Below are 56,238 nucleotides of genomic sequence, written 5' to 3'. Positions count from 1 at the left end.
GCAGGACCTCCAGGTCGCCGAGGAGGCTCCCGGTGTCCAGCAGCGGCAGGTTGCGCCCGGCCGCCGCCGAGACCATGTCGAGCACCAGGTCGAGCTTCGACCGCCAGCGGCGGTAGATCGCGGTCTTGCTGACCCCCGCCCGGCGGGCCACCGCCTCGATGGAGAGGCGGCCGTAGCCGACCTCGGCCAACTCCTGCATCACGGCGGCGCGGATGGCACTGGTTATCTCCCCGCGCAGCACCGCCGCGCCGGCCGGGGCACGCCTCTTCTCGGTCGTCACGTGGGACAATGTAGCGCAACGACGCTACGGTTGCGTCCCGACGTGTTTTGGACTACCTTCCACGCAGCAGCGAGGCACCCTCCCCGGCCGGCCACGCTAGATTTCAACGCCGCGACACATCCCAGCTCCCCATCGGCACGAAAGATCGGAGCGCCTTGACCATGGCCAACACCGCGGTGGCCGACCCCGAATCCGGGCTGACCCGGGCCCAGCTCGCCCAGCGGTACGGGCTGCGGGTCGCCGGGGAACGCCCGCCTCTGGCCGAGTACGCCCGCCGGCTGTGGGCGTACCGACACTTCATGACCGCGTACTCGCGGGCGAAGGTCGCGTCCTCGCTCAGCAACACCCAGCTCGGGCAGCTCTGGCAGGTGCTGACCCCGCTCACCAACGCGGCGGTCTACTACCTGATCTTCGGCGTGATCCTCTCCCAGCACCGGAACGTGTCGAACTTCATCGCGTACCTCTGCACCGGCGTGTTCATCTTCATGTTCACCCAGACCGCCGTGCAGAACGGCACCAGCGCGATCACCGGCAACCTCGGCCTGATCCGGGCCCTCCAGTTCCCCCGGGCCGCGCTGCCGATCACGGTCACCCTGGTGCAGCTCCAGCAGCTGCTCATGTCGATGGTGGTGCTGGCGGGCATCGTGCTGGTGACCGGTGAGCCGCTGACCTTCCGCTGGTTCCTGATCGTGCCCGTGCTGCTGCTACAGACGATCTTCAACGTCGGGCTGACCATGGTGATGGCCCGGCTCGGCGCCAAGGTCACCGACCTCAAGCAGGTCATGCCCTTCGTGATGCGGACCTGGCTGTACGCCTCCGGCGTGCTCTACCCGGTCTCGCTGTTCCGGGAGCACCTGCCGAACTGGGCCGCCAACCTGCTCGAGTGCAACCCCCCGCTGATCTTCATCGAGCTGGCCCGGCATGCGCTGCTCGAGTCCAACCAGGAGAACCTGGTCACCTCGCCCGGCCGGCTCTGGCTGCTCGCCCTGGGCTGGGCGGTCGTCATGGGCATCGGCGGATTCGTCTACTTCTGGCGCGGAGAAGAGGAGTACGGCCGTGGCTGAGCAGACCCAGCCGGCGGGCAACGCCGTGGTGGACGCGGGACGGGTCCCCACCGTCGTGGTGGACGACGTGCACGTGATCTACAAGATCCACAAGGGCGCCACCGGGGGCACGAGCCCGGTCTCCGCCCTCAAGCGCATCGTGTCCCGGACCAGCGCGCCGAACATCCGTGAGGTGCACGCGGTCAAGGGAGTGAGCTTCACCGCCTACCAGGGTGAGGCCATCGGCCTGATCGGCAGCAACGGCTCCGGCAAGTCGACCCTGCTGCGGGCCATCGCCGGGCTGCTCCCGCCGGCCCGGGGCGCGGTCTACACGCTGGGTCAGCCGTCCCTGCTAGGCGTGAACGCCGCCCTGCTCAACGACCTATCCGGCGAGCGCAACGTGGTGCTGGGCTGCCTGGCCATGGGCATGCCGCCGGAGGAGGTCAAGCGGCTGGCACCGGAGATCATCGAGTTCTCGGGGATCAACGAGCGGGGCGACTTCGCCTCGCTGCCGATGCGCACCTACTCCTCCGGCATGGGCGCCCGGCTGCGCTTCGCCATCTCCTCGGCGAAGAAGCACGACGTGCTGCTCATCGACGAGGCGCTGGCCACCGGCGACCGCAAGTTCCGGGTCCGCAGCGAGCAGCGGGTACGGGAGCTGCGGGACAGCGCCGGCACGGTCTTCCTGGTCAGCCACTCCATCGGCTCGATCCGAGACACCTGCGAGCGGACCATCTGGCTGGAGAGCGGCGTCCTGAAGATGGACGGCCCCACCCAGGAGGTCTGCGACGCCTACGAGAACCAGAAGTAGCCGCCCGGAGCGCACCGGTCCCGGGTTCGCCCGGGTCGGTGCGCTCCGTCGTACGCGTTAAGGTTCTCCTCGGCGCCGACCAAAGTTCACCACCCGGTCACCGACGCGCAAACCCCTCATCCACCGCAGAAGTGAGGAACGGCAATGACGCAGGACCGCACCCCCGCACCGGACGCCGCGCCGGCGAGCCCGGCACCCTGGCGCCCCTCGCGGACGGTGGCCGTGATCCTCGCCGGGGGGACCGGGACGCGTCTCGGGCTGGGCATCCCGAAGCAGCTGCTGAAGATCGCCGGTAAGCCGATCATCGAGCACACCCTGGCGGTCTTCGAGGCCGCGCCGGAGATCGACGAGATCATCGTGCTGATGGCGGCCGGTCACGTGCCCGACGCCGAGCGGATCGTCGCCAACGCGGGCTTCCGCAAGGTCAGCAAGGTGATCGAGGGTGGCGACACCCGCAACGACACCACCCGGATCGCGCTGGACGCCGTCGGCGAGGGTGACGTCAACATCCTCTTCCACGACGCGGTGCGCCCGCTGATCAGCACCCGGATCGTGCGCGAGTGCGTGAACGCGCTCTGGACCTACGCGGCGGTCGACGTGGCCATCCCGTCCGCCGACACGATCATCCAGGTCGACCAGGACGACTGCATCACCGACATCCCGGTCCGCGCCACCCTCCGCCGCGGCCAGACCCCGCAGGCCTTCCGCTCCGGCACCATCCGCGAGGCGTACCGGAGGGCCGAGGGCGACCCGGACTTCGCCGCCACCGACGACTGCGGCGTGGTGCTGCGCTACCTGCCCGGCACGCCGATCAAGGTGATCGACGGCTCGGACGAGAACATCAAGGTCACCCACCCGGTCGACGTCCACCTGGCGGACAAGCTCTTCCAGCTCGCCGCCGCCCAGGCGCCCAAGGTCAGCGACCACCGCAGCTACACCGAGGAGCTGACCGGCCGGACCATCGTGGTCTTCGGCGGCAGCTACGGCATCGGCCACGACCTCACCGAGCTGGCCCGCCGCTACGGCGCCCAGGTCTTCCCGTTCAGCCGCTCCACCACCGGCACCCACGTCGAGCGGGCCGAGGACGTGTCCGCCGCGCTGAAGACCGCCTTCGAGGCGACCGGCCGGATCGACCATGTGGTGGTCACCGCCGGGATCCTGGAGAAGGGCGCGCTGGCGGAGATGGACGAGGAGACGATGGACCGCCTCCTGCACGTCAACTTCGTCGGGCCGGTCACCATCGCCCGGCAGTCGCTGCCGTACCTCCAGCAGACCAAGGGCCAGCTGCTGCTCTACACCTCCAGCTCCTACACCCGGGGCCGGGCGCGCTACGCGCTCTACTCGGCCACCAAGGCGGCACTGGTCAACCTGACCCAGGCACTCGCCGACGAGTGGGCCGAGTTCGGCGTACGGGTCAACTGCGTCAATCCGGAGCGCACCGCCACCCCGATGCGCACCAAGGCGTTCGGCGAGGAGCCCGAGCACACCCTGCTCTCCGCCGAGGCGGTCGCCCAGGCCTCCCTGGACGTGCTGATCTCCGAGCTGACCGGCCAGGTGATCGACGTCCGCCGGGCGCCCGGCGAGCCGGTCGCGGCGGTGCCCGCCCAGCCGGGCACGCACCCCGGAGAGCAACTGCCCACCGGCGTCAACGCCTGATCAGCGGGACGGGACACGAGCCAGATGCGTGGTGACCTGGTCCGGAAGCTGCTCGCCCGGGTGCTGACCACCGGGCTGGCGGTGCTGGCCTTCCTCGTCGTGGCGCTCACCGGGGCCACCGGGTGGGGGCTGACGCTCGCGGTTGCCGGGCTGGCCGCCGCCGCCTGGGAGCGCCGGGTCCGGCCGACCGCCGACGGCCTCGCCGAGTCGGTGCTGATCGCCGCCGGCATCCTGGTCGGCTACGCCCGCCGGCTGGACGCCGGCTTCGACCCGGCGCTGGCCGCCACCGCACTGGTCCTGCTCGGCCTGGTGCTGCTGGTCGGGCCGCTGCGCGACGCCGGCGCGCTGGAGATCCGGGCGGCCAACCTGCCGGTCCGGTCCTGGACCCCGCTGGTCACCGCCCGGCTCGGCGACGCGCTGCTGGTGCTGCTCGCCCTGGTGGCGCTCGCCGCCGGCCTGGCCCTGCCCGCCTGGCTGGCCCTGGCCGCCGCGCTGCTGGTCGGGGCGGGCTGCGGCGCGGTCGGCCTCGACCTGGCCCGGCGCCGGTTCCGGCCGCCGGCCGGCGGCGGCCCGGTGGGCCGGGCGCTGCGCCGGCACCAGCCCGAGTTCCTGCTCTACTTCTCCGCCCCGCCCGGCTCCGAGTACCAGGTCACCATGTGGCTGCCCTACCTGGAGCGGATCGGCCGGCCGTTCCTGGTGCTGCTGCGCGAGCCCGAGTTCCTGCCCACCGTGGCCGCCGCGACCCGCGCGCCGGTCGTCTTCTGCCCCACGCTGAAGACCATGGACGAGGCGCTGGTGCCGAGCCTGCGGGCGGCCTTCTACGTCAACCACGGCGCGAAGAACAGCCACTGCATCCGCTTCTCGCAGCTCACCCACGTCCAGTTGCACCACGGCGACAGCGACAAGGCGCCCAGCGCCAACCCGGTCTCGGCGATCTTCGACAAGATCTTCGTGGCCGGGCCGGCCGCCATCGAGCGGTACGCCCGGGCCGGCGTCGAGATCCCCGCCGAGAAGTTCGTCGTGGTCGGCCGCCCCCAGGTGGAGGCCATCGAGGTACGCCGGGAGCCGACCCCCGGCCTGGCCCACCCGACGGTGCTCTACACCCCCACCTGGACCGGGCACCACGCCGACGCCAACTACTGCTCCCTGCCGGTGGCCGAGACGGTGATCCGCCGGCTGCTCGACCGTGGCGCGACGGTGATCCTGCGGGCGCACCCGTACACGGCGCAGAACCCGGCCTCGGCGCGGCAGCTGGCCCGCCTCACCGAGCTGCTCGCCGCGGACCGGGCGAAGACCGGCCGGGCGCACCTGTGGGGCGCGGCAGCCGGCCGCGAGCTGACCCTCACCGAGTGCGTCAACCGCGCCGACGCGCTGGTCTCGGACGTCTCCGGGGTGATCTCCGACTGGCTCTACTCCGGCAAGCCGTACGCGGTCACCGACATGGGCATCGACGGGGAGCACTTCGTCGAGCGGTTCCCGCTGGCCGGTTCCGGCTACGTGCTGCGCCGCGACATGTCCAACGTGGACGAGGTGCTCACCGAGCTGCTGGACACCGACCCGAAGGCGGCGGCCCGCTGGGCCACCCGGACCCGCTACCTGGGCGACTTCCCGGCCGAGTCGTACGCCGAGGTGTTCCTCGACGCCGCCCGCCGGCAGCTCGCACCGGACTGGACCGCGCCGGCCCCGCGGGAAGGCTCGCCGCTCTCCCCCACCGCCTGACCGGCGCTCAGAGGTACGGGTCGAGGAGGGCGAGCACCGCCGCCGGGTCCTCGACGTGCGCGTTGTGGCCCAGCCCGGGCAGCGTGGCAACCGGGACGCCCAGCTCCTTGAGCTGCGCGTCGCTCACCATCGGGTCCTGCTCGCCCCGGGCCAGCAGCACCGGGACGTCGGTGGCGGCGAGCAGCGCGGGCAGCCGGGGCTCCCCCACCGCGAAGGCGGCCGGATCCATGGCCAGCCGCCAGCGGCCGTCCTCGCGGCGCAGCCCCGCCTCCACCACGGGATGGTCGGGGGCGAACAGCCCGGCCAGCCCGGAGACCCGCAGGTAGCGCCGGGCCGCCTCGTCCCGGGTGGCGAACCAGGTCACCGGGCGGGCGGCCAGCTCGCGGGCCTTCTCCAGGTCGGCCGGGGACCAGACGGCCTTGATGCCGAGCCCGACCACCGCGTCGAACGGCAGGCGCCGTGACCGGGCGGCCAGCGCCAGCGCCACCACCCCGCCGAGCGAGTGCCCGAGCAGCACGAGCCGGTCGCGGGGGCCGAGCCGCTCGGCCACCGGGCCGAGCCCCTCGAGCACCCGACGGGCCAGCTCCTCGAAGGAGTACCCGGACAGCGGCGGCGACCAGCCGTGGCCGGCCAGGTCGGGGGCGAGCCAGCGCCCCGCCCAGTGGCGCTCCAGCAGCGGCGCCCACGGCAGCCACACCTCACCGGTGGCGCCCATGCCGTGCAGAAGCAGCAGATGGCGGGTACCCGTCGCGTCGCCCATAGGGCGCAGTGTGCCACCGGACGGACAGCATGCGCGAGAGCGGACAGCCGGCGCGACGACGTCGGGCACCGGCTCGGAGGAGCCGGTGCCCGACGGGAGGGGTTCGATCAGGCGGAGTAGCCGCGGGTGGCCGCCCAGTTCGCCAGGTCGATCGTGCTGATCCAGTACGCCGGCAGCGCCGGGTTCGCCGAGTCGGCGATCCGCACGGTCCGGCCGTCGTTCTTGTAGCCGACCACCGCGATGTAGTGGCCGCCCGGGAACGAGTGCCAGCCGCCGTCGGTGTCGGTGGCGTCCCCGGCCACGTTGACCACCACGCCCCGGCCGTCGGTGATCGCCTCGACCACGTCGGCCTGGAGCTGGTCCATCTCGGCCGGGCTCGCCGAGCCGCCGAACATGTGGGTCCGGTACGGGTTGCCCTTGACCATCTGGTTCAGGCCCCGGGTGGTGTCCTCGGCGGAGTTGGTGCCGCTCTCGGTGGTGCCGAGGGGGCCGGCCATCGCCTCCTGGGTGGTCTCGACGCCGCTCGCGCTGAGCGCGTTCCGCACCGCGGCCGGGCCGCAGTTCCAGTAGGTGGTCTGCGCCTCGTAGTCGTAGTCGAGCACCTTCGTCGACGGCGGCTTCGGCTTGGCCGGGCGGGTGGTGTCCGGGTCGGTGCTGGCCGCCTTGACGGCGGACTTCGCAACCGACGGCGACGCGCTCGGCGAGGCGGACGGCGACGGGACGGCGACCCGGGCCTCACCCCGGGTGGCGACCTCACCGAGCCGGGAGCCCAGCTCGGCGACGGCGGCGGTGTTCTCCCGGTGGACCGGGGCGTCGTCGGTGGCGGCGACGGCGGCGCCGGTGCCGCCGGCCAGCACGAGCGCCACGGCCGAGCCGGCGAGGATCTGGTACGGGCGTTCGGTCACGAGGCGCCGCATCTGGCGCTTCAGGTGGTGCTTCACGGGTTCTTCCTCCACGGTGCGTGAGCGGGGCACACCGGCCCGACGCGCGGAGGAACTCACGCGCGTTGGCGGGGCGGGTCTGCCGCGGAAAGGGAGCGCCCGGGGGCCGGGCGATCGGGTCGGTTGCCGGGGTCGGTCGCCGTCAGGCGAGCGCCGGCACCGGGATGCCGTGGAGGCGGGGGGACGAGCGGGGGGTGGTGAGCACGGGGAATGGCACTCCTTCCGTGACCGCCGACCGGGTTAGCTGACGGATTCGGGCGGGAAGTACGCCCTACCGCAGGCCGTGGCCCGCGGATTCACCCCGGTGTTGCTGTGGGTCCCCGGTTCGTGAAACCACGATTAGGCGGGTCGGCGCGGCGTCGCCACTTGCGATCGAAAACCGCTCCGGACGCGCCGACACTACCGGTGGGTACCTCGCCTGCCAAGCGCTCCCACCTGCTTAAACCTCGTGCACCACTACGGATATCGGAACAGTCGGTCACTGACTTCACTCAATGGGACGAGCAGTTACGGCGGCGCCGTCCGGCGGAAAGCGGACATCCGGTGGCGACCTGCCCTGGAATTGCGGGGCCAATAGGCCGGCCTGACCTCGATGACCGTTTCCGGCGGACGGGTGACCGGGCTCACGGAATTCGGGTAACGATTCGGCCGAGATCCCGTGGGTGCGAGCCGGATCGGGCCAGGCGTCAGCCGACCCGGGCGGGGCGCCAGCGCGCGCCGGACACGGCGGCCGATCCCTGGACCGGGATCCGCACCGTCGCCGCCTCGTCCCGCCCCTTCACCGGTGCCGCGGCCTCGTCGGCGCGGGCGGGGCGGAGCGCGGTGGTCGCCGCGTACGCCTCGGCGGCCAGGGTGCGGGCCGCCTCGGCGGCCGACTCGGCGTCCCGCCAGGCCCGCCGCTCCCGCTCGGCGGCCGCCGCCCAGCCGGCCCGACGGCCCTCGCGTACCGCCCGGGCCAGGACGATCTCCTGCTCGGCCGGGTGCCGGCGCGGGTCCCACCCGTTGCGATGGGCCAGCACGTCGGCGAGTTGCCGGGCGGTCAGGTCGCCCCGCCAGTGCGCCGTCATCGCGGCGTGGTGCAGCCAGCGCTCCCGGGCCGCGTACTCGGCCGGCGTGCGCGGGGTGTGCGGCGCGGGCAGGGCGGCGGCGCCGGCGAATCGGCGGGCGGCCGCCTCGGCCTCATCGTACGCCCGCCAGGCCCGCTCGGCCTCGTCCTGGGCGGTCAGCCACTGCTCCCGCCGCCGGCGGGCGGTCTGGGCGGCGCCCGCGGCGGCCACCGCCACCTCGTCGGCGTACCGGAGCAGATCGGCCCGGCGGGCGGCCTCCTCGGCAGCGGGGTCGGGAGCCGGGTCGGACCCGTCGTCCCGTTCCGGGCGGGCGACCAGCACGGCGAGCACCCCGAGGGCGAGCACGAGCAGGGCCGACCAGATCGCGGCGGCCTCGGGGACCTCGGTCAGGAAGTGATAGAGAACGGTCTGCGGCATGGTCGGCACCTCACAGGGAGAACGTGGCGGAGAGGTGTCCGCACGACCCGTGGGAGCGGCGGGGGCGCACCGGGGAAAGGGTGCCGCCGGGCCGCCGACGGGCGGGTGCGGGGGTGAGGTTCGGTGGGTGCGTCGGGCGCGGGCCGATGGCCCACGGGGGCGTCAGCGCGCGGGCGGGGCCCGGGAGCCGACGGTCGCCGGGACCAGCCCGGCCAGAACGAGCGGCCGGTCGGCCGGGCGGGTCACGGCCCGGAGCGCCCCCACCGACCCCAGCCCACCGGCCGACACGGCCGGCCGGTCGACGGCCTCGTCATCCCGGAGGATCCTGGGGGCAGCCTCGACGGCAACGGCCCGGAGGGCCAGGCCATCGACGGAGGCCGCCACGGTAGGTGCCACCGGTGCGGTGGCGGCCCCGCCGATCGGCAGCGTCGCCGCGCCGAACGAGCAGGCGACGAGCACGGCCAGGCTGGCCAGCATCCGGGCGGTCCAGCGCGCCACCCACCACAAGGGACAGGTGAGCGCGATCGGCAGCACGGGTACAAACTACCGCCGATGCCACCACATCGCACCGTCGCCGGGCGTGTCGCACCGCCCCGGAAGCGCGGCACCGGCCAGGGTGGACGAGCCGCCGGGCGCGGGGTGCCGCGAGGTCGAGGCCGGCTCGGCCCGGGTCGCCCCGCTGCGCGAGCGGATCAAGCAGGCCGTCCGCGGCCCGGTCCGTCGACTGCTGAAGCGCTGATCCTCGTACGCCTGTTCGATCGCGGGGTAGGATCGGCGGCGTGTCCGACGTCGCGTACCAGCCCTCGATGCTCGACTTCGCCGAGCAGGGCCCGACGCTGGGTCCGCTCTCCGGCCGGCTCCGCCGGCACGAGCTGAGCCGGGGCGCCTGGGTCGACCACCTGCCCGGCTGGGTGGCGGGCTCCGACGCGGTGCTCGACACGCTGCTGCACGAGGTGCCGTGGCGGGCCGAGCGCCGCACCATGTACGACGCCGAGGTCGACGTCCCCCGCCTGCTCTGCTGGTACGGCGCCGGGCGGCCGCTGCCCCACCCGGTGCTCACCGCGGCGCGCGACACGCTCACCCGGCACTACGCCGCCGAGCTGGGCGAGCCCTTCGTGACCGCCGGCATGTGCCTCTACCGGGACGGCCGGGACAGCGTGGCCTGGCACGGCGACACCCAGGGCCGCTCCGCGCACACCGACACCATGGTGGCCATCGTCTCGTTCGGATCGCCCCGGCCGCTGCTGCTCCGCCCGAGGGGCGGCGGCGGGACCAGCCTGCGCTTCCCGCTCGGCCACGGCGACCTGGTGGTGATGGGCGGCTCCTGCCAGCGCACCTGGGAGCACGCGATCCCGAAGACGGCGCGGCCGGTCGGCCCCCGGGTCAGCGTCCAGTTCCGCCCCGCCGGCGTGGCCTGACGCCGAGCCGGCCCCGAGGCCGGGGCCGGCGGCATGCTAGAAACAACTCTCAGGGTCGATCACGCCCCCGTCACCTGACGACGCGAAGGGCGACCCATGACCCAGTCCCCCACCTCCCGCCGGTCCCCCTGGGCCCTGCACGGCGACGGCCGTGCCGTCACGCCCGGCGACGTGGTCCACCCCGACGAGCGGCTCTCCTGGCCGCGCACGGTCGGTGTCGGCGTGCAGCACGTGGTCGCCATGTTCGGCGCCACCTTCACGGTGCCGCTGATCACCGGCTTCCCGCCGGCCACCACGCTCTTCTTCTCCGGGCTGGGCACGCTGCTGTTCCTGCTGATCACCCGCAACCGGCTGCCCTCGTACCTGGGGTCGTCGTTCGCCTTCATCGCCCCGGTGCTGGCCGCCAAGACCGACGGCGGCATCGGCGCGGCGCTCGGCGGCATCCTGGTGGCCGGCGCGGTGCTCGCGCTGGTCGGCGTGGTGGTGCAACTGGCCGGGGCACGCTGGATCGACGCACTCATGCCGCCGGTGGTGACCGGCGCGATCGTGGCCCTGATCGGGCTCAACCTGGCCCCGGTTGCCTGGGACGGCGGCGGCAGCGGCACCGGGGTGAAGGCCCAGCCGCTGGTCGCGGTGATCACCCTGGTCGCGATCCTGGTCACCACGGTGCTCTTCCGCGGCTTCCTGGCCCGGCTGTCGATCCTGGTCGGCGTGGTGGTCGGCTGGGTGCTGGCGGCGCTGCTCGGCCAACTCGACGCGAAGGCGGTGACCACGCTGAAGGAGGCCGCCTGGGTGGGGCTGCCGCAGTTCCACGCGCCGAGCTTCGGCCTGCGGGCCGTGGTGCTGGTCATCCCGGTGATCCTGGTGCTGATCGCGGAGAACGCCGGGCACGTCAAGGCGGTCGCCGCGATGACGGGGCGGAACCTGGACCGGGACATGGGCCGCGCGTTCCTCGGCGACGGCGTCGCCACCGTGCTGGCCGGCGCCGGCGGCGGCTCCGGCACCACCACGTACGCGGAGAACATCGGCGTGATGGCGGCGACCCGGGTCTACTCGACGGCCGCGTACTGGGTGGCCGGGTTCGCGGCGGTGCTGCTCGGGCTCTGCCCGAAGTTCGGCGCGCTGATCCTCACCGTGCCGGCCGGGGTGCTGGGCGGCGCCACCACGGCCCTGTACGGCCTGATCGCCGTGCTCGGCGCCCGGATCTGGATCGAGAACCGGGTGGACTTCCACGACCCGGTCAACCTGATGACGGCCGCGGTCGCGGTGATCGTCGGCGCCGCCAACTACACCCTCACCGCGGGCGATCTCTCCTTCAACGGGATCGCCCTGGGCACCGCCGCCGCCCTGGTCATCCACCACGGCATGCGCCTGATCGCCCACCTCCGCGGCACCACCCCCGCCTCCCGCCAGGGCCCCGAACCCGAACTCTGACCCCGCCAGCGCCGTTGATCATGAGGTTGGCGGTGCGAATTGCCCGGTTCCCTGCCGTCAACTTCATGATCGACGGCGGTGGGGCGGGTGGAACGTGCGGGACCCCGCGGCGTAGCCGCGGGGTCCCTTTCCAGTCAGGGTCAGTCGCGGTCGATCTGGTGGCCGATGACCGTGGGGCCGAGCATGACGGCGAAGCCGGAGCCGTCGCGGCGGGGGTCGGCCGGGGGCAGCTCGACCGGGTCGCCGGTGGCGGTGGCGCCGACCGGGCGCGCGCCGATCCAGGCCACGGCCAGGTCCAGCTCACCCTTGAGGAGCCGCTGAGCGCGCACGCCCCCGGTCGCCCGCCCCTTCGCCGGGTACGCCTTGAACGGCGTCACCTTGACCGTGGCGCCGGTCGAGGTGACCACCATCGGCTCACCGTGACCCGGGTCGTCGGTGCGGATCGCGCCGAAGAAGACCACCCGCGCCCCGGCCGGCAGGTTGATGCCGACCATGCCGCCGCCCTTGATGCCCTGCGGCCGGACCACGGACGCGGCGAAGCGCAGCAGCGACGCCTCCGAGGAGACGAACGCCAGCGTCTCCGCCCCGTCGGTGAGCCAGGTCGCCCCGACCACCTCGTCGCCGTCGCGCAGCGAGATCACCTCGAACTCGTCCGAGCGGACCGGCCACTCGGGCGCGCAGACCTTCACCACGCCCTGCCGGGTGCCGAGCGCCAGCCCGGGTGAGCCCTCGGCGGACGGGCCGAGCGGGGCCAGCCCGACGACCGTCTCGCCGGGCTCCAGCGGCACCAGTTCGGCGGCGGACATGCCGCCGCGCAGCGACACCGTGCCGGACTGCTCGGGCAGCACCGGCAGCGGCAACACGTCGATCTTGAAGGCCCGCCCGGCGCTGGTCACCAGGAGCACCCGGCCGCGGGCGGTGGAGTGCACCACCGCGCGTACGGCGTCGTGCTTGACCCGGCCGCTGCGCCGGCGGGCCTCGGCGGCCTCCTCCGACTCGGCCGCGGTCCGGGCGACCAGCCCGGTGGCGGAGAGGATGACCTGGCAGGGGTCGTCGGCGACCTCGAGCGGGCCGGCCGGCACGGAGGCGGCCAGGACCTCCTTGAGGTCGCCGTCGACCAGGGTGGTGCGGCGGTCGGCGGCGAACTGCTTGACCACGGCGGCGAGCTCGTCGGAGACCAGCTTCCGCAGCACCTTCGGGTCGTCGAGGATCTTCGACAGCTCGGCGATCTCGCCGCGCAGCTTCTCCTGCTCGGCCTCCAGCTCCAGCCGGTCGTACTTCGTCAGCCGGCGCAGCGGGGTGTCCAGGATGTAGGTGGCCTGGATCTCGGAGAGCTTGAACTTCTGCATCAGGCCGTCCTTGGCGGCCTGGGCGTCCTCACTGGCCCGGATCAGCCGGACCACCTTGTCGATGTCGAGCAGGGCGATCAGCAGACCGTCGACCAGGTGCAGCCGCTCCTCGCGCTTGCGCTTGCGGTACGCGCTGCGCCGGGTGACCACCTCGTAGCGGTGGGCGAGGAAGACCTCCAGCAGCTCCTTGAGCCCCAGCGTCTGCGGCTGGCCGTCCACCAGCACCAGGTTGTTGACGCCGAAGGACTGCTCCAGCGGGGTGAGCCGGTAGAGGTCGGCCAGCAGCGCCTGCGGGTTGACCCCGACCTTGCACTCGATGACCAGCCGGGTGCCGTTCTCCCGGTCGGTGAGGTCCTTGACGTCGGCGATGCCGGTCAGCCGCTTGGTCTTGTTGACCTCGTTGGTGATGGCGGCGATGACCTTCTCCGCGCCCACCCCGTAGGGCAGCTCCGTGACCGTGATGGCCTGCCGGCCCCGGCTGCCCTCCAGCGGACCGGTCTGCACCCGGGCCCGCATCCGCACCACGCCGCGCCCGGTCTCGTAGGCCCGGCGCACCTCGTCCAGGCCGAGCAGCAGCCCGCCGGTGGGCAGGTCGGGGCCGGGAACGAACTCCATGAGCTTGTCCAGCGTGGCGTCCGGATGGTTGATCAACCAGCGGGCCGCCTGGACGACCTCGGCCAGGTTGTGCGGGATCATGTTGGTGGCCATCCCGACCGCGATCCCGGACGCGCCGTTGACCAGCAGGTTGGGGAAGGCCGCAGGCAGCACGGTGGGTTGGGTCAGCGAGCCGTCGTAGTTGGGCTCGACGTCGACGGTGTCCTCGCCCAGCTCGCCGACGAGCAGCATGGCCTCGCGGGACATCCGGGCCTCGGTGTAGCGGGCGGCGGCCGGGCCGTCGTCGGGCGAGCCGAAGTTGCCGTGGCCGTCGATCAGCGGCGCGTTCAGCGAGAAGTCCTGGGCGAGCCGGACCATCGCGTCGTAGATCGCCGCGTCGCCGTGCGGGTGGTACTTACCCATCACGTCGCCGACGATCCGGGCCGACTTCACGTGGCCCCGGTCGGGGCGGTGGCCCTGCTCGTGCATCGACCAGAGGATGCGCCGGTGCACCGGCTTGAGCCCGTCCCGCGCGTCGGGCAGGGCCCGGGAGTGGATGACCGAGAACGCGTACTCCAGGTAGGAGTCCGACACCTCGTTTACCAGCGGGTTGTCAAAGACCCGGGCGCCGGCCTGGTCGAAGGCGGAGAGGTCCGCCTTCGCGCGGTCGTCCTTGCGGCGTGCCATGGTTCAGCTTTCCCTTCGAAGAACCCGGTGGTCAGGCGTCGATGGCGTCGCGGTCGACCAGGTCGGCCGAGTCGATGAGCCAGTTGCGGCGGGGCTCGACCTTCTCCCCCATGAGCAGTTCGAGGATCCGCTCGGCGGCCTCGACGTCGTCGAGGGTGATCCGGCGGACCGCCCGGGTGGCCGGGTTCATGGTGGTCTCCCAGAGTTCGTCGGCGTCCATCTCGCCGAGACCCTTGAACCGCGGGATCGGCGTGACGATCTGCTTGCCGGCCTTCTCCAGCTTGCGGACCGTCGCCTCCATCTCGGCCTGCGTGTAGGTGTAGACGGTCTGCGGGTTGCGCCCCTTGGTGGTGATCTTGTGCAGGGGCGGCATGGCCGCGTAGAGCCGGCCCGCCTCGATCAGCGGCCGCATGTAGCGGGCGAAGAGCGTGATGAGCAGGGTGCGGATGTGCGCGCCGTCCACGTCGGCGTCGGCCATGATGAGCACCCGGCCGTAGCGCAGCGCGGAGAGGTCGAAGGTCCGCCCCGAACCGGCGCCGAGCACCTGCACGATCGCCGCGCACTCGGCGTTGTCCAGCACCTGCTGGAGGTTCGCCTTCTGCACGTTGAGGATCTTGCCGCGGATCGGCAGCAGGGCCTGGTATTCCGAGGAGCGGGCCATCCGGCTGGTGCCGAGCGCGCTGTCACCCTCCACGATGAACAGCTCGCTGCGCTCCACCCCGGTGGCCCGGCAGTCGACCAGCTTGGCCGGCATCGACGCGCCCTCCAGGGCGGTCTTGCGCCGGGCGGCGTCCTTCTGCTGCTTCTGGGTCAGCCGGACCCGGGCCGCGTCGACGATCTTCTGGAGCACCGTCCGGGCCTCGGCCTTGGTCTTCCGGTCCTCCAGCCACGCCTTGAGGTGCGCCTCGACCAGGCCCTGGAGCACCTTGGTGATGCCGGCGGTGGAGAGCTCGTCCTTGGTCTGCGAGGTGAACTGCGGCTCCGGGATCCGCACGTGCACCACGGCCGTCATGCCCTCCAGGACGTCGTCCAGGGTGGGCGCGTCCTCCTTGGGCTTGAGCAGGCCGCGGGTGTTGCGGGCGGCCTCGGCGAGGGTCCGGGCCAGGGCCCGCTCGAAGCCCTTGCGGTGGGTGCCGCCGTGGGCGTTGCGGATGGTGTTGGTGAAGCACTCGACGGTGCGCTCGTAGCCGGTGCCCCAGCGGAAAGCCACCTCGACCTCGGCCCGGCGCTGCACGTTGGACTGCATGACGCCGTTGGCGTCGGCGGCGTTCTCCCGGTAGGTCCCCTCGCCGGTGACCAGCAGGGTGCCCGAGACCGGGCGGTCGCCGGCCGGGGCCAGGTTTTCCACCATGTCGGTGAGGCCGTCGGGGAAGTGGAAGCTCTCCTCGACGACCTTCTCGCCGGTCTCGTCGCGCAGCCGGTAGGCCACGCCCGGCACCAGGAAGGCGGTGTTGCGCAGCTTGAGCCGGACCGCCTCGGTGTCGAGGGCGGCGCCCGTCTCGAAGTAGCGCGGGTCGTGCCACCAGCGGATGGAGGTGCCGGTGCGCTGGCCGCGCTTCATGGCGCCGACGATCTGCAGGCCGGGGCCGGGGGTGAACGGCGCGTCCGGGCCGTCGCCGTCGAAGATCCCGGGTACGCCGTGCCGGAACGACATCGAGTGGACCTTGCCGCCGCGGCGGACGGTGACGTCGAACCGCCGGGAGAGCGCGTTGACCGCCGAGGCGCCCACGCCGTGCAGGCCGCCGGAGGTCTTGTAGCCGGAGCCGCCGAACTTGCCGCCCGCGTGCAGGCGGGTCAGCACCAGCTCGACGCCGGAGATGCCGGACTTGGCGTGCACGTCGGTCGGGATGCCGCGACCGTCGTCGTCGACCCGCACCGAGCCGTCGGCGTGCAGGATCACGTCGACCTTGGTGGCGTGACCCGCGACACCCTCGTCGGTCGAGTTGTCGAGGATCTCGTTGACGAGGTGACCCACGCCACGGCTGTCGGTCGAGCCGATGTACATGCCGGGGCGCTTCCGGACGGCGTCAAGGCCCTCCAGGTGCGTCAGGTCGTCGGCCCCGTACAGGGTCTCAGGCTGTGCGGTCAACTGGTCGTACTCCCAGGTCTCGGCGGTGTGGTGCCGCTCACCGTGCGATCCCCCACGTCGATCGCCAGGCGCGGCGCGCCGGAGCGAGCCTAGCCCGGCGCTCCGACAGACCCGTGGCACCCGGTGCGGTGCGGCGCGGCCGGTGGCGAGGAGGCGTCCGTGGACGACAACGACGGGCCCCGCCGGTGTCTTCCCGGCCGAGGGATCCGGCAGCGGGCGCGCGGACGTCCGTCCATTGACGGGCGTCACACGAGCATGGTCTGATCGCCTCCTTGAAGAATCTTTCACATTTCGATGTGTGAGGGGGTCGGGCCATGTCCGTGTTCCGTCGTGCCGCGCTCGCGACGGCGCTGGCCGTCGCCGCGGTGGCGCTGCCGGCCGCCGTGGCGCCCGCCGGACCCGCCGCCGCCGCCCTGCCCACCGCCGCGGTGGCGCTGGGCGACAGCTTCATCAGCGGCGAGGGCGCCGGGGCGTACGCGCCGGTGGTCGACGTCGACGGGGTGGCCCAGGGCTTCCCCGGCTGGTCGGCACCGAACAACAACGCCTACTTCTGCCACCGCTCGCCGAACGCCTCGCTGTTCCAGGCCGACCTGCCGGGCATCGCGGCCCGGTTCAACCTGGCCTGCTCGGGCGGGCAGCCGTACGACATCGCCGCCGCCTCCGCCACCCGCACGAAGGGCCGGCAGGTCAGCGCCCAGCTCGACCAGCTCCGGGCGGTGGCGAGCACCCACGACATCGACCTGGTGCTGGTCGGCCTCGGCTCGAACAACAGCTCGTTCACCTTCGGCAGCGTGGCGGAGAAGTGCGCCAACCGGTTCATCGCCGACGCCTGGACCGGCTGGTGGGAGTTCTGGGCGTACCTCGGCGGGCCGGTCGAGCAGGAGCCGTGCACGGACGCCGACCTGGCCACCGCCGCGCAGTTCAGCGCCGCGACCGCCGAGACCACGGCGGCGGTCCGGCAGCTGCTCACCACCCTCGACCAGGTCGACGCCGACGGCCAGCACCGGGTGGTGTTCCAGGACTACACCAACCCGCTCCCCGCCGACCTGGCCTCGGTCTACTGGACCGAGGACGACCGGGACGACACCCGGGACAAGTTCCGCGCCCTCGGCGCCGAACGGTACGCGGCCGGCTGCCCGATCCACCGGGGCAGCCTGGCGCCGGGCCAGCGCTTCTCGCAGGGCCTCGGCACCCTGGTCAACGCCGTGCGGACCACCCTTGCGGCCGAGTTCCCGCAGGACAACCTGGTCTACCTCAACGTGCAGCGCGCCTTCGACGGCGCCCGGCTCTGCGAGTCGGCGGGCAGCCCGGGCAACGCCCTGGCCACCCCGATCCGGCTGATGGACGGCCCGACCGGCGTCTTCGTGACCAGCCTCTCCGGCTACGACAAGCTCGACATCCAGCGGATCGCGAACGCCTGCGGCACGTACTTCCAGACCTGCCAGGAGTCCTGGCACCCGAGCGCCGCCGGCCACCGGGTGCTGGGCCGCTGCCTGACCGGGGCCGCGGCGACCGGCGCCCGGGCGGTGTCCTGCGTCCGCGCCCCGGACGGCACGGTCACGGTGAGCTGACCCGCCGCCAGCCGCGAGGCGTCCCGAAGCCCGGGGCGCCTCGTCGCGGTCAGGGACCGACGGCCCGGCCGAGCACGTGCGGCGACGCCGGTCCCGGCATCCCCGTCGGCGGGAAGCGGAACCGGTCCAGCTCGGTCACGGTGAAGCCGGCCGCCCGGATCGCCGCCACGGTGTCCCGGGCGGTGTGGCAGCCGGCGCAGCAGAGCGGCCAGAGCGTGGCGTCCGCCAGGCGCTGGGCCCGGCGCAGCCCCGGGGTCTCCGCGACGACGTGCTCGTAGAAGCGGAGTTCTCCGCCCGGGCGCAGGACCCGGCGCGCCTCGCGCAGCGCCGCCGCCTGGTCCGGCACCGAGCAGAGCACCAGCGACAGCACCACCGCGTCGGCGCTCGCGTCGGCGACCGGCAGCGCCTCGGCCAGGCCGGCGGCCACGGTCACCGGCACCGGCGCGTCGGGCGCGGCGGCCCGGACGAGGTCGCGCAACCGGGACTCCGGCTCCACGGCGAGCACCCCGGTCACGGTCGGCGGATAGTGCGGGAGGTTCCGCCCGTTGCCGGCCCCCACCTCGACCACCCGGCCGCGCAGCCCGGCCACCAGCCGGCGCCGGTGCGCGGCGGCGCCGGCCCGGTCCATGACGACGCTGGCCCGCGCGAAGACCCGGGCGAAGATCGGATGCGAGACGGCCATCAGGCACGGGCCTCCGCAGCGCTGAGGGTGAGCAGCAGCGGACCGGCGGGGCCGTCGACCAGGTCGCCGAGGCGTACCCCGTCGAGCACGGCGAGGAAGGCGGCCTGGGCGCGGCGCAGTTGGCCGCGCAGCCGGCAGCCGGCGACCAGCGGGCAGGACGGCTGCTCGCAGTTGACCACCTCGTCGTTGCCCTCGAAGGCCCGGACCACGTGGCCGACGGTCAACTCCCCGGCGGGCTCGGCGAAGGACACCCCGCCGGAGCGGCCCCGGATGGTGACCAGCACGCCGAGCCGTTGCAACCGCTGCACCACCTTGGCCACGTGGCTGCGCGGCAGCGCGAGCTGGGTGGCGAGCTCGTCCACGGTGGTCCGGGCCGGGGACGCGGCGGTCAGCATGGCGATCCGCAGGGCCATGTCGGTCGACCGGTTGAGCTTCACGCCTCGACCCTAGCCAGCGAGCGCTCGGCGCGACACGGGCCGACCAGGCCGTTCGGGGCGGTGATCCACACCACGCCGGTCCCGGGACCTTCGACCCTGAAGGCGAATCTCGGACTCCTGTTCAGTGGTGATCGACCCGTTCGACGCCACAAGGAGTAGTCGTGCTTTCGGAATCCTCAGCAGCGGTGGTGACGGCGACCCTGCCCGCCGTACAGGCCCACGGCGAGGCGATCACCGGCCGGTTCTACCAGCGCATGTTCGCCGCCCACCCGGAGCTCCTGAACATCTTCAACCGGAGCAACCAGGCCACCGGCACGCAGAAGGCGGCGCTGGCCGGCGCCGTGGTCGCGTACGCCGAGCACCTGACCGGGGGCAGCGGGATGCCGTGGGGGCCGATCCTGGACCGGATCGCGCACAAGCACGTCTCCCTGGGGATCACCGCCACCCAGTACACGATCGTCGGCCGGCACCTGATGGCCGCGGTGGCCGAGGTGCTCGGCGAGGCGGTCACCCCCGAGGTCGCGGCGGCCTGGGACGAGGTGTACTGGCTGCTGGCCTGCGAGCTGATCGCCCGGGAGGCGCGCCTCTACACCGAGGCCGGCGTGCCGGAGAACGGCTCGGTGTGGCGCGAGTGGCGGGTCACGGAGAAGACCGCGGAGACCCCGGACGTGGTGTCCTTCACCCTGGTCCCCGCCGACGGCGGTCCGGTGCCCGGCTTCACCGCCGGCCAGTACACCTCCGTCGCGGTCGACCTGGACGGCGGTCGTGGCCAGCAGATCCGGCAGTACAGCCTCTCCGGCCGGCCCGGCGCCGACCACTGGCGGATCACCGTGAAGCGGGTACGCGGCACCGCCGGCGCGCCCGACGGCATGGTCTCCGGCTTCCTGCACAAGCGCGTCGCCGTCGGCGAAACGCTCCGGCTCAGCCCGCCGTTCGGCGAGGTCAGCGCGCTCGGCGACGGGCAGCCGCTGCTGCTGGTCAGCGCCGGCATCGGGCTGACCCCGGCCATGTCGGCGCTGGCCCACCTGGCGGCCACCGAGCCCGAGCGGCCGGTGACGCTGGTGCACGCCGACCGGACCGGCGCCGCGCACGCGCTGCGCCACGAACTGCCCGCGCTCCAGGAGCGGCTGCCGAACCTGTCGGTGCGTCTCTGGTACGAGGACACCGCCGGCGGCGAACTGGCCGGGGGCAAGGCGGAGATCGCCGAGGGGCTCGTCGACCCGGCGCTGGTCCCGCTCGCCCCCGGCGCGTACGTGCACCTGTGCGGGCCGGTGCCGTTCATGGCGCTGGTCCGGGGCGGCCTGCTGCGCCGGGGCGTACCGGCCGAGCGGATCGCGTACGAGGTGTTCGGTCCGGGCATGCTGCGCTGAGGCTCGCCGACCGCGGCGACCGGGGGCTTTGGTCCCGAATCAGGAAACTCCACAACGGAGATTCGACTTCTCGGAGAAGTCGATGATCTACAGGTTAGGTCGTGGTCGCCAGGGTAGGGACTACTCATGCGCGTCCTTGGAATCAACGCGGTCTTCCACGACCCCGCGGCCGCCCTGGTGGTCGACGGCCGGGTGGTGGCCGCCGCCGAAGAGGAACGGTTCAGCCGCCGCAAGCACGGCAAGCGCCCGGTCCCGTTCTCCGCCTGGGAGCTGCCCGAGCTCTCCGCCGCGTGGTGCCTGGCCAGCGCGGGGATCGACGTGGACAGCCTCGACGCGGTGGCGTACTCCTTCGACCCCGGCCTCTGCCGCGACGCCGCTGAGCTGGGCCTCAGCGACCCCTGGGACTGGCTGCGGGTCGACTACGCCCGGCGGGCCCCGCAGTTCCTCGCCGCCGCCCTGCCCGGGCTCGACCCGGACAGGGTGCGGTTCGTGCCCCACCACGTCGCGCACGCGGCCTCCGCCGGCCTGGCCGCCCCGCCGGCCGGCGACGACACCGCCGTGCTGGTGCTCGACGGCCGCGGTGAGGTGGCCAGCCACCTGGCCGGCGTCTACCGGGACGGACGGCTGTCCCCCCTGTACTCGCAGCAGCTCCCCCACTCGCTGGGCCTGCTCTACGAGGACCTCACCCGGCACCTCGGCTTCCTGCACTCCAGCGACGAGTACAAGGTGATGGCGCTGGCCTCCTACGGCCGGCCGAAGCACCTGGGCATGCTCCGCGAGCTGGTGCGGGTCACCGACGACGGCGGATTCCAGGTCGAGCGGATCGACTGGACGAGCATGGCCAAGGCGGTCGCGGCCGGCGGCGAGCCGGCCGAGGAGCACGCCGACCTGGCGTCCAGCGTGCAGGCCCGACTGGAGGAGGTCATCCTCGACCTGTCCCGCTGGCTGTACGACGCCTCCGGCGGCGCCACCACCCTGGCCATGGCCGGCGGGGTGGCGCTGAACTGCGTGGCCAACGCGCGGATCGCGGCCGAGGGGCCGTACCGGACCGTCTGGGTGCAACCGGCGGCCGGCGACGCGGGCACCGCGCTCGGCGCGGCCCTGCACGTGGCCGGCGAGCTGGGCGACCGGTCCACCCCGATGACCGGCGCGGACCTCGGCCGGGGCTGGTCGGACGAGGAGCTGGAGGCGGAGCTGCGCCGGGCGGCGTTGCCGTACACCCGGCCGGCGTCGATCGCCGCCGAGGCGGCCCGGGTGCTCGCCGACAACAGCATCGTCGCCTGGTACCAGGGGCGCAGCGAGTACGGCCCGCGGGCGCTCGGCCACCGGTCGCTGCTGGCCCATCCCGGCGACCCGGACACCACCCGCCGGATGAACGACGTCAAGGGCCGGGAGCAGTTCCGGCCGATCGCCCCGATGGTCCGCGCGGAACGCTTCGCGGAGATCTTCGAGGGGGTTTACCCCAGCCCGTACATGCTCTTCGTGCACCGGGTGAAGCCCGACTGGCGGGATCGGATCCCGGCGGTCACCCACGTCGACGGGACCGCCCGGGTGCAGACCGTGCACGCGGAATCCGAGCCGGTGGTGGCCGAGCTGCTGGCCGAGTTCGAGCGGCGCACCGGGCTGCCGGTGGTGGTGAACACCTCGTTGAACACCGCCGGGCGGCCCATGGTGGACACCCCGCGCGAGGCCATGGAGCTGTTCGGCTCCGCCCCGGTGGATCTGCTCGCCCTCGGGCCGTTCGCGGTGCACCGCCGGGGGCTCGGTGGTGCGCGGTGATCAGCGTCGTGGTGCCCACGCTGGGGCGGCCGAGCCTGGCCACCCTGCTGGACGCCCTGGCCGGCCAGCTCGACGAGCTGCCCGGAGCCGAACTGCTGCTGGTCGACGACCGGCGCGACGACACCGGGGAACTGGCGGTGCCGGGGGCGCTGGCGGCGTACACGAAGGTGCTGACCGGGCGCGGCGCGGGCCCGGCGGCGGCCCGCAACCTGGGCTGGCGGGCCACTCGCGGCGAGTGGGTGGTCTTCCTCGACGACGACGTCGTGCCGGCGCCGGACTGGGTTCGGCGGCTGCGCGAGGACCTCGCGGTGGCCGGCGGGATCGGCGGGGTGCAGGGCGTGGTGGACGTGCCGCTGCCCGCGCACCGGCGCCCCACCGACTGGGAACGCGGCACCGCCGGCCTGGCCGAGGGAAAGTGGATCACCGCGGACATGGCCTACCGCCGGGCGGCCCTCGCCGCCGCGGGCGGGTTCGACGAGCGCTTCCCGCGCGCCTACCGGGAGGACGCCGAGCTGGCCCACCGGATCCGGCGCGCCGGCTGGGACCTGGTCCGTGGTCACCGTCGGGTGACCCACCCGGTCCGCCCGGAGAGCCGCTGGATCAGCCTGCGCACCCAGCGCGGCAACGCCGACGACGCGCTGCTCCGCCGGCTGTACGGCCCGGCCTGGCGCACCGACCTCGACCTGCCGCCGGGGCGGCGGCCCCGGCACCTGGCGGTCGCCACGGCCGGTGCGCTGGCCCTGGCCGCCGCGACGGTGCGCACCGCTCCCCTCCGCTCCGCCCGCGCCCGGCGGGCCCTCGGCGCGGTCGGCGGCCTGGCCGCGCTCGGCTGGGTGGCCGGCACCGCCGAGTTCACCCGGGCCCGCGTCGCGCCCGGCCCGCGCACCCCCGACGAGGTCGCCACCATGCTGGTGACCAGCGCGCTCATCCCGCCGCTGGCGGTCGTCCACTGGGTACACGGCTGGTGGCGTGCCCGCGCCGTTCCCGCCGGGGCGCTCGTCGCCGCCCCCGACCCAGGGGCGGGAAGGTGATGTTTACTTCCTTGTCGCAGGGCAACTGTCCACCCATGAATCCGTCCGGTCCCGCCCTCTACGACGCGGTGCTGCTCGACCGCGACGGCACCCTGGTCGAGGACGTGCCCTACAACGGCGACCCGGAGAAGGTCCGGCCACTGCCCGGGGCACGGGCGGCGCTGGACCGGCTGCGCGCGGCCGGACGCCGGCTGGGCGTGGTGACCAACCAGTCCGGGCTGGCGCGGGGCTACTTCACCGAGGCGCAGATGCACGCGGTGCACGCCCGGATCGAGGAGCTGCTGGGCCCCTTCGACCACTGGGCGATCTGCCCGCACGACGACACCGACGGCTGCGCCTGCCGCAAGCCGGCTCCCGGGCTGGTGCACGAGGCCGCGCGGGCGCTCGGCACCGCGCCCCGGCGTTGCGTGCTGGTCGGCGACATCGGCCGCGACATGGCCGCGGCGCTCGCCGCCGGCGCCACCGGGATCCTGGTGCCCACCCCGGTCACCCGCCCCGAGGAGGTCGCCGAAGCGCCGACCGTCGCCCGGGACCTGCCCGGCGCGGCGGACGAGATCCTGCGCCGGGACCGGGCGGTACGGCCGGTGGCGCCGCGTACCGGCCGGGCCGGCACGGTGCTGGTGGTGCGCAGCGACTCGGCCGGGGACGTGCTGGTCACCGGCCCCGGCATCCGCGCGGTGGCGGCCGGGGCGGAACGGGTGGTCCTGCTCTGCGGGCCACGCGGCCGGGCGGCGGCGGAGCTGCTGCCCGGCGTCGACGAGCTGATCGAGTGGCGGCTGCCCTGGATCGACGGGTCCCCCGAGCCGGTCGACCCCGAGGACATGCGCCGGCTCACCGCCCGGCTGGCCGCGGTGAGGGCCGACGAGGCGGTCGTCTTCACCTCCTTCCACCAGTCGCCGCTCCCCCTCGCCCTGCTGCTGCGGATGGCCGGCGTCCCCCGGATCAGCGCGATCAGCGACGACTACCCCGGCTCCCTGCTGGACGTGCGGCACCGGGTGCCGGTCGGGGTCCCCGAACCGGAGCGGGCGCTCTCCCTGGCCGCCGCGGCCGGCTTCGCGCTGCCGGCGGGCGACGAGCCGGGCCTGCGGCTCCGCGCCGACCTGCGCGCGCCCTCCGTCGACCTGCCCGCCGGCGGCTACCTGGTGGTGCACCCCGGTTCGTCAGCGCCGGCCCGGGCCTGCCCGCCCGAGCGCTGCGCCGAGATCGTGGCCGCCCTCGCGGCCGACGGGCACCACGTGCTGGTCACCGGCGGGCCCGGGGAACGGGAACTGACCGCCCGGGTCGCCGCCGCCGGCGGCACCGACCTCGGTGGGGCGACCGACCTGGCCGGGCTGGCCCGGATCGTCGCCGGGGCCCGCTGCCTGGTGGTCGGCAACACCGGGCCGGCTCACCTCGCCGCCGCCGTCGGCACCCCGGTGGTCAGCCTCTTCGCCCCGACCGTCCCGTTCGGACAGTGGGCGCCCTACCGGGTGCCGACGGTCCGGCTCGGCGACGCCGGGGCGGCCTGCCGGGACACCCGGGCGGCCCGCTGCCCGGTCGCCGGGCACCCCTGCCTGAGCGGCGTCGACCCGGCCCGGGTGGTCGCCGCCGTCCGCCTGCTCGTCCCCGGCTGACCCCCACCCCGCCCCCGCCCCCGCACAGTCGCCGACGAGGAGAGAGATGAACGTTCTGCTGTGGCACGTGCACGGCTCCTGGACGACGTCGTTCGTGCGCGGGAGACATCGGTACCTGGTGCCGGTCACGCCCGACCGCGGCCCGTTCGGGCTGGGTCGGGCGCGTACCTACGCCTGGCCGGCGAACGCCGTCGAGGTGACCCCGGAGGAGCTGGGACGGGCGGAGGTCGACCTGGTCGTCCTGCAACGGCCCGAGGAGCTGGAGCTGGCCGAGCGGTGGCTGGGCCGCCGGCCGGGCCGGGACCTGCCGGCCGTCTACGTCGAGCACAACACCCCGAAGGGCGACGTGCCGAACACGCGCCACCCGATGGCCGACCGGGACGACCTGCTGCTCACCCACGTGACCCACTTCAACGAGCTGTTCTGGGACAACGGCGGCACCCGCACCGCGGTCGTCGAGCACGGCATCGTGCCGCCGAGGGTGGAGTGGACCGGCGAGCTGGACCGCCTCGCCGTGGTCACCAACGAGCCGGTCCGCCGCTGGCGGGTCACCGGCACCGACCTGATGCCCCGCTTCGCCGCGGTCGCCCCGCTGGACGTGTTCGGGATGGGGGTGGACGGCCTGCCCGACCGGCTCGGTCTGCCGGCGGACCGCCTGGCCACCCACGACGACCCGCCGCAGGACCGGATGCACGTTGAGGTGGCCCGGCGGCGGGCCTACCTGCACCTGTGCCGCTGGACGTCGCTCGGGCTGAGCCTGATCGAGGCCATGACCATCGGCATGCCGGTGGTCGCGCTGGCCACCACCGAGGCCGTGGACGCCGTGCCGCCCGATGCGGGGGTCCTCTCCACCCGCGTGGACACGCTGGTCGAGGCGGCCCGCTGGCTCGCCGAGGACCGCGACGCCGCGTACCGGCTGGGGGCGCGGGCACGCGAGGTGACGAAGGAACGCTTCGGGCTCGACCGGTTCCTCGCCGACTGGGACCGGATCATGGAGGAGGAGACATGCGCATCGCGATGATTTCGGAGCATGCCAGCCCGCTCGCCGTCCTCGGCGAGGAGGACGCCGGCGGTCAGAACACCCATGTGGCGGAGCTCGCGTCCGCGCTGGTCGGCGAGGGACACGACGTCCGCGTCTACACCCGCCGGGACTCCACCACCCTCCCCGAGGCGGTGTCCACCCCGGACGGCTACCAGGTGTGCCACGTGCCGGCCGGCCCGGCACAGCGGGTGCCGAAGGACGAGCTGCTGCCGTACATGGGCGAGTTCGGCAGCTGGCTGGCGGACACCTGGCGGCGTGGCGGCTGGACCCCGGACGTCGCGCACGCGCACTTCTGGATGAGCGGGCTGGCCACGGTGCACGCCGGCCGGCGGACCGGGGTGCCGACCGTGCTGACGTACCACGCGCTCGGCACGGTCAAGCGCCGGCACCAGGGCGCGAAGGACACCAGTCCACCAGGGCGGATCGGCTACGAGCGGGCGCTCGGCCGGGCCGTCGACCGGGTGATCGTGCAGTGCGAGGACGAGGTCCGGGAGCTGGTCCGGATGGGCGTGCCCCGCTCCCGGATGGCGCTCGTCCCGTCCGGCGTCAACCAGGCGGTGTTCCGCCCCGACGGCACGGTCGCCCCGCGCGACCCGGCCCGCCCGCGCATCCTCACCGTCGGCCGGATGGTCGAGCGCAAGGGCTTCCTGGACGTGGTCCGGGCGCTGCCCGCGGTGCCGGACGCCGAGTGCGTGGTGGTCGGCGGCCCGCCGGCCGACCTGCTCCCCGCCGACTCGTTCGCCCGGCGGCTGTCCGCGCTGGCCGAGTCGTGCGGCGTGGCCGACCGGGTGAAGCTGGTCGGCGCGGTGCCGCGCGAGGAGATGGGCGCCTGGTACCGCTCGGCGGACGTGCTGGTCGCCGCCCCCTGGTACGAGCCGTTCGGGCTCACCCCGCTGGAGGGGATGGCCTGCGGCGTGCCGGTGATCGGCACCAACGTGGGCGGCATCGCGGACACCGTCGTGGACGGGCTCACCGGTGAGCTGGTGCCGCCGCGCGACCCCCGCGCACTCGGCACCGCGCTGCGCCGGCTGCTGACCGACAAGGTCCGCCGCTTCGCGTACGCCACGGCCGCGCTGGACCGGATCCGCAGCCGGTACTCCTGGAAGCGCTGCGCCGAACAACTCGGCGCGGTCTACGCCGCGCTCACCACGGTGTCCCGGCCCGCGCCGGCGGTGGCCTGATGAGCCACCACGACACCCTCGACGCCCACCTGTCCGGGCTGGCCGCGGCGCTGCTGCCGTACCGGCGGGAGGCCGAGCGGTTGGCGGCCTGGGGCACCGAGCTGGCCTGGACCCTGGCCCGGGGCGGGCGGCTGCTGGTGGCCGGCAACGGCGGCAGCGCCGCCGAAGCCCAGCACCTCACCGCCGAACTCGTCGGCAAACTCCGCGACGACCGCGAACCCCTCTCCGCCATCGCCCTGCACGCCGAAACCTCCGCCCTCACCGCCATCGGCAACGACTACGGCTACGACGAGGTCTTCGCCCGCCAGGTCCGCGCCCACGGCCGACCCCACGACATCCTCCTGCTCATGTCCACCAGCGGCACCAGCACCAACCTCCTCACCGCCGCCCGGGCCGGCCACGACACCGGCCTGCGCTGCTGGGCCTTCACCGGCCCCGCCCCCAACCCGCTCGCCGACCTGTGCCACGACGTGCTCGCCGTGCCGTCCCCGGACAGCCAGGTGGTGCAGGAGCTGCACCTGGTGTCCACGCACCTGCTCTGCGAGTACGTCGACCAGGCGCTGCCGCTGATCCGGCAACTCCCGACCGCGTCCGTCCCGGCGCCCCGGGCGGGGACCTTCGCCCGCTGGGCACCGCCACCCGTCCCCACCGGCGACGACCGGAACGGTGTCGACGGGGCCATGGCGGACGGCCATCTGCTGGCCGGGGTCGGCTCCGGCTCGCACCTGGGCGTCGGCCGAGGGCTGGACGGGCACGCTCGGGACGAGGCGCGCCCGAACGGGCACCGCCCGGCCGACGGGCACGGCCGTAACGGGCACAACGGGCACGCGGCCAACGGGCGGCCGGCCAACGGGCGCGCCGGGCACGGGTCCACCGGCACCGGGTGGGTGCAGCCGTGAGCGGCCCGCTGGTCGTGGTCGGCGACGCGCTGCTGGATCGGGACGTCGCCGGCGTGGTCGGCCGGGTCGCCCCGGACGCGCCGGTGCCGGTGCTCGACGAACGGTCGGCCGTCGACCGGCCCGGCGGGGCCGGACTGGCCGCGCTGCTCGCCGCCGGACAGGACACCGAGGTCGCGCTGGTGACCGCGCTCGCCGACGACACCGGCGGAGCCCGCCTGGCCGAGCTGCTGGCCGGGGCCGGGGTGGCCGTGTACCCGATGCGCCTGCCCGGCGCGACGGCCGAGAAGATCCGGCTGCGCGCCGGTGGGCAGACGCTGCTGCGGCTGGACCGGGGCGGCGAGCCGCAGCCGCCGGGCGAGCCGTCCGAGGCCGTGCTGGAGCTGCTCTCCCGGGCCCGCGCCATCCTGGTCAGCGACTACGGTCGCGGCCTGGCCCGGCAGCCCACGCTGCGCGCGGCGCTGGCCGAAGCGGCCGCCCCGGTGGTCTGGGACCCGCACCCGCGCGGCCCCGCCGCGGTGGCCGGCGCCCGGCTGACCACGCCCAACCTCGGCGAACTGCGCGGGCTCACCGGCGACGCGGGGGCCGGCTCGGCGCTCTCCACCGCCACCCGGGCCGGGCAGGATCTGCGCCGCCGGTGGCGGGTCGGCGCGGTCGCGGTGACCATGGGGCCGGACGGGGCGGTGCTCTGTCACTCCGGCAGCACCCCGCTGGTGGTGCCGCCGCCGTCCACCCTGGAGCACGTCGAGGACACCTGCGGCGCCGGGGACCGGTTCGCCGCCACCGCCGCGCTGGTGCTGGCCGACGGCGCGTCGGTCGCCGAGGCGGTGCAGGCGGCGGTCGAGGCCGCGTCCGCGTACGTGGCGGCCGGCGGGGCGGCCGGCCTGCACCGGGCGGCGGAGCCGACGGCCGCGCCGGCCGTCGCGCGCACCGCCGAGGAGCTGGTGGCCGACGTACGCGCCGGCGGCGGCACGGTGGTCGCCACCGGTGGCTGCTTCGACATCCTGCACGCCGGTCACCTGGCCACCCTCCAGGCGGCCCGCCGCCTCGGCGACTGCCTGGTGGTCTGCCTCAACTCCGACCGCAGCGTCCGGGGCCTCAAGGGGCCCGAGCGTCCGGTCAACCCGGAGCAGGACCGGGCCCGGCTGCTGGCCGCCCTCGACTGCGTCGACGCGGTGGTGGTCTTCGACGAGCCCACCCCGCACCAGGTGCTCGCCCGGCTGCGCCCCGACGTCTGGGTCAAGGGCGGGGACTACGCCGGCGACGGCGCGCCCGAGCTGCCCGAGGCGGAGCTGGTGCACCGCTGGGGCGGCCGGGTCGTCACCGTGCCCTTCCTGGCCGGCCGGTCCACCACCGGCACCATCTCTGCCGCGCGCCAGCGCGGCCTCCACCTCGTCAAGGGAGCGGTATGAGCAGGGACTTGAACGGACGGGCGATTCTGGTCACCGGCGGGTCGAGCGGCCTCGGCGCGGCGGTGGTGACCGCCGTGGGCAAGGCCGGCGGCCGGCCGTACGTGCTGGACCGGCAGGCGCCGGCGGACGGGGTGCCCTGGGTCGAGTGCGACCTGGCCGACACCCGGGCCGCCGAGGCGGCCACCCGGCAGCTCGCCGAGCAGGCCGGCGAGCTGGCCGGTGTGGTGACCGCCGCCGGCATGGACGTGCCCGGCAGGCTCGCCGACGTCGACGGCGCGACCTGGGACCGGATCGTCACCATCAACCTGCTCGGCACCGCCGCGGTGATCCGGGCCGCGGTGCCGCACCTGGAGCGGGCGAACGGCACGGTGGTGACCGTGGCGTCCACGCTGGGCGTCAAGGCGGTCAGCGACGCGACCGCGTACTGCGCGGCGAAGTTCGGGGTGGTCGGCTTCACCCGGGCGCTCGCCGCCGAGCTGGCCGGGAAGGTCGGCGTCACGCTGCTGATCCCGGGCGGCATGCGGACGGCGTTCTTCGACGACCGGGACGAGCGGTACAAGCCCGGCCCGGACGCCGTGCTCAACGACCCGGCGGACACCGCCGAGGCGATCATGTTCGCCCTCTCCCAGCCGCCCGGCTGCGCCGTACGCGAGCTGGTGGTCTGCGCCGAACAGGAGTCGTCGTACCCGTGATCCTCGTGCTCCGGGCGCTCGGCGTCGGCGACCTCGCCACCGGGGTGCCGGCGCTGCGCGCGCTGCGCGCCGCGTACCCCGGACGGGAGCTGGCGCTGGTCGCGCCGCGCTGGCTGACCCCGCTGGTCGAGCTGGTCGGGGGCGTGGACCGGCAGGTGTTTGCGGACGGGCTGGGCCACCTCGGGTGGTCCGGCCCGCCGCCCGCGGTGGCGGTTAACCTGCACGGTCGCGGGCCGCAGTCGCACCGGATGCTGGCCGAGGTCCGGCCGCGGCGGCTGCTGGCCTTCGCCAACGCCGAGGCCGGGTGGCACGACGGTCCGCCGTGGCGGGCCGAGGAGCACGAGGTGGACCGGTGGTGCCGGCTGCTCGGCTGGTACGGCATCGCCGCCGACCGCACCGACCTGGCGCTGCGCCGGCCCGGGCCCGGCGGGCTGCCGACCGGGGTGACGGTGGTGCACCCGGGCGCCAAGGCGGTGCAGCGCCGCTGGCCGCCGGAGCGCTTCGCGGCGGTGGCCCGGGAGCTGGCCGGACGGGGCCACCGGGTGGTGGTCACGGGCAGTCCCGGCGAGCGGGGCATCGCCGGCGAGGTGGCCCGCCGGGCCGGGTTGCCGGCCGACGCCGTGCTGGCCGGCGCGACCGACGTCGGCGAACTGGCCGCGTTGGTCGCCCACGCCCGCCTGGTGGTCTGCGGGGACACCGGCATCGGTCACCTGGCCACCGCCTTCGCCACCCCGTCGGTGCTGCTCTTCGGCCCGGTGCCGCCCGCGTGGTGGGGGCCGCCGGCGGACCGGCCGTGGCACGAGGCGCTCTGGGTGGGGCCACGCCCGGCCGGCGAGGGCCCGGCGGTGCACCCGGCGCTGGCCGAGCTGGACGTGCCGGCGGTGCTGGCGGCGGTGGACCGGGTGACGGCGGCCGACCGGTCGCGGACGCGGGCGGTCACCGCGCGCCTGGTGCCGGTGCAGGCGGCGGCCGAGCCACCCCTTGCTACCCGCCGGTAGCTTCCCGCCGTAGGCTGAGCCGGTGAGCGGGGAGTACACGCAGGAGTTCGTGGACGTCGACGGCGCGCGCATCGGCGTCCAGGTCTACCCCGAGCCGGACGGGCCGCCCGGCGCGCCGGTGGTGGTGATCTGGCCCGCCATGGGGGTCCGCGCCCGCTACTACCGGCCCTTCGCCGCCGCGCTGCGCGACGCCGGGCTGGCCGTCGTCGTGGCCGATCTGCGGGGCACCGGCGAGAGCACCCCCACCCCCGCCCGCACCTGCCGGTACGGCTACGCCGAGCTGGCCGGCGACGTCGGCGCGGTGCTCGACGCGCTCAAGCCCCGGCTGGACGGCCGGACCCGGTTGCTGCTCGGGCACTCGCTCGGCGGGCAGGTCGCCGTGCTGCACCAGGCGCTGCATGACCCGGACCGGGTCGACGGGCTGGCCCTGGTGGCGGTGGGCATCCCCTGGTGGCGGGGGTACCCGGGACGGCGCGGCTGGGGCGTGCTGCCGTACACCCAGGGCATCGCGGCGATCGCGCGGCTGCTCGGGGTCTGGCCGGGCTGGGGGTTCGGCGGCCGGCAGGCGCGCGGGGTGATCCGCGACTGGGCGTACACCGCGCGGACCGGGCGCTTCCCGGTGCTCGACGGGGTCGACGCCGAGGCGGCCGTCCGGCGGGTCCGCACCCCGGTGCTCGCGGTCAGCGTCGACGACGACCAGTACACGCCGCACGAGACGCTGGACCACCTCTGCGGCAAGCTCGCCGCCGCGCCGGTGACCCGGCACCGCTACACCGTCGCCGAGGCGGGCGCCGCGCTGGACCACTTCACCTGGGTACGCGCCGCCACCCCGCTGGCCGCCCGGGTCGCCGCGTTCGCCGCCGCGCTGCCGCCCCGCTGACCCGGGACAGCCGGGCCGGTGGGTCGGCCGCCGGAAATCGGATGCGTAGCCGCGCCGAAGGTGGGTAAGCCGCACCGCCCGAACACGGCGGAGGGGGATCAGGATGTCCGAACGGCACACCGCGTTGCGCTCGATGCACGATCTGGGCCTGGCGGCCTGGTTCGGCGGCTCACTGATGGGGGCGCTCGGCGTCAACGGCGCGGCGGCGAAAATCGACGACTCGACCCAGCGGCTGCCGGTCGCCTCGGCCGGCTGGGCCCGCTGGACCCCGGTCAACGCGGCCGCGATCGGCGCGCACCTGGCCGGCGCGGTCGGCGAGCTGGTGACCGAGAGCCCACGGGTGGCCAGCCAGGCCGGGGTGGCGAGGATGAGCACGGTGAAGACCGCCCTGACGGTGGGCGCGCTGGCGGTGACCGGCTACAGCCGGCTGCTCGGCATGAAGCTGCAGAAGGCGGGCTCGCCGCCCGTCGAGGGGACCACCGAGCCGAGCTACCAGACTCCAGCGCACGTCGCCTCCTCGCAGCGGCAGATGAAGCTGCTGCAGTGGGCGGTCCCGGCGCTGACCGGCGCCCTGGTGGTGGTGTCGGCGTACATGGGCGAGCAGCAGAAGCCCGGACAGGTGTTCCGGGGCCTGCTCGGCCGGGCCGGCGGGCTGGCGAGCGCCCCGGCGGCGATCGGCAGGATGGCCGGGATGGGCGCGAACAAGCGACAGATGGCCATGGCCGGCAAGTGACCCGTCCCGCGGCCGGCGGCCCACCTCGTGGGGGGCGCCGGCCGCGGCGTACCCGGGTCCGGCGCATGACCGGACCGCTGGCGGGCAAACAACGCGGGCACGGGAATCAAGCCAGGTGAGGTGGCCATGAGCAGCAAGGACCGATCGGGTAGGGGTGAGGGGCGGGGGCCGGAGTCGGCCGCGCCGTGGGGCACCACCGACGGCTTCGACGCCGACCCGCCGTGGGGCGCGGGCGACGACGACCCGATGGACGAGGGCAGCGAGGAGAACGCGGTGCCCCAGGGCCGGCGGGGCGAACGCCGGGCGGCGGGCGCCGGACCGGACGGTCCTAAGGCCGGCCGGCACGGGTTCGGCTCGGTGGAGCCCACCCGGGCCACCGAGGCGGGACCTGGGGCGCCGCCGGACCCCGCGCCGTCGCGACGCACCTTCCCGGACGACCGCGCCGACGGGGACCTCGGCGACAACCCGCTGGAGGACGCCACCGGCATGCGCCCGGAAGGGGTCAGCCGGCGCGGCTGACCCGCACCGCCCGGCCCGAAGGGTGCGGACGGGGACGACACGACGCCCGGGGCGCCTCACCGCCCCGGGCGTCCGCCCACCGGTCAGGAACCGGTGCCGTCCTCCCCCGGCCGGCCCAGCACCGACGGCTCGTTCTCCGGCCCGTCCGGTTCGCCCACCGGGTGCCCGGTGTCGTCCACCACGCCCGGCGCCATGCTGCCGCCGTGCGCCTCCTCGGCCTCCCGGGTCGCCCGGGGATCCCGGTCGTCCCGGGCCAGGCCGCCGGGCTCGTCCCGCCGCTCGTCCACGCGTCCCCCTCGTTGTTGTCCTCGGCACCGCCGGTACCCGGGGCGTACCGGCGGAAACCTCAGGCGCGCGCGACGGCGGGGGCGACGCCGAGCAGCCCGGCGAGCCGGGCGGCGTCCCGCTGGGCCTGGTCACCGCAGCAGTTGTTCAGCAGCACGTGCAGTTCGGCGCACTGGTCTGCCAGTTCGCGCAGCAGTACGGACCAGCGCCGCAACTCCTCCTCGCCGTAGGCGTAGCGGAACCTGTCCTGCTTGTCGCCGCTCTCCCAGGCGGTGCTGTGGCCGTGGAACCGGACCACCGCCAGGTCGCCGGTGGCGACGAGGATCGGCGGCACCGAGGAGACGTGCCCCTGGGGCATGTCCACGCAGACGTAACCGAGCCCGTGCTCGCGCAGGAAGGTCACCGTGTCCACCACGGCGTCCTCGGTGAACCACGAGGAGTGCCGCAGTTCCACGCTGACCGGCCAGGGCCGGCACCGCCGGGCCGCGGCGAGGATCCGCCGCTTCGCCGCTTCGCCGCGGGCCAGCCAGGGTGGAAACTGGAGCAGCACGGCGCCGAGCCGGTCGGCCGCCGCGAGCGGCGCCAGCGCCGCGTGGAACCGGTCCCAGAGTTCGTCGTACGCCCCGGCGGAGAGGTCGCGCCAGCGGATCCGGCTCGGGCCGCCGGCCGGGCGCAGCTCCCTGGGCAGCGCATCGACCGGGGTGTGGTGGCCGGTGAAGAGGCGGAACGCCTTGACGTCGAAGGTGAAGCCGGGCGGGGTGGCGGCCGCCCAGCCCTCGGCGGTCTCCGGCGCCGGGATGGCGTAGTACGAGGTGTCCACCTCGACCAGACCGAACCGCTCGGCGTACCACCCGAGGCGGCCGGCCGGGGTGTTGACCGCGCGGGGATACCAGCCCGAGCGGACCAGCATCTGGTCGGCCCAAGAGGACGTGCCCACCTTGATGACACCCATGTAATTCAGTGCACCCCGATCCGGACGAAACGGCAACCCGGGACGGTCCGGTGCGGAGCCGGAAAACTGTCGGTGACGGGTCGTACGGTGTCCCCGGTCCTCAACGAAAGGCGGGCGGCATGGGCGTCTCCGATCAGGTCCTCACGGGCGAGCCGGCCGATCTGCTCGCCTCCCTCCAGCGGCACCGCGACTTCCTCCGGCAGACCGTGGCGGGGCTCGACGACGAGCAGGCCGCCCGGCGCAGCACGGCCAGCGAGCTCTGCCTCGGCGGCCTGATCAAGCACGTGGCCGGCACCGAGCACCGGTGGATGCGGTTCGCGGTGGGCGGCGCCGCGGCGATGCAGAGCGAGCCGATCGACTGGGCCGGCCAGTTCCGGATGGCCGAGGGCGAGACGCTGGCCGGGCTGCTCGCCGAGTTCGACCGGGTGGCCGCCGAGACGGACGAGCTGGTCGCCACGCTCGACCTCGACGCCGCGCACCCGCTGCCCAGCGCGCCCTGGTTCGAGCCGGGCGCGAGCTGGACGGTCCGCCGGGTGCTGCTGCACCTGATCGCCGAGACCGCGCAGCACGCCGGGCACGCCGACATCATCCGCGAGTCGATCGACGGGGCGAAGACCATGGGTTGACCGCGGTGCGGTGATCGATCTCACCCGCCCGCACGGGCGGCCGGCGCGGTTCCGGTGTGACGCCACGACCGGGGGCGGCGCTGAGGGACACGAGATGAACGGACACCGCATGGACCAGGAGACCGCCGAGCGCCTGCTCGTCGGTCCCGTCGCCGACGCGCAGGACGGTCCGGAGGCGCTCGTCCGGTTCCTCGCCGCCGTCCGCGCCGCACCCCGCCCGCACGAGCTCGACGGTGAGGGGGCGGCCCTTCAGGCGTTCCGCCTGGCGCGGGCCGGCGGCCCGGTGGCGGTCTCCCGTCCCGAGCGGCGGCTCCGCGCCGGGCTGCTCGGCGCCAAGCTCGCCCTGGCCGGCCTGCTCGCCACCGCCACCGGTGGGGTGGCCCTGGCCGCCGTCACCGGCAACCTGCCCGGTCCGCTGCCGGTCGGTGGCGGCGCGGACAGCTCCGCGACCCCGAGCACCCGGCCCGACGGGCGGCCCACGCCCGCCACCGCTCCGACCACCCCCGCGGTCGGCCCGAGCGACCACCCGGCCAGCCCGTCCGCGCTGGCCGGGCTCTGCACCGCGTACCGGGCGGAGGGCGACGACCGGCGCCGCGTGCTGGAGACGCCGCGCTACGCCGACCTGGTCGCCGCCGCCGGCGGGCGGGAGCAGGTCGCCGGCTACTGCGACGACCTGCTCGACGACAAGGACAAACCGAGCGGGCCCGGCGCGGGACCGACGCGGCGGCCGAGCTCCGCGCCGAGCGACCGGGTCACCGGTCGGCCGGAGCAGACGCCGGCCAAGCCGTCGGCCGAAACAGCGCCGACCAGCCGACCAGCCGGCCCGTCAGTCCGGCAGCCCGCCTCGGTCGGCGCGTCCCCGCGCTGACCCGCGCGCACGGGGCGCTCCCCCGGATCCGCACGAACCGTGCCGGCCCGGGTCGGGCCGGCACGGTCGTGGCGTGACGGTCAGAAGGTGGCCACGTTCAGCAGCTTCTCCTGAATGCCGTCCGGGTCACCGGCCGGCCAGCTGTAGTTGGTCGTACCGGCCGCCTGGAGGGCCGACTTGACCGCGCTCGGGGTGGCCGTGGGGTGGGTCGCCTTGTAGAGGGCGGCGCCACCGGCGGCGTGCGGGCTCGCCATCGAGGTGCCGGAGATGGTGTTGTAGCCGCCGCCCTTCCAGGTCGAGTAGATGCACACGCCCGGGGCCATCAGGTCGACGTCGGCGCCGTAGTTGGAGAAGTCGGCGATGGTGTCGTCCACGTCGCTGCGGCAGGTGGCCGCGGCGCCGCCGCCGGGCACGCCGTTGAAGTCGGCCAGCGCGGAGACCGTGATGACCTCGTCGTACGCGGCCGGAACGTGGTTGGCGGCGTTGTCGGTCTCGTTGCCGGCGGCCACCACGTACGTCACGCCGGCCGCGACGGAGTTGCAGATCGCCTCGTGCATCGCGTCCGTGTTGCTGCCGCAGGCGCTGTCGGAGCCGGCGCCGCCGAGGCTCATGTTGGCGACCTCGATCTCACTGGCGTGCGCGGTCACGTAGTCGATGCCGCAGATGATGCTCGAGAACGAACCGCTACCGGCGTTGTTGAGCACGCGGACCGGCCAGAGCCGGGCACCCGGGGCCATGCCCACCACGCCGACGCCGTTGTCGAGCGCGCCGATCGTGCCGGCGACGTGCGAGCCGTGGCCGTTGCCGTCGGCGGCGCTGGTTCCGGTGGAGCAGTTCTTCGCTCCGGCGGTGTAGACGTTCAGGTCCGGGTGGGTGAGGTCGATGCCGGTGTCGATGACCGCCACGTCGACGTTCACCCGCTCGTCGGCGCCGTTGATCTTCGCGGTCGGGCTGAGCTCGGCGTCGGCCCGGTTGATGCCGGTCGGGGTGGTCTGGGCGTCGGCCGTCACCACCCCGTCGGGCTGAACGAGGAGCACCCGCGAGTCGCGGGCGAGGCGCGCCGCGGCGGTGGCGCTCATCCGGGCGGAGTAGCCGTGCAGGGCGTGCTCGTAGACGTGGCCGACGGTGGCGCCGGTCGCCCGGGACTGCTCGGCGGCGACCGACGCCGAGTTGGCGTCGGCGCGGAGGACGACGATGTAGCCGCTCTCCACCTCGGCGCGCGGGGCGGCGGTGGCGCCGGTCGCCGAGGCGGCGACGACGATGCCGGTGAGCATCGCGACGCCCAGTGTCTTGCGCATGGGGGTTCCTCTCCACGTGCGGTAAGGGCGGATGGCCCACGCCGAGGCTGACCCGTGGGGGGGCCGCCGGACCAGAGGGTGACGACATTCGTTATTGGAAATATATAAATTAGGTTGAAAAGCCGCACAACGACCGACCCGATGTCGGGAACACCAGGTCGACGAGCGGGGGCACGGCCTCCTGCCCGGTTATCGCCACCGGCCGCCGCGGTGTTTCACCCCACCACTTGGCGGTACGGCGGGCGCCCGTTACGGTCGATCCAGCCAGAGCGGAAGGGCTTCGTTGACCTCTATGGACACACCGGATCCCGACCTGGTGCGGCGGGCGGCGGCGGGCGATCCGGCGGCCGTGACCCGGATACTCACCGAGATCCGGCCGATCGTGGTGCGCTACAGCCTGGCCCGGCTGGGCCACGTCGGCGCGGGTGGCGCGACCGCCGAGGACGTCGCCCAGGAGGTCTGCCTCGCGGTGCTGCGCGCGCTGCCCCGCTTCGTCGACCAGGGCCGTCCGTTCCTCGCCTTCGTCTACCGCATCGCCGCCCGCAAGGTCGCCGACGCCTGCCGGAGCGCGGGCCGGGACCGGTCGGAGAGCGTCGCCGAGGTGCCCGACACCGCCGATCCGTCGCCCGGGCCGGAGCCCCGCGCGGTCACCGCCGACCTGGGCGCCCGGCTCAGCGAGCTGCTCGCCCAGTTGCCGGCGACCCACCGGGAGATCCTGGTGCTCCGCCTGGCGGTCGGCATGACGGCCGACGAGGTCGGTACGGTGCTCGGCATGAGCGGTGGGGCCGTACGGCTGGCGCAGCACCGCGCGCTGACCCGGCTGCGCACGCTCGCCGGCGACTCCCTGTCGGCGGTGATCGGATGAGCGCCACCGGCCCCACCCCGCCGCACGAGGACCCGGTGCGGCGCGACGACGAGCTGCTCGATGCCCTCCGCCGCGGCGCGCCCCCGGCGGACGACTCGGTGGCCGCCCTGCTCGGCGGCTGGCAGGCCGAGGTGGAGGCCCGCGCCGTCGAGCTGGAGGCCAGGCCGTGGCCACCCCTCGACGGCCGGCCGGCGGATGCCCCCGGGGCCGCCCGGGACCTGGACCCGGCCGGGCCGGTGCCCGTCCGGGCCGTCCCGCCCGCCGAAAAGCTCGACCGCCCGGTCGACCCGACGGGTACGCCGGAGCACGGCGAGCCGGCCGGGACCGCTCCGAAACGGCGACGGCCCGGCGGCCGGATCCCGCGCCGGCGGGTCCGCGTCCTCTCCGGGGCGGCGCTCACCCTGGTGACCCTGGCCGGCGGTCTCGGGTTCGGCTCGGCCCGGGCCGAGCCAGGGGGACTGCTCTGGCCGGTCACCCAGCTGGTCTGGACCGAACGCGCCGACACGCTGGTCGCCGAGCGGGAGATCGACCGGATGCTCGACCAGGCCCGGCGCGACCTGCGCGCCGGCCGGTACGCCGAGGCCCGCACCGACCTCGAACGGGCCGCCGCGCTCCTGACCCGCCTGGGCGACGGCCCGGGCGCCACCCGGATCCGCGACGACCTGGCGAAGCTGTGGCAGCGCCTGCCGGCGCCCGGGGTGGCCCCGGTTCCGTCGCCGGCCCCGCCCGCGACCCCCGGTGCCACGCCGATCGCTCCCGAACGGACCGACGACGTGTCCACCACCCCGGCCACGGTCCTGCCCGCCGACGGCGACCCCGCGCCCGACCCGGACCACGACCGCACACCCGGGCGGCCGCCCGCCACCACGTCGCCCGCGACGGCTCCGGCCACGACGGCACCGCTCACCGGCACCGGCCGCGACCGGCACACCACCCCGGGCCGACCGACCCCACGGACCGGCACGCACACCACGCCGGACCGGCCGACCCCGCGGACCGGCAAGCACACCGCCCCGGACCGGCCGACCCCGCGGACCGGCAAGCACACCGCCCCGGACCGGCCGGCCACGGGCGCCGGCGCCGGCCGGCGCGGGTCCGCGGCGGGCACGCCGCCGGCCACCGCGGCCCGGGCGCGGCCCGCCCCCGGCGAGGCGCCGTCCCGCGGCCGCTCCGCCGACCCGCCGGCCGCCAGGGGGACCGTCCCGGCGGTCGAGCCGCACGCGGCCCGACCCGCCGCGCCGGAGCAGCCGGGCACCGGTTCTCACCCCGGTGGCCGGGGTCGGTCGGCTGGTAGCTTGCCCCGGTGACTCCGCGGCGTCGCCGACTGGCGATCCTCTTCCGCCTCGCCGTCGTGCTCGGCGTGGTGGCCGGCATCGTGCTCACCGCGCTGGGTCCGGCCACGGTGACCGGCCTGCTGCCCTACTTCACCATCCAGAGCAACGTGGCGGTCGGTGTCTTCGCCGGATACGCCGCCTGGCGGGCCTGGCAGGGCCGCCCGGAGCCGCCGAGCGCGCTCAAGGGCGCGGTCACCCTCTACATCGCCATCACCGGCACGGTCTACCACCTGGTGCTCGCCAACGCGGCCAGCCCGTTCGCCATGGCCCAGCCGCACCGGGCGCCGGGCGAGTGGTGGGGCAACCAGTTCCTGCACACCGTGGTGCCGCTGCTGGCGATCGCCGACTGGGCGTTGCTCGACCGGCGGGGCCGGCTGCGCCCGCGGTACGCCGCCTGGTGGCTGGCGTTCCCGCTGGCGTACCTCGGGTTCGCCCTGGTGCGGGGGCTGGTCGTGCACCGCTACCCGTACCCGTTCCTCGACGCCGGGCAGCTCGGCTACGGCGGCGTCGGGCTCAGCGCGATCTTCTTCGCCGTCGCGTTCTGGCTGCTCGGTCTCCTCCTCGTCGGCGTCGACCGGGGTCTGGCGCGGCGTACCGGTGCCGTGCCGGCCGAGCCCGCACCGGCCCCCGCCGTCGCGCCCGAGGAGAGCGCGGCCGGGCCCCGCTGACCGGCGGCCCCGCCCGGAGGGTCACCCGACGGTGCGCCGCTCACCGGCCAGGCCCCCGACGCGGACCCGCCGGCCGGCGGTGCGGTCGCGGCCGTAGGCGTCGGCCCGCCCCCAGCGCCCCGGCACGTCCAGCAGTTCGATCCGGCCGTACCCGTCGGGGATGTACGGGTCGGCCAGCAGGTTCTCCTCGCAGGGGCGCAGCCCGAGCATGGTGGCGAGCAGCATGAGCAGGCCGCCCGAGGCCCACGACTGCGGCCGGCCGGCCGCCGGCAGCTGGACCGGGTACTTGGTGATCTCGCGCGGGTAGCCGGCGATCACCTCCGGCACCGACCCGCCGACCGTCTCCGCCACGGCGAAGATGCCGGCCGCGACCTGGGCTGCCTCGGCGTCGTACCCGTAGCGGCGCAGGCCCGCCGCGACGAGCGCGTTGTCCGACGGCCAGACGGCGCCGAGGTGCGCGCCGACCGGGTTGTAGGGCCGCTGCCCGGTGGCGTAGGTACGCACCCCCCAGCCGGAGAACAGCTCCGGGCCGACAAGGTGCGTGGCGACCGCGTCGGCCCGCTTCGGCTCGACGATGCCGCTCCACAGCAGGTGCCCGAGGTGTGAGGTGAGCGCGTCCACCGGCTGCCCGTCCGGGGTGAGCGCCAGCGCGTAGTAGCCCCGGTGCGGCAGCCAGAAGTCCCGGTCGAACCGCTCGCGCAGCCGCGCGGCCTCGGCCTCCAGCCGGTCGGCGTAACCGGGGTCGCCCCAGACCTCCCGGGCCAGCCGGGCGCCCCGCACCTTCGCGTCGTAGGCGTACCCCTGCAACTCGCAGGTCGCCCGGGGATACGGCGGCTCGACCGCGTTCCGGTCGACGATGGCCCCCGGCGAGTTCCGCCAGGTCTGGTTGGCCACCCCGTTGACCGTGTTGCGTGGCTGGTAGCGCAGGTAGCCGTCGCCGACGGAGTCGCCGTACTCGTCGAGCCAGTCCAGCGCCATCCGGGCCGGGTGGCGCAACTGCCGGACCAGGTCGACGTCGCCGGTCCAGCGCTCGTACTCGTCGAGCAGGACCACGAACAGCGGCGTGGTGTCGGCCGCGCCGTAGTAGAACGCGGTGGGCTGCTCGCCGAAGGCGGCCGACTCGCCGTAGCGCAGCTCGGCGAGGATCTTCCCGGGCTCCTCGTCGTGGTAGTCGTCGAGCCGGCCGCCCTGCAGCAGGGCGAGCAGGCGCAGCGTCGCCGGGGTCAGCTCCGGGGTGAACGGCAACGTCTCCAGGCAGGTGATGATGGCGTCCCGGCCGTACAGCGCCATCGCCCAGGGCAGGCCGGCCACCGGCACCCGCTCGATGTAGGACAGCGGCGTGTACCGCAGTGAGGCCAGGTCGGTCAGCGCCTGCCGGTACGCCGACATCAAGGGCTCCCGCTCGGCCATGAGCTGCGGCGCGTGGTCGAACCAGCGGGCCAGGTCCTCCCGCATGTCCTGGCGGACGTGCCGGCGGTGGAACTCCAGGCTGGCCCGCAGATCCCGGCCCTGCGCCCCGTGGATGATCATGGCGATGTGCAGGTCGGTGTGCCACTCGCCGTCCGGGGCGACCCGGATCCGGAAGGTCATGCCTTGCTGGTCGACCTCCACCGGGGCCGTGCTGGTGACGACGGTCTCCCGGGTGAACCGGCCGCGCTGGTGGCAGATCCGCAGCTGCCGTTGGACCGGGTCGGCGACCACCACCGGCCCTCGCGGCGCGGGGCGGAGGATCTCGCTGGTGTCGGCGAAGTCGCTGCCCATCTCCATCCGCACGGTGAACTCGGCGGGCTCGGCCGAGTGGTTGAGCACGGTGAGCCGCTCGTTGAAGCTGTCGTTGATGGACCGGTGCCGGATCACCGAGACGTCGGCGTCCACGTAGTGACTGGCGGCGCCGGGGACCAGAACGAACCGGGTCTCGAAGTAGGCCAGCTCGTCCCGGGACAGGGCGTTCAGCCGCTCGCCGTCGACGGTGAGCACCCAGTGGGACAGGAAGCGGGTGTCGAATGAGAACAGGCCGATCGGGGCGTACGGCTCGGCCTCCATGTCGCCCTGCGCGTCGCTGAGCGCGAACGCGTTGCCGGCGAGGACGTTCACCAGTTCCTGCCTCATGCCGCCCCCACCCGGATCCGCTCGCCGGCCACCTCACGCGGGTGCCGGGCGCCGGGCGGGCCCGGGAAGAGCCGGCGCAGGGTCAGCAGCAGCCGCAGGTTGCCCTGCGCCGTCAGGTCGTTGCGCAGCAGCGCGGCGGCCGGGTTCAGCCGGCCCGAGGCGATCCGGTCGAACACCTCCCGGTCGGCGCCGATCACCAGCTCGGCCTCGTCCGCCAGGCGATCCACCCGGACCTCCTGGTGGTCGATGGTGAGGTACCAGTGGTCGGTCCGCGCCCCGTCACGCAGGTCCAGGCGGACCGTGCCGGCGGTGGTCTCCGGCAGGTCAGGGTGCGGGCCGGCGACCTGCCGGGCCAGGTACTCCGCCGCCGAGGCGCTCATCGGTCCCTCCCCGTGTCCGTGGTCGCGGCTCCCCGCCGGGCGGGTCCGCCCGCTCCCGCAGCGTCCCCGCCGGTCGGGTGAGGCCAACTCACCCCGTCCGGGTGAGCCGGGCTGGTGCGCCGGGGTGAAGTCGGGTAGTCCGGAGGAATGGGGATGACCGGGGACGTCACGACCGACCGCGTGCTCGCCGCGCTGCTGGCCATGCAGCGCCAGTCCTGGGAGCAGGGGGTGACCGGGCAGGCGCTGCTCGACCTCGGGCTCGGTGAGCTGGCCGTGCTGGTCGCCGACGCGGCGGTGACCCGGCAGCACCCGGACGGGCGGCTCGGCGACGTCTCCGGCGAGGCCGGCGCGGTGAACGGCGCGGCCTGCGGCGAGGTGGTCCGGTACGCGGCCGCGGCCGACGGCGACCCACGCTTCGCGGCCGCCCTGGACGCGCAGCTCGACTGGCTGGTCTCCCGGGCGCCCCGGGCCGCCGACGGCACCCTGTTCCACCTGCTCGACAACCGGCAGGTGTGGGCGGACACCGTGTACATGGTGGTGCCGCTGCTCGCCCTGGCCGGCCGGACGGACCTGGCCGCCGCGCAGGTCGACGGGCACCGGCGCCGGCTGTTCGACCCGCGCACCGGGCTCTACGCGGCGCGCTGGGACGAGGACCGGGGCGAGCTGGACCGGCCGGGGCCCTGGGGCACCGGCAACGGCTGGGTGGTCGCCGGGATCGCCCGGGCGCTGCGCCTGGCGCCGGACTGGCCGGCCGGGCTCCGCGCCGAGCTGGCCGGGCACGCCCGCACGGTGCTGGACGCCTGCCTGGCGTACCGGACCGACGACGGGCTCTTCCCCGACGTGCTCGACGACCCCGGCTCGTTCCGGGAGGCGAACACCGCGCAGTTGCTCGGGTACGCGGCACTGACCGGGGTGGCCGACGGCTGGCTGCCGGCGTCCTGGCTGGGCACCGGCGCGGAACTGCTGGCGGCCGCGGGCCGGCGGGTCGACCGCCACGGGCGGGTGACCGGGGTGAGCGGGGCGCCGGACTTCGCCGGGCCGGGCACCTCGCCGGAGGCGCAGGCGTTCCACCTGCTCGGGCACGCCGCGCTGGAGCGGGCCCGGGCGGCGGTCAGCCCCGCTGGATGAGCCCGCGCACGTACGCGGCCTGGCCGACGTGCTGGAGGTCGTCGTCCAGCACGCTCACCAGCCGCACCCCGAGGGTGACCGGCGGGTCCCAGTTCTCGTCGACCACCCGGTCCAGGTCGGCCGGACGCAACCCGCTCAGGTACGCCCGGGTCCGGTCGACCACCGCCCGGTGGTAGTCGAGCAGCACCCGGCCGTCCTCCGGCCGCAGCGCGGCGATCTCCTCGGGGCCGTGCCCGAAGCCGGTGTCGTTCGGGTCGGCGGTCAGCCCGCACCGCGCCGCCCAGTCGCCGGTGACCCAGAGCTGCTCCTCCCCCTGCACGTCGGCGACGTGGTGGTCCTGGACCCGGGTCAGGTGCCAGACCAGCCAGCCCACCGGATTCGCCCCGGCGGCCGGGGTCTGCCGCAGCTGTTCCGGGCTGAGCCCGTCCAGCGCCCCCGCCACCAGGTCGGGCAGCCGGCCGTACGCCTCGGTCAGCAGGTCGTTCACGTCCACGGTCCACGCTCCTCCGCCGTCGGTGCCACCCGGGCTGTACCGCGCAGGCCCGGGGGCAAACCTCACCCCCTTAGGGTGATCGCGTGGTAGCGGCGCTGGAGCTGTATCTCGACATCGACGCCACCCGGCGGATCCGGGTGCTCTGGGACGCGTTGGAGGCCGAGGGCGTGCAGAGCATGAAGTCGCTGCTGGAGCAGCGGCACCGGCCGCACGTGTCGCTGGCGGTCGCGCCGCGTCTCGACCCGCACCGCGTCGCCGAGGCGCTCGCCGGGATGGTGGTGGCCGCCCCGCTGCGGCTGGAGTTCCAGCACACCGGGCAGTTCGTCGGGCGGGTGCTCTGGCTCGGTCCGGCCCCCACGCCGGAACTGCTGGCCCACCACGGCGCGGTGCACGAGCGGTTGGCCCGGGCCGGCATCGGCCTGGTGGAGCACTACCAGCCGGGCCGCTGGGTGCCGCACTGCACGCTCTCCATGCGGGTACCGAACGCGCTGATGGCCGCGGCGGTGCGCCGCTGCCTGGAGGTGCTGCCGCTGACCGCCACCGTGGTCGGCGCGGCCGTCACCGACCACGCCCGCGGCATCTCCCACCCGCTCGGCTGACCCCGCCCGCTCCGCTCGCGCGCCTTCAGCGCGGCCCGAAGCCGACCAGGAAGGTCGGGTAGTCCGGTTGCGGGCAGGGGTCGCCGCGGTGGCCGAGCCGCTCGTAGAAGGGCGCCGCCCGTTCCCGGTGGGCCTGCCACTCCAGGTGCCGGGCCCGCCCGGCCGCCCACTCCGACACCGCCGCGAGCAGCGCGCGGCCCGCGCCACGCCGGCGCCGGTCCGGGCGTACGTGCAGGTCGTGCAGGCGGACGGTGCGGTGCGCGTCGCCGGAGCGCAGGTGCGGCCCGTGGTCCTGGGCGGCGGCGTACCCGGCCAGCCCGTCGTCGTCCACCGCGCCGAGCAGCGCCCAGCGCGGGTCGGCGAGCAGGAGCAGGAAACGTTCCCGGTGGACCTCGACGGGCTCGTCGCCGACGCCCATGTCCCGAAGCATCGGCCACAGCCGCGGCCAGTCCGCCTCGGTCAACTCCCGTACGGTGATCGGCACGCGGCCCAGGATGCGGGCCGCACCGGGCGGAGGGCCACCGGTTTCCGCCCGGGTTCTTCGCCATCTGCCGCCGATCTACCTGACCTGGCACCACGAGCCGATGGGCGACGTGGCACGGGCTGAGCCGGGCCACGGCCGACACCACCGGCGCGGGCCGGGCGCCGGCCATCCGGGACCACGTGACCTGGCTGCGCCAGCAGAGCGACGTGGACGCGGTGGCGTACTGGAACAACTGGGCCGAGTTCGAGCTGGGCGACCCCCCGCTGAAGTCCACCGCCCGGCGGAACCTCCAGCTCGGCTGACCGGAGGGCGGGCGGGCCCGGCAACCGCCGGCCGGGCCCGCCCGCCGGGTGGCCCCTAGACTGGCCGGGTGGGGCGGGCCGAGTGACCAGCGACAGCGTGTCGTCGACGACGTACGGTCACCTCTGTCTCGCCTACGACGACCCGGCGGCGCTGGAGGCCCGGGCGGTCGCCCACCTAGCCGCGGGACTCGCGGCCGGCGAGCAGGTCTGGCTGGTCGCTCCCGGTGGCCCCGACTCGCTGGCCCACCGGCTGGACCGCCTCCCCGGCCTCGACGAGGCGCTGCGCCGGCGCGCGCTCCGGCTCGTCCCGGTCGAGCAGGCCTACCGCCACGGCGAGATCGTCGACCCGGAGAAGCAGGTCCGGGCGTACGCGGCGGCCACCGCCGACGCGCTGGCCGCCGGCTACACCGGCCTGCGGGTGGTGGCCGAGACGACCACGATGGTCCGCTCCACCGCCCAGCGGGACGCCTTCGCCCGCTACGAGCACCTCATCGACCGCTGGATGCGCCACCACCCGATGTCGGCGATCTGCGCCTACGACCGGCGCGAGCTGAGCGACGCGGCGATCGCCGAGCTGGCCTGCATGCACCCCGAGACCAACGCCGACGTGTTGTTCCGGCTGCACGCCGGGGGCGGCGAGGCGGTCGTCGAGGTCGGCGGCGAGCTGGACCCGTCCAACAACCGGCTCTTCGCCGCCGCGCTGAACCGGGCCGACCCACGACCGCTCGACGGCCGGCTCGTGCTCGACGCGACCGGGCTGCGCTTCGTCGACCACCGCTGCCTGCTGCACCTGCGCGACCACGCCCGTCGGCACGACGCTACCGCGGTGCTGCGCACCTCGCGCTCCGCCGCGGCCCGGCTGGCCGAGTTGCTGGACCTGGACGAGGTGCGGGTGGAGGTGGTCCGGTGAGGACGGGAGCCGCCGCCGGTCACGTCGGCTACTACCACGAGGCGATCCTCTACGACTCCGACGAGCACCTGCTGGCCGTGGTGCTGCCGTTCCTGCTCGGCGGGGTCGAGGCCGGCGAGCCGACCGTGGTGGGCTTCGGCGAGCGCAACGCCGAGCTGGTCCGCCGGGCCCTGCCCACCGGCACCGCGGTCACCTTCCTGCCCGGTGGCGACGTCTACGCCCGCCCCACCGCCGCGATCCGCGCCTACCGCAAGCTGCTCGGCTCGTACGTGGCCGACGGCGCCCGGCAGATCCGGATCGTCGGCGAGCTGCCGCCGGCCGTGCTCGGCGCTACCTGGGACTGGTGGGCCCGCTACGAGTCGGCCATCAACCACGCCTACGACGACTTCCCGCTCTGGAGCATGTGCGCGTACGACACCCGGACCACGCCGTCCCGGGTGCTGACGGATGTGGCGCGGACCCATCCCCGGGTGGCGCTGCCGGACGGCAGCCACGTGGCGACCGACGGCTACACCGAGCCGACCAGCTACCTGGCCGAGCACAACCTGATGCTGCCCGACCCGCTGCAGTGGACGGCGCCGGCGGTCGAGCTGACCGACCCGAGCCCGGCCGAGGCGCGGGACGCGGTGCGCGCCGCCCACCTGGGCCAGCTCTCCGCCGACGACCTCGACGACCTGGTCGTGTCGGTCAGCGAGGTGGCCAGCAACGCGCTGCGGCACGGTGTGCCGCCGGTGCGGATGCGGCTCTGGAGCGGCCCGGACCGGATGGTGGTGACCGTGCACGACCACGGTCCCGGCCCCACCGACCCGTACGCCGGGCTGCTGCCCGCGGGCAACGGCGCCGCCGGCGGCCTGGGCCTGTGGATCAGCCACCAGTCCTGCAATCACGTGGCGCTGCACCGCGACGCCGACGGCTTCACCGTCCGGCTGACCGCGGGGAACCCGGACTTCCCGATCTGAGCCGGCTCACCCGGCGGCCGTCCGGACCGGGCGGTGTGGACCCGGATCCGCGTCGGGGGCGGGGCGGGGCGGAACCCGCGCGCCGACGGCGGTACCGTTGCGCCTCATATGCCCTGCGGGGCGGTCATCCGCCGGCCTGGCGCTGGCGAACCGACGGAGGATGGCGCAATGTCCAACGGCGAGGAACCGTTCGCACCCCACGACGACGTGTCCGCGCGACCGAGGTTCGACCCGGCGCTGCGCGGCTACGACAAACGCCAGGTGGACCGGTACGTCGAGCAGATGGACGGCGAACTGACCGCCCTGACGGCCGACCGGGACCGGGCGTACGCCCAGGTCCGGGAGCTGACCGCGCAGGCGCAGCGGGCGCAGACCGAGGCCGCCGAGCTGCGCCAGCGCCCGACGCAGGTGGACCGGGCGTCCTTCCGCGACCTCGGCCCGATGGTCGACCAGATCCTGGACCTGGCCGAGAAGCAGGCCGGCCAGATCACCGAGACGGCCACCAAGCGCGCCGCCGACCTCCAGGCCCAGGCGGAGCGGGTGCTGGCCACCGCGCGGGACGACGCGGACCGGGAGCGGCGTGAGCTGGCGGAGGAGCTGTCCGCCCGCCGGGCCGAGCAGGAGCAGGCGGACGAGGAGCGGCGTGCCGCCGCGCAGGCGGAGCTGACCGCGATCCGGGAGCTGACCGAGAAGCTGCGCACCGAGGGGCAGGCGGCCCACGACCGGGCGCAGCAGGAGGCGAAGCGGATCGCCGAGCAGAGCGCCCAGCAGGTCGAGCAGGCCCGCTCCGCGTCGGAGGCGCTGGTGAAGGCGGCGCGTACCCAGATCCAGCAGGAGGTGCAGGCCAACCGGAGCAAGGCCCAGCAGGAGCTGGCCCAGTGGCAGGCCAACATGGCCCGCGAGCTGGACGAGCGGCGGGCCGCGGCCGAGCAGGAACTGGCCGACCGGGCCACCGCCGCCGAGCGGGACATCGCCGCCCTGGTCGCCGAGGCCCAGCAGTACGCCACCGAGGTCCGCGAGCGGGCCGACGAGGAGACGGCGGCGCACCAGGAGCAGCTCGCCACAGTGCAGCAGGAGATCCAGCAGCGGCAGGAGGCGCTCACCCAGCTCCAGGCCGAGCTGGAGACGGTCGGCCAGCAGCTGGAGCACACCCGCCGGGAGATCACCACGGTCGAGCAGGAGGGCGCCGCGCTGGAGGAGCAACTGCTCGGCGTACGCCGGGACCTGGCCGCCGAGACCAAGCGGCTGGACGAGGCGCGCCGCGCGGCGGACCTGGCCGAGCAGCACGCCAAGGAGACCCGGGCCCGGGTGCAGCGGGAGGCCAAGCGGGTCGCCGACCTGGCCGCCGCGGCGGTGATGGCGGCCGCTGCGGGCGGCGGCGAGACGGCCGAGTACCCGCAGGTGGCGCCGCGTCCGGTGGCCGCGCCCGCGGAGGCCGCCCCGGCGGCGCCCCCGGTGGTGGCGCCCGCGCCGGTGGTGGTGCCGGCCCCGGCCGTGCTCGTGGACCCGGCCGCGCTGGTCGACCCGGAGGCCGGCGAGCAGGCGGACGGCGAACGGCCGACCGCCGAGCCGTTCCTGGAGCGGGCGTCCCTGGGCCGGCCGAGCTTCGACGCGTTCGCGGTGCGCACTCCGGCGCAGCGACCCGCGTCGGACGCGGAGACCACCGGGGAGCTGGCGGCCGGTCCGGAAGGCGGCATCCCCGCCAACGCCTGACCCCGCCCGTCCCCGCCGCCGGGCCGTGCGTGGGTGTGGTAGTGCGGTCAGGCGAGCGCCGTGGCCAGGTCGGCGAGGTGGCGGGCCACCGGACCCGCGGTGAGCACGCCGCTGCCCGCGCCGGCCAGCTCGTCGGCGGCGGGGCGCAGCGTGGCGTGCAGCCGGGCCATGGTGGCCCGGTCGTCGAGCGCGAGGGCGGCCCGGGCGGCCACGCAGAGCCGGGCCTCGCGCAGCAGGTCGTGCGGTGACTCCGGCAGGGAGCGCAGCGCGGCGGCGGCCTCGTCCCGGCGTCCCGCGGCGAGCAGGGCCAGCGGCCGGACCCACGGCGCGTACGGGCCGGCGGCGGTGGCGTCGGCCAGCGCCGGACCGAGGTCGTCACCGGTGGACAGCCGCAGGCAGAGCAGGGCGAACGGCAGCAGCCCGGCCGCCATGCCCGGCATCTGCCCGGCGTCCAGCCGGACCGCCGCCACCCGGTACGCCGCCTCGGCCTCGGTGCGACGGCCCGCGACGGCGAGCCGGAGGGCGGCGTACCAGGCGGTGAAGACGCCGACCAGCGGCAGTTCGTAGCGGGCGGCGAGGCGGTCGGCGGCGGCCGCGTGGGCGTCAGCGGCGGCGAGGTCGGCGCGGGCGCAGTGCGCCTGGAGTGCGATGAGGTGCCCCAGCACCTCGAAGGTGACCAGCCCGTGCCGGGCGGCCAGGTCGACCAGTTCGGCGCCGATGCGGGCCCGTTCCGGGGCCAGGCCGGCGCGGTCGAAGGCGTGCATGAAGCGGGCGTTGAGCGCGAAGGCCAGCAGGGCCGGGTCACCGAGGCGGCGGGCGATCTCCTCCGCCTCGGCCGCCGCCCGGCGGCCCCGGTCGCCGGTGTCGCCGCGCAGCTCCAATGCGAGGGTGCAGAGCAGCCGCCCGCGCCGGGCCGCCTGATCGGCGGGGAGCACGGCGAGGGCGGCCTCGGCGGCGGCCACGATCCGCCGGGACAGCTCCTCGTCGTCGTTGCTGGTCCAGACGGCCGGCACGTCGAACGCGGCCAGCACGTCCGCGGTGAGCCCGGGGTCGGCGAGCCGTTCGACGGCGGCGACCGCCTCGGCGCGCAGCCCGCGGGTCCGGTCGAGGTGGCCGGTGACGGCGAGGTCGCGGCCCCAGCCGATGACCGCGGCCAGCCGCCCGCGTACGTCGTGCCCGCCGGCCCGGTCGTGGGCGGCGACGGCCTGCTGCCAGAGCCGGGCCGCCTCGTGCGGGTGGCAGCGCAGCTCGGCCCGTTCGGCGGCGGCCGTGGCGTACCGGGCGGCCCGCGTCGCGGCGTCCGGACCGGGGGCCTGTCCGAAGTGGTGGGCGAGGGCGGCCACGTCGTCCGGCCGGAGCCGTTCGAGCACCGCCCCGACGGCGGCGTGCCAGTGGGCCCGGCGCGGCGCCGACAGGTCGGTGTAGAGGGTGTCGCGGACCAGGATGTGGCCGAAGCGGGTGCCGTCGGCGGTGAGGAACCCGGCTTGCGCGGCCCGGTCCACGGCCTCCAGCATGGCCTCCTCGCCGACCAGCGCGGCCAGCACGTCCACGTCGAGGTCCCGGCCGAGCACCGCGGCCCGCCGCAGCACGGTCCGGGTCGACTCGGGCAGCTGCGCCAGGCGGTGCCGGATGACGTCCCGTACGCCGGCCGGGACGGTGTCCAGCGCGGCGGCCCCCTCGACGGCGAGCAGCCGGGCCAGTTCCCGGACGAAGAACGGGTTGCCGCCGCTGCGCCGGTGCAGCGCCCGGACCGTGTCCGGGTCCGCTGGCCCGGCCACGGTCCGGACCAGCTCGGCGGTCTCCGCCTCGGCGAGCCCGCCCAGGTAGACCCGGACCGGCTCGGTGCGGGCGAGACGGGCCAGGGCTCCGGTCAACGCCGGGGTGATCCCGGTGGCCCGGTAGGTGCCCACCGCCAGCACCGGCCCGGTCACCGGCTCCGGGCCGGTGAACAGCGCGGTCAGCAGGTCGAGGGTGTCCTCGTCGGCCCGGTGCAGGTCGTCGAGGACGACCAGCACGGGCCTGCGCCGCGCCGCCGCCCCGAGGCGGATGCCCGCGATCCGGTGCAGCCGGTACCGGGCCACGGCCGGCTCGTCACCGCCCGGCGCGTCCGCCGCCGCGCCGCCGCCCGGCTCGGCGGACACCCCACCGGGAACCGGCGCACCGGACAGCCCACCGGCCACCGACCCGCCGGCGGCGAATTCGCCGGTCGCCGCTGCCGCCGGTTCCGCCGGGTCGGGCAGGTCCGCGAGTTCCACCGGGTCGGGCAGGGCGGCGGCGAGCTGCGTCCAGGGCCAGGCGGCCGGGGCGCCCTCGTACTCGGGAACCCGCCCGACGGCGCAGGTCCAGCCGGCGGCGGCGAGCCGGTCGACGAGCGCCTCGACGAACGCCGTCTTGCCCGAGCCGGCGTCCCCGGAGACCAGCGCGAGGGCCGGCACGCCGCGCCGGGCCACCTCCTCGGCGAGGCCCGCGAGGCCGGCCAGCTCGGCCTCGCGCCCGACGAAGGGATGCCGCTGCTCCCCCGCGACCCCGGCCGGCGGCGCGACCGGGGCGGGCGGCGCGGCGACCGGGGTCGGGTCGAGGTGCGGGGCCTGGGCGAGGATGTCGGCCTCCAGCCGGCGCAGCCGGGGTCCGGGGTCCACCCCCAGCTCCCGGACCAGCACCGCGCGGGCCTCCCGCAGCGCGGCGAGCGCGTCGCCCTGCCGGCCCGCCCGGTAGAGGGCGACGGCGAGCAGCCGCCAGGTCTCCTCGCGCAGCGGCTGGGCGGCGGCCTGAGCGCGCAGGTCACCGGCGGCCTCGGCGGCCCGGCCCAGGGCCAGCAGCGCCTCGGCCCGCCGCTCGACGGCAAGCAGCCGCAGCTCGTCCAGCCGGTCGATCTCCGCCCGCGCCCAGGGCTCGGCGGCGAACTCCGCGTAGGCGGGGCCGCGCCAGAGGGCGAGCGCGTCGTCCAGGGCGGCCAGCGCCGGTCCGGCGCGCCCGGCCCCGAGCAGCTCCCCCGCCGCCCCGACCGCCGCCTCGAACCGGCCCGCGTCGACCGACTCGGGGGCGGCCGGCAGCGCGTACCCGGGCGGGGCGGTGACCAGCAGCCGGGCCGGCTGCCGCGGCGGCCGGTCGGGCTCCAGGGCCCGGCGCAGGTCGGCCACGAAGGTCCGGACCGCGCCGACCGCGCCCTCCGGCGGCTCCGGCCACAGGTCGCCGACGAGCCGGTCGACCGGCACCATCCGGCCCCGGGCCACCAGCAGGCGGGCCAGCACCGCGCGCTGCCGGGCGCCCTTCAGCGCCACCGGGCCCCGCGCACCGGCCGCCACCAGCGGCCCGAGCACCCCGAAGGTCACTCCGGGTACACGCGGCGGGCTGGTCACCCCGCCCACTCTAGGCAGCACCCGGCGCGCCCACCGGCGGCCCGGCCAGGGCACTCATCCGATGCTGATCGGCCACTGACCGGCCCCGGGCAGGCTCGACGGGTACCCGATCGCACCCGGAGAGGACCTCCCATGATCAACGGATTCGAGCAGCGCCGCGTCACCGTCGCCGACGGGGTCGCCCTACACGCCGCGGTGGGCGGCAGCGGCAGCCCCGTCGTGCTGCTGCACGGCTTCCCGCAGACCCACCTGATGTGGCGGCACGTCGCCGCGGACCTCGCCGCCGACCACACGGTGATCTGCCCCGACCTGCGCGGCTACGGCGACAGCGACAAGCCCGCCGACACCGACGGCACGGCGTACGCCAAGCGGACCATGGCCGCCGACGTGGTGGCGCTGGCCCGGGCGCTGGGGCACGAGCGGTTCGCCCTGGCCGGGCACGACCGCGGCGCCCTGGTGGCGATCCGCGCCGGGCTGGACCACCCGGAGACGGTCACCCACCTGGCCGCGCTGGACGTGCTGCCCACGCTCGACACCTGGGAGGTGATGCACGGGGTCAGCGCCGCGGTCGGCTTCCACCTCTACCTGATGGCCCAGCCGCCGGGCCTGCCCGAGCGGCTGATCGGCGCCGCGCCCGACGAGTTCTTCGGGCACTTCCTCGACCTCTGGGCCGGCGACCCGGACGCGATTCCCGCCGAGGTGCGGGCCGCGTACCTGCGGGCCTGCCGGGCGGCGGTCCCCTCGATCGTGGCGGACTACCGGGCCTCGGCCGGCATCGACCTGGCGCACGACGAGGCGGACCGGGCGGCGGGCGCCGTGCTGCGGATGCCGGTGACCGTGCTCCAGCAGGACTGGGGCGCCGTGCTCGGCTTCGACGCGGCGGCGCGCTGGCGGGCCTGGGCGCCGGACCTGCGGCACGTGCCGGTGTCGTACGGGCACTTCATGGCCGAGGAGGCCCCGGCCGAGGTGGTGAAGGAGCTGCGCGCGCTGCTGGCCCGGTGACACCCTTGCCCGAGCATGTCGAAAGATGTCAATATTCTGATCACTGCACGGGTGGTTCGAGTTTCGGGGGTTGATCGACATGCGCAAGGCTTCCTCGATCGCGGCGGCGGTCACACTGACGGTCGGCTGCACCGGTGTCGCGCTGGTGAGCGCGGCGGGCCCGGCGAGCGCGACCTGCAGCCACTCCCACTCCAACATCGACACGAAGTTCGGCACGCTCTTCAACGCCAGCAACGTCAACATCCGCTCCGGCCCGCACACCACCTGCGGCTCGCTCGGCTACGGCCAACTCAGCCACAGCGTCGACTTCCACTGCTACACCAACGGCGACAAGGTCAGCGCGAACGGGCACACCACCTACACCTGGACCTACCTGAAGGACACCACGACCGGGGTGTCCGGCTGGGCCGCCGACGCCCTGCTGGACAACCTCGGCAGCAGCATCGCCTGCTGACCGTCCCCGCACGACCCGCTGCGAGCGGGCAGGATGGTCCGGCATGACCGAGCCACGCCTGTACCCGCCCGTCGAGCCGTACGCCACCCACCGGATCGCCGTCGGCGACGGCCACCAACTCCACGTGGAGGAGGTGGGCCGGCCCGACGGCGTACCCGTGGTCTTCCTGCACGGCGGGCCCGGCGGCGGCCTGGTGCCGGCGGCGCGGCGGTTCTTCGACCCGCGGCGCTACCGCGCCGTGCTGTTCGACCAGCGCGGCGCGGGGCGCAGCACCCCGTTCGGTGAGCTGCGGGCCAACACCACCTGGCACCTGGTGGCCGACCTGGAGACGATCCGCGAGCGGCTCGGGATCGACTCCTGGTTGCTGTTCGGCGGGTCGTGGGGGGTGACCCTCGGCCTGGCGTACGCCCAGACCCACCCGGACCGGGTCACCGGGCTGATCCTGCGTGGGGTGCTGCTGCTGCGGCGCAGCGAGCGGGACTGGTTCTACCAGGGCGGCCTGCGCCACCTCCAGCCGGACGAGTGGGACCGCTTCGTCGCCCCGATCCCCGCCGCCGAGCGGGACGACGTGCTGGCGGCGTACCACCGGCGGCTGCACGGGCCCGACGCGGCCGAGGCCCGGGCCTGCGCGGTGACCTGGGGGCGCTGGGAGGCGGTCAACTCGTCGCTGCGCCCCGACCCCGGGGTGCTCGCCCACTTCACGGCCGAGGAGCAGGCCCTGCCGATCGCCCGGATCCTCTCCCACTACGCCGTGAACGGCGGCTTCCTCACCGAGACGCAACTGCTCGACGGTGTGGACCGGATCCGCCACCTGCCCGCCGTCATCATCAGCGGCCGCTACGACCTGTGCTGCCCGCCGGTGTCCGCGTACGACCTGGCCCGGCGCTGGCCCGAGGCCGAGTTGCGCATCGTGCCCGACGCCGGCCACTCGGCCGCCGAGCCGGGCATCGCCCGCGAACTGCTCCGCGCCACCGACCACTTCGCCGACCTGCTCACCTGACGGTTCCGCGTCGGACCCCCGACACCGCTCAAGTCCCGGCTGTCCATCCGGGGGCGGCGCTGGCAAGATCGGCCGGGTGACGGGTGGGCTGTTCGCGGTCAGTGACCTCCACGTGTCGTACGCCGAGAACCGCACGGTCGTCGACGGCCTGCGGCCGGAGTCGGCGGACGACTGGCTGATCGTGGCCGGCGACGTCGGCGAGCTGTTCGCGGACATCGAGCGGACGCTGCGGCAGCTCCGCGACCGGTTCGCCCGGGTGGTCTGGGTGCCCGGCAACCACGAGCTGTGGACCCACCCGGGCGACCCGGTGACCCTGCGCGGCCGGGCCCGCTACGACGCGCTGGTCGGGTTGTGCCGCGACCTGGGCGTGCTCACCCCGGAGGACGACTATCCGGTGTGGCACGGCGAGGGCGGGCCGGTCACCGTGGCGCCGCTGTTCCTGCTCTACGACTACTCGTTCCGCGCCCCCGGCACGAACTCGAAGGAGGAGTCGCTGCGGGCCGCGTACGCGGCCGGGGTGGTGTGCACCGACGAGATGCTGCTGCACCCCGACCCGCACCCGGACCGGGAGTCCTGGTGCTGGGAGCGGATCGCCGAGACCGAGCGGCGGCTGGCCGCCGTCGACCCGGCGCTGCCGACCGTACTGGTCAACCACTGGCCGCTGGTCCGCCAGCCCACCGACGTGCTCTGGTATCCGGAGTTCGCCCAGTGGTGCGGTACGGACCGCACGGCCGACTGGCACCTGCGGCACCGCGCCGTGGTGGCGGTCTACGGGCACCTGCACATCCCCCGCACCACCCACTACGACGGGGTGCGCTTCGAGGAGGTGTCGCTGGGCTACCCGCGCGAGTGGGGCCGGCGGGGCGGCGAGCCACGGCCGATGCGGCGCATCCTCGGCGGTGCCGGGTGATCGAGGCTTTGCTCCCCCCGGCCGCGGTGCCCGTCGAGGCGTTCTCCGACATCCCCGGCGAGGCCCCGTACCCGGGCGAGGAGGACCTGCTCGCCCGCGCCGTGGAGGCCCGTCGGCGCGAGTTCGTCACGGCCCGCCGCTGCGCCCGGGAGGCCCTCGCCCGCCTCGGGTACGCCCCGGCGCCCATCCGCCCCGGCCCGAGGCGAGAGCCGCTCTGGCCGGCCGGCGTGGTCGGCAGCATCACCCACTGCGCCGGCTACCGGGCCGCGGCGGTGGCCCGGGACACCGCGCTGGCCGGGCTCGGCATCGACGCCGAACCGCACGAGCCGCTGCCGGACGGCGTGACCGGGGTGGTCACCACGGCCGGCGAGCCGGAGTCGCTGGCCCGGCTGCGCGCCGCCCACCCCGCGGTGCACTGGGACCGGCTGCTGTTCAGCGC

Annotated in this window: 53 protein-coding genes, 1 pseudogene and 1 riboswitch (2 of these 55 cut by a window edge); of the genes and pseudogenes, 37 read left to right on the top strand and 17 right to left on the bottom strand. The window is 75.3% G+C overall.

The window, feature by feature from the left end; translation table 11 throughout:
- Window positions 1–280 carry the 5' end (the start) of a TetR/AcrR family transcriptional regulator gene (locus AC0OLQ_RS11115; RefSeq protein ID WP_484531251.1) on the bottom strand. It extends 353 nt beyond the left edge of the window, so the window shows 280 of its 633 coding nt (coding positions 1–280); its start codon is at window positions 278–280; its stop codon lies off the left edge, out of view.
- A 161-nt stretch (window positions 281–441) separates the two neighbouring features.
- Here AC0OLQ_RS11115 and AC0OLQ_RS11110 point away from each other — a divergent pair, with 161 nt between their 5' ends.
- From AC0OLQ_RS11110 to AC0OLQ_RS11095, 4 genes are all read left to right on the top strand, one after another.
- A complete protein-coding gene (locus AC0OLQ_RS11110) occupies window positions 442–1,344 on the top strand; it encodes an ABC transporter permease (RefSeq protein ID WP_357333125.1) in 903 nt (300 codons plus the stop codon).
- A complete protein-coding gene (locus tag AC0OLQ_RS11105) occupies window positions 1,337–2,134 on the top strand; it encodes an ABC transporter ATP-binding protein (RefSeq protein WP_357333126.1) in 798 nt (265 codons plus the stop codon). The genes AC0OLQ_RS11110 and AC0OLQ_RS11105 overlap by 8 nt, the downstream gene beginning before the upstream one ends.
- A gap of 144 nt (window positions 2,135–2,278) precedes the next feature.
- Window positions 2,279–3,790, top strand: a complete 1,512-nt coding sequence (locus AC0OLQ_RS11100) for a D-ribitol-5-phosphate cytidylyltransferase (protein ID WP_357333127.1) — start codon at window positions 2,279–2,281, stop codon at window positions 3,788–3,790.
- Between the two features lie 24 nt (window positions 3,791–3,814).
- A complete protein-coding gene (locus tag AC0OLQ_RS11095; RefSeq protein WP_484531250.1) occupies window positions 3,815–5,509 on the top strand; it encodes a CDP-glycerol glycerophosphotransferase family protein in 1,695 nt (564 codons plus the stop codon).
- A 7-nt stretch (window positions 5,510–5,516) separates the two neighbouring features.
- On the opposite strand, the gene AC0OLQ_RS11090 is transcribed toward AC0OLQ_RS11095, so the two are convergent.
- The 4 genes from AC0OLQ_RS11090 to AC0OLQ_RS11075 all read right to left on the bottom strand — a co-directional run bounded on the left by AC0OLQ_RS11090 (window position 5,517) and on the right by AC0OLQ_RS11075 (window position 9,192).
- A complete protein-coding gene (locus AC0OLQ_RS11090) occupies window positions 5,517–6,269 on the bottom strand; it encodes an alpha/beta fold hydrolase (RefSeq protein ID WP_484531249.1) in 753 nt (250 codons plus the stop codon).
- 107 nt (window positions 6,270–6,376) lie between these two features.
- Window positions 6,377–7,186: a C39 family peptidase gene (locus AC0OLQ_RS11085; protein WP_484532322.1), complete on the bottom strand. Its 810-nt coding sequence runs from the start codon at window positions 7,184–7,186 to the stop codon at window positions 6,377–6,379.
- Window positions 7,187–7,424: 238 nt separating this feature from the next.
- A riboswitch (cyclic di-AMP (ydaO/yuaA leader) is annotated at window positions 7,425–7,566 on the bottom strand.
- Window positions 7,567–7,896: 330 nt separating this feature from the next.
- On the bottom strand, window positions 7,897–8,694 hold the full coding sequence (locus AC0OLQ_RS11080) for a hypothetical protein (RefSeq protein WP_484531248.1): 798 nt from the start codon (window positions 8,692–8,694) through the stop codon (window positions 7,897–7,899).
- Between the two features lie 162 nt (window positions 8,695–8,856).
- Window positions 8,857–9,192, bottom strand: coding sequence for a hypothetical protein (locus AC0OLQ_RS11075; RefSeq protein WP_484531247.1), 336 nt, complete (start codon window positions 9,190–9,192; stop codon window positions 8,857–8,859).
- A gap of 82 nt (window positions 9,193–9,274) precedes the next feature.
- Between AC0OLQ_RS11075 and AC0OLQ_RS11070 the strand changes: the two genes are divergently transcribed.
- From AC0OLQ_RS11070 to AC0OLQ_RS11060, 3 genes are all read left to right on the top strand, one after another.
- Window positions 9,275–9,433 (top strand): hypothetical protein, encoded by a 159-nt coding sequence (locus AC0OLQ_RS11070; protein WP_484531246.1) that lies wholly within the window; start codon window positions 9,275–9,277, stop codon window positions 9,431–9,433.
- A 40-nt stretch (window positions 9,434–9,473) separates the two neighbouring features.
- A complete protein-coding gene (locus AC0OLQ_RS11065; protein ID WP_484531245.1) occupies window positions 9,474–10,112 on the top strand; it encodes an alpha-ketoglutarate-dependent dioxygenase AlkB in 639 nt (212 codons plus the stop codon).
- A gap of 96 nt (window positions 10,113–10,208) precedes the next feature.
- A complete protein-coding gene (locus AC0OLQ_RS11060; protein WP_484531244.1) occupies window positions 10,209–11,546 on the top strand; it encodes a uracil-xanthine permease family protein in 1,338 nt (445 codons plus the stop codon).
- A 140-nt stretch (window positions 11,547–11,686) separates the two neighbouring features.
- Here AC0OLQ_RS11060 and AC0OLQ_RS11055 read toward each other — a convergent pair whose 3' ends face one another.
- The gene (locus tag AC0OLQ_RS11055; protein WP_484531243.1) at window positions 11,687–14,176 is read right to left on the bottom strand and encodes a DNA gyrase/topoisomerase IV subunit A; all 2,490 of its coding nucleotides are present in this window, start codon (window positions 14,174–14,176) and stop codon (window positions 11,687–11,689) included.
- Between the two features lie 31 nt (window positions 14,177–14,207).
- Entirely contained in the window at window positions 14,208–16,265 is a 2,058-nt protein-coding gene (locus AC0OLQ_RS11050) for a DNA gyrase/topoisomerase IV subunit B (protein ID WP_484531242.1), read from the bottom strand.
- A gap of 314 nt (window positions 16,266–16,579) precedes the next feature.
- Here AC0OLQ_RS11050 and AC0OLQ_RS11045 point away from each other — a divergent pair, with 314 nt between their 5' ends.
- The gene (locus tag AC0OLQ_RS11045) at window positions 16,580–17,836 is read left to right on the top strand and encodes an SGNH/GDSL hydrolase family protein (protein WP_484531241.1); all 1,257 of its coding nucleotides are present in this window, start codon (window positions 16,580–16,582) and stop codon (window positions 17,834–17,836) included.
- Between the two features lie 49 nt (window positions 17,837–17,885).
- On the opposite strand, the gene AC0OLQ_RS11040 is transcribed toward AC0OLQ_RS11045, so the two are convergent.
- Both AC0OLQ_RS11040 and AC0OLQ_RS11035 read right to left on the bottom strand, forming a co-directional pair.
- Window positions 17,886–18,518: a class I SAM-dependent methyltransferase gene (locus AC0OLQ_RS11040; protein ID WP_484531240.1), complete on the bottom strand. Its 633-nt coding sequence runs from the start codon at window positions 18,516–18,518 to the stop codon at window positions 17,886–17,888.
- A complete protein-coding gene (locus AC0OLQ_RS11035) occupies window positions 18,518–18,955 on the bottom strand; it encodes an RrF2 family transcriptional regulator (RefSeq protein WP_484531239.1) in 438 nt (145 codons plus the stop codon). Before AC0OLQ_RS11035 ends, AC0OLQ_RS11040 begins: the two co-directional genes overlap by 1 nt.
- A gap of 161 nt (window positions 18,956–19,116) precedes the next feature.
- Between AC0OLQ_RS11035 and AC0OLQ_RS11030 the strand changes: the two genes are divergently transcribed.
- The 13 genes and pseudogenes from AC0OLQ_RS11030 (at window position 19,117) to AC0OLQ_RS10970 (ending at window position 33,101) form a co-directional block, all read left to right on the top strand.
- Window positions 19,117–20,325, top strand: a complete 1,209-nt coding sequence (locus AC0OLQ_RS11030; RefSeq protein ID WP_484531238.1) for a globin domain-containing protein — start codon at window positions 19,117–19,119, stop codon at window positions 20,323–20,325.
- Between the two features lie 126 nt (window positions 20,326–20,451).
- Window positions 20,452–22,104 carry a carbamoyltransferase family protein gene (locus AC0OLQ_RS11025; protein ID WP_484531237.1) on the top strand — a complete coding sequence of 551 codons (1,653 nt, stop codon included), beginning with the start codon at window positions 20,452–20,454 and terminating at the stop codon, window positions 22,102–22,104.
- Window positions 22,101–23,135, top strand: a complete 1,035-nt coding sequence (locus AC0OLQ_RS11020; RefSeq protein WP_484531236.1) for a glycosyltransferase family 2 protein — start codon at window positions 22,101–22,103, stop codon at window positions 23,133–23,135. Before AC0OLQ_RS11025 ends, AC0OLQ_RS11020 begins: the two co-directional genes overlap by 4 nt.
- A gap of 35 nt (window positions 23,136–23,170) precedes the next feature.
- On the top strand, window positions 23,171–24,748 hold the full coding sequence (locus AC0OLQ_RS11015) for an HAD-IIIA family hydrolase (RefSeq protein ID WP_484531235.1): 1,578 nt from the start codon (window positions 23,171–23,173) through the stop codon (window positions 24,746–24,748).
- Between the two features lie 46 nt (window positions 24,749–24,794).
- Complete coding sequence (locus AC0OLQ_RS11010) at window positions 24,795–25,769, top strand: glycosyltransferase (protein ID WP_484531234.1); 975 nt, start codon at window positions 24,795–24,797, stop codon at window positions 25,767–25,769.
- Window positions 25,754–26,971, top strand: coding sequence for a glycosyltransferase (locus AC0OLQ_RS11005; RefSeq protein WP_484531233.1), 1,218 nt, complete (start codon window positions 25,754–25,756; stop codon window positions 26,969–26,971). Before AC0OLQ_RS11010 ends, AC0OLQ_RS11005 begins: the two co-directional genes overlap by 16 nt.
- A pseudogene (locus AC0OLQ_RS11000) lies at window positions 26,971–27,541 on the top strand (D-sedoheptulose-7-phosphate isomerase); the annotation flags it as partial. The gene AC0OLQ_RS11005 and the pseudogene AC0OLQ_RS11000, both read left to right, overlap by 1 nt.
- Before the next feature lie 325 nt (window positions 27,542–27,866).
- Window positions 27,867–29,279 carry a PfkB family carbohydrate kinase gene (locus AC0OLQ_RS10995; RefSeq protein ID WP_484531232.1) on the top strand — a complete coding sequence of 471 codons (1,413 nt, stop codon included), beginning with the start codon at window positions 27,867–27,869 and terminating at the stop codon, window positions 29,277–29,279.
- Window positions 29,276–29,971 carry an SDR family oxidoreductase gene (locus AC0OLQ_RS10990; RefSeq protein ID WP_484531231.1) on the top strand — a complete coding sequence of 232 codons (696 nt, stop codon included), beginning with the start codon at window positions 29,276–29,278 and terminating at the stop codon, window positions 29,969–29,971. The genes AC0OLQ_RS10995 and AC0OLQ_RS10990 overlap by 4 nt, the downstream gene beginning before the upstream one ends.
- Complete coding sequence (locus AC0OLQ_RS10985) at window positions 29,968–30,969, top strand: glycosyltransferase family 9 protein (RefSeq protein ID WP_484531230.1); 1,002 nt, start codon at window positions 29,968–29,970, stop codon at window positions 30,967–30,969. Before AC0OLQ_RS10990 ends, AC0OLQ_RS10985 begins: the two co-directional genes overlap by 4 nt.
- A 22-nt stretch (window positions 30,970–30,991) precedes the next feature.
- Window positions 30,992–31,849, top strand: a complete 858-nt coding sequence (locus tag AC0OLQ_RS10980) for an alpha/beta hydrolase family protein (RefSeq protein ID WP_484531229.1) — start codon at window positions 30,992–30,994, stop codon at window positions 31,847–31,849.
- 103 nt (window positions 31,850–31,952) lie between these two features.
- Window positions 31,953–32,582 carry a hypothetical protein gene (locus tag AC0OLQ_RS10975; protein ID WP_484531228.1) on the top strand — a complete coding sequence of 210 codons (630 nt, stop codon included), beginning with the start codon at window positions 31,953–31,955 and terminating at the stop codon, window positions 32,580–32,582.
- Between the two features lie 126 nt (window positions 32,583–32,708).
- Window positions 32,709–33,101: a hypothetical protein gene (locus AC0OLQ_RS10970; protein WP_484531227.1), complete on the top strand. Its 393-nt coding sequence runs from the start codon at window positions 32,709–32,711 to the stop codon at window positions 33,099–33,101.
- 83 nt (window positions 33,102–33,184) lie between these two features.
- Here the strand turns inward: AC0OLQ_RS10970 and AC0OLQ_RS10965 are convergent, their stop codons facing one another.
- A complete protein-coding gene (locus AC0OLQ_RS10965) occupies window positions 33,185–33,388 on the bottom strand; it encodes a GTPase activator (protein WP_357333152.1) in 204 nt (67 codons plus the stop codon).
- A 59-nt stretch (window positions 33,389–33,447) separates the two neighbouring features.
- On the bottom strand, window positions 33,448–34,338 hold the full coding sequence (locus tag AC0OLQ_RS10960) for a DUF72 domain-containing protein (protein ID WP_484531226.1): 891 nt from the start codon (window positions 34,336–34,338) through the stop codon (window positions 33,448–33,450).
- Window positions 34,339–34,457: 119 nt separating this feature from the next.
- Between AC0OLQ_RS10960 and AC0OLQ_RS10955 the strand changes: the two genes are divergently transcribed.
- Window positions 34,458–34,964: a DinB family protein gene (locus AC0OLQ_RS10955; protein WP_484531225.1), complete on the top strand. Its 507-nt coding sequence runs from the start codon at window positions 34,458–34,460 to the stop codon at window positions 34,962–34,964.
- Between the two features lie 94 nt (window positions 34,965–35,058).
- Complete coding sequence (locus AC0OLQ_RS10950) at window positions 35,059–35,832, top strand: hypothetical protein (RefSeq protein WP_484531224.1); 774 nt, start codon at window positions 35,059–35,061, stop codon at window positions 35,830–35,832.
- Between the two features lie 80 nt (window positions 35,833–35,912).
- Here AC0OLQ_RS10950 and AC0OLQ_RS10945 read toward each other — a convergent pair whose 3' ends face one another.
- Window positions 35,913–37,130 (bottom strand): S8 family peptidase, encoded by a 1,218-nt coding sequence (locus AC0OLQ_RS10945; RefSeq protein WP_484531223.1) that lies wholly within the window; start codon window positions 37,128–37,130, stop codon window positions 35,913–35,915.
- A gap of 292 nt (window positions 37,131–37,422) precedes the next feature.
- Between AC0OLQ_RS10945 and shbA the strand changes: the two genes are divergently transcribed.
- Genes shbA through AC0OLQ_RS10930 form a run of 3 tightly spaced genes read left to right on the top strand, consistent with a single transcriptional unit; the run spans window position 37,423 to window position 39,997 of the window.
- The gene (gene shbA, locus AC0OLQ_RS10940; protein WP_484531222.1) at window positions 37,423–37,995 is read left to right on the top strand and encodes an RNA polymerase sigma factor ShbA; all 573 of its coding nucleotides are present in this window, start codon (window positions 37,423–37,425) and stop codon (window positions 37,993–37,995) included.
- A complete protein-coding gene (locus AC0OLQ_RS10935) occupies window positions 37,992–39,302 on the top strand; it encodes a hypothetical protein (RefSeq protein ID WP_484531221.1) in 1,311 nt (436 codons plus the stop codon). The genes shbA and AC0OLQ_RS10935 overlap by 4 nt, the downstream gene beginning before the upstream one ends.
- Window positions 39,299–39,997 carry a Pr6Pr family membrane protein gene (locus AC0OLQ_RS10930; protein WP_484531220.1) on the top strand — a complete coding sequence of 233 codons (699 nt, stop codon included), beginning with the start codon at window positions 39,299–39,301 and terminating at the stop codon, window positions 39,995–39,997. The genes AC0OLQ_RS10935 and AC0OLQ_RS10930 overlap by 4 nt, the downstream gene beginning before the upstream one ends.
- Window positions 39,998–40,018: 21 nt before the next feature.
- Here the strand turns inward: AC0OLQ_RS10930 and AC0OLQ_RS10925 are convergent, their stop codons facing one another.
- Together AC0OLQ_RS10925 and AC0OLQ_RS10920 are read right to left on the bottom strand one after the other, a co-directional pair.
- Window positions 40,019–42,106 (bottom strand): amylo-alpha-1,6-glucosidase, encoded by a 2,088-nt coding sequence (locus AC0OLQ_RS10925; RefSeq protein WP_484531219.1) that lies wholly within the window; start codon window positions 42,104–42,106, stop codon window positions 40,019–40,021.
- Window positions 42,103–42,486 carry an SCP2 sterol-binding domain-containing protein gene (locus tag AC0OLQ_RS10920; RefSeq protein ID WP_357333161.1) on the bottom strand — a complete coding sequence of 128 codons (384 nt, stop codon included), beginning with the start codon at window positions 42,484–42,486 and terminating at the stop codon, window positions 42,103–42,105. Before AC0OLQ_RS10920 ends, AC0OLQ_RS10925 begins: the two co-directional genes overlap by 4 nt.
- Before the next feature lie 153 nt (window positions 42,487–42,639).
- On the opposite strand from AC0OLQ_RS10920, the gene AC0OLQ_RS10915 reads away from it, so the two are divergent.
- Window positions 42,640–43,614 (top strand): glycoside hydrolase family 88 protein, encoded by a 975-nt coding sequence (locus AC0OLQ_RS10915; protein ID WP_357333162.1) that lies wholly within the window; start codon window positions 42,640–42,642, stop codon window positions 43,612–43,614.
- Here the strand turns inward: AC0OLQ_RS10915 and AC0OLQ_RS10910 are convergent.
- The gene (locus AC0OLQ_RS10910; protein WP_484531218.1) at window positions 43,598–44,107 is read right to left on the bottom strand and encodes a mycothiol transferase; all 510 of its coding nucleotides are present in this window, start codon (window positions 44,105–44,107) and stop codon (window positions 43,598–43,600) included. The genes AC0OLQ_RS10915 and AC0OLQ_RS10910 overlap by 17 nt on opposite strands.
- Window positions 44,108–44,190: 83 nt before the next feature.
- Here AC0OLQ_RS10910 and AC0OLQ_RS10905 point away from each other — a divergent pair, with 83 nt between their 5' ends.
- A complete protein-coding gene (locus AC0OLQ_RS10905; protein ID WP_484531217.1) occupies window positions 44,191–44,706 on the top strand; it encodes a 2'-5' RNA ligase family protein in 516 nt (171 codons plus the stop codon).
- Window positions 44,707–44,731: 25 nt separating this feature from the next.
- Here AC0OLQ_RS10905 and AC0OLQ_RS10900 read toward each other — a convergent pair whose 3' ends face one another.
- A complete protein-coding gene (locus AC0OLQ_RS10900; protein WP_484531216.1) occupies window positions 44,732–45,190 on the bottom strand; it encodes a GNAT family N-acetyltransferase in 459 nt (152 codons plus the stop codon).
- Window positions 45,191–45,369: 179 nt separating this feature from the next.
- Here AC0OLQ_RS10900 and AC0OLQ_RS10895 point away from each other — a divergent pair, with 179 nt between their 5' ends.
- From AC0OLQ_RS10895 to AC0OLQ_RS10880, 4 genes are all read left to right on the top strand, one after another.
- Window positions 45,370–45,492, top strand: a complete 123-nt coding sequence (locus AC0OLQ_RS10895) for a hypothetical protein (RefSeq protein ID WP_484531215.1) — start codon at window positions 45,370–45,372, stop codon at window positions 45,490–45,492.
- Window positions 45,493–45,574: 82 nt separating this feature from the next.
- A complete protein-coding gene (locus AC0OLQ_RS10890) occupies window positions 45,575–46,402 on the top strand; it encodes an MEDS domain-containing protein (protein ID WP_484531214.1) in 828 nt (275 codons plus the stop codon).
- Window positions 46,399–47,361, top strand: a complete 963-nt coding sequence (locus tag AC0OLQ_RS10885) for an anti-sigma factor RsbA family regulatory protein (protein ID WP_484531213.1) — start codon at window positions 46,399–46,401, stop codon at window positions 47,359–47,361. Before AC0OLQ_RS10890 ends, AC0OLQ_RS10885 begins: the two co-directional genes overlap by 4 nt.
- Window positions 47,362–47,529: 168 nt before the next feature.
- Entirely contained in the window at window positions 47,530–49,074 is a 1,545-nt protein-coding gene (locus tag AC0OLQ_RS10880) for a hypothetical protein (protein ID WP_484531212.1), read from the top strand.
- A 47-nt stretch (window positions 49,075–49,121) separates the two neighbouring features.
- On the opposite strand, the gene AC0OLQ_RS10875 is transcribed toward AC0OLQ_RS10880, so the two are convergent.
- Entirely contained in the window at window positions 49,122–52,433 is a 3,312-nt protein-coding gene (locus tag AC0OLQ_RS10875) for an ATP-binding protein (RefSeq protein ID WP_484531211.1), read from the bottom strand.
- Window positions 52,434–52,565: 132 nt separating this feature from the next.
- On the opposite strand from AC0OLQ_RS10875, the gene AC0OLQ_RS10870 reads away from it, so the two are divergent.
- The 5 genes from AC0OLQ_RS10870 to AC0OLQ_RS10850 all read left to right on the top strand — a co-directional run.
- Window positions 52,566–53,435, top strand: a complete 870-nt coding sequence (locus AC0OLQ_RS10870) for an alpha/beta fold hydrolase (protein WP_357333171.1) — start codon at window positions 52,566–52,568, stop codon at window positions 53,433–53,435.
- 79 nt (window positions 53,436–53,514) lie between these two features.
- On the top strand, window positions 53,515–53,889 hold the full coding sequence (locus AC0OLQ_RS10865; protein WP_357333172.1) for a hypothetical protein: 375 nt from the start codon (window positions 53,515–53,517) through the stop codon (window positions 53,887–53,889).
- A gap of 43 nt (window positions 53,890–53,932) precedes the next feature.
- A complete protein-coding gene (gene pip, locus AC0OLQ_RS10860; RefSeq protein ID WP_484531210.1) occupies window positions 53,933–54,889 on the top strand; it encodes a prolyl aminopeptidase in 957 nt (318 codons plus the stop codon).
- A 76-nt stretch (window positions 54,890–54,965) separates the two neighbouring features.
- Window positions 54,966–55,799 carry a metallophosphoesterase family protein gene (locus tag AC0OLQ_RS10855; protein WP_484531209.1) on the top strand — a complete coding sequence of 278 codons (834 nt, stop codon included), beginning with the start codon at window positions 54,966–54,968 and terminating at the stop codon, window positions 55,797–55,799.
- Window positions 55,796–56,238 carry the 5' portion of a 4'-phosphopantetheinyl transferase family protein gene (locus AC0OLQ_RS10850; protein ID WP_484531208.1) on the top strand. Its footprint extends 223 nt past the window's final position, so only the first 443 of its 666 coding nucleotides appear in the window; its start codon is at window positions 55,796–55,798; its stop codon lies off the right edge, out of view. The genes AC0OLQ_RS10855 and AC0OLQ_RS10850 overlap by 4 nt, the downstream gene beginning before the upstream one ends.

It is taken from the genome of Micromonospora sp. Utrum1 (assembly GCF_057197805.1).
The sequence above is the reverse complement of the archived record's forward strand: the minus strand, read 5'-3'. Positions and strand labels throughout refer to the sequence as shown.

Coding starts and splice junctions, on each gene's coding strand:
- AC0OLQ_RS10960 (WP_484531226.1), bottom strand. CDS start 34,338: ATGGGTGTCATCAAGGTGGGCACGTCCTCTTGGGCCGACCAGATGCTG.
- AC0OLQ_RS11060 (WP_484531244.1), top strand. CDS start 10,209: ATGACCCAGTCCCCCACCTCCCGCCGGTCCCCCTGGGCCCTGCACGGC.
- AC0OLQ_RS10865 (WP_357333172.1), top strand. CDS start 53,515: ATGCGCAAGGCTTCCTCGATCGCGGCGGCGGTCACACTGACGGTCGGC.
- AC0OLQ_RS11100 (WP_357333127.1), top strand. CDS start 2,279: ATGACGCAGGACCGCACCCCCGCACCGGACGCCGCGCCGGCGAGCCCG.
- AC0OLQ_RS10955 (WP_484531225.1), top strand. CDS start 34,458: ATGGGCGTCTCCGATCAGGTCCTCACGGGCGAGCCGGCCGATCTGCTC.
- AC0OLQ_RS10920 (WP_357333161.1), bottom strand. CDS start 42,486: ATGAGCGCCTCGGCGGCGGAGTACCTGGCCCGGCAGGTCGCCGGCCCG.
- AC0OLQ_RS11025 (WP_484531237.1), top strand. CDS start 20,452: ATGCGCGTCCTTGGAATCAACGCGGTCTTCCACGACCCCGCGGCCGCC.
- AC0OLQ_RS10950 (WP_484531224.1), top strand. CDS start 35,059: ATGAACGGACACCGCATGGACCAGGAGACCGCCGAGCGCCTGCTCGTC.
- AC0OLQ_RS10970 (WP_484531227.1), top strand. CDS start 32,709: ATGAGCAGCAAGGACCGATCGGGTAGGGGTGAGGGGCGGGGGCCGGAG.
- AC0OLQ_RS11055 (WP_484531243.1), bottom strand. CDS start 14,176: ATGGCACGCCGCAAGGACGACCGCGCGAAGGCGGACCTCTCCGCCTTC.
- AC0OLQ_RS11090 (WP_484531249.1), bottom strand. CDS start 6,269: ATGGGCGACGCGACGGGTACCCGCCATCTGCTGCTTCTGCACGGCATG.
- AC0OLQ_RS10990 (WP_484531231.1), top strand. CDS start 29,276: ATGAGCAGGGACTTGAACGGACGGGCGATTCTGGTCACCGGCGGGTCG.
- AC0OLQ_RS11080 (WP_484531248.1), bottom strand. CDS start 8,694: ATGCCGCAGACCGTTCTCTATCACTTCCTGACCGAGGTCCCCGAGGCC.
- AC0OLQ_RS10945 (WP_484531223.1), bottom strand. CDS start 37,130: ATGCGCAAGACACTGGGCGTCGCGATGCTCACCGGCATCGTCGTCGCC.
- AC0OLQ_RS10975 (WP_484531228.1), top strand. CDS start 31,953: ATGTCCGAACGGCACACCGCGTTGCGCTCGATGCACGATCTGGGCCTG.
- AC0OLQ_RS10870 (WP_357333171.1), top strand. CDS start 52,566: ATGATCAACGGATTCGAGCAGCGCCGCGTCACCGTCGCCGACGGGGTC.
- AC0OLQ_RS11085 (WP_484532322.1), bottom strand. CDS start 7,186: ATGCGGCGCCTCGTGACCGAACGCCCGTACCAGATCCTCGCCGGCTCG.
- AC0OLQ_RS11110 (WP_357333125.1), top strand. CDS start 442: ATGGCCAACACCGCGGTGGCCGACCCCGAATCCGGGCTGACCCGGGCC.
- AC0OLQ_RS11015 (WP_484531235.1), top strand. CDS start 23,171: ATGAATCCGTCCGGTCCCGCCCTCTACGACGCGGTGCTGCTCGACCGC.
- AC0OLQ_RS11095 (WP_484531250.1), top strand. CDS start 3,815: ATGCGTGGTGACCTGGTCCGGAAGCTGCTCGCCCGGGTGCTGACCACC.
- AC0OLQ_RS11005 (WP_484531233.1), top strand. CDS start 25,754: ATGCGCATCGCGATGATTTCGGAGCATGCCAGCCCGCTCGCCGTCCTC.
- pip (WP_484531210.1), top strand. CDS start 53,933: ATGACCGAGCCACGCCTGTACCCGCCCGTCGAGCCGTACGCCACCCAC.
- AC0OLQ_RS11045 (WP_484531241.1), top strand. CDS start 16,580: ATGTCCGTGTTCCGTCGTGCCGCGCTCGCGACGGCGCTGGCCGTCGCC.
- AC0OLQ_RS11040 (WP_484531240.1), bottom strand. CDS start 18,518: ATGGCCGTCTCGCATCCGATCTTCGCCCGGGTCTTCGCGCGGGCCAGC.
- AC0OLQ_RS11010 (WP_484531234.1), top strand. CDS start 24,795: ATGAACGTTCTGCTGTGGCACGTGCACGGCTCCTGGACGACGTCGTTC.
- AC0OLQ_RS10915 (WP_357333162.1), top strand. CDS start 42,640: ATGACCGGGGACGTCACGACCGACCGCGTGCTCGCCGCGCTGCTGGCC.
- AC0OLQ_RS10925 (WP_484531219.1), bottom strand. CDS start 42,106: ATGAGGCAGGAACTGGTGAACGTCCTCGCCGGCAACGCGTTCGCGCTC.
- shbA (WP_484531222.1), top strand. CDS start 37,423: ATGGACACACCGGATCCCGACCTGGTGCGGCGGGCGGCGGCGGGCGAT.
- AC0OLQ_RS10935 (WP_484531221.1), top strand. CDS start 37,992: ATGAGCGCCACCGGCCCCACCCCGCCGCACGAGGACCCGGTGCGGCGC.
- AC0OLQ_RS10880 (WP_484531212.1), top strand. CDS start 47,530: ATGTCCAACGGCGAGGAACCGTTCGCACCCCACGACGACGTGTCCGCG.